The organism is Klebsiella sp. JB_Kp031 (genome assembly GCF_040064295.1).
GTDB classification, from domain to species: Bacteria; Pseudomonadota; Gammaproteobacteria; order Enterobacterales; family Enterobacteriaceae; genus Klebsiella; species Klebsiella quasipneumoniae.
Window position 1 is genome coordinate 1 of record NZ_JBEAJW010000037.1, and the last position, 57,671, is coordinate 57,671.

The window sequence follows — 57,671 nt, forward strand, 5'->3', positions numbered from 1 at the left end:
AACCTGCGACCAATTGATTAAAAGTCAACTGCTCTACCAACTGAGCTAACGACCCACTCTGGCATCGCTTTGGGCTTGTTTGATATCCCTTGGCAACGGCGGCATATATTACTGATTTCAGAATTCAGCGCAACTAAAATTTCGATAAAGATCACTTAACTGCTGGTGATTCAGGCGACAAGACCAGAAATAACGCGATTTCTGGTCATGCCGTAATCAACCAAGAGCATTAAGACGTTTTTGCGCTTGTTTCGCACCGTCGGTGCCGGGGAATTTGTTGATCACCTGCTGGTAAACCGCTTTCGCTTTCGCGGTATCACCTTTGTCCTGCATGATCACGCCGACCTTAAACATGGCGTCTGGCGCTTTTGGCGATTTCGGGTAGTTCTTCACCACCGAGGCGAAGTAAAACGCCGCATCGTCTTTTTTCCCCTTATTGTAGTTCAACTGTCCGAGCCAATAGTTGGCGTTCGGCTGATAAGTCGAATCCGGGTACTTTTTAACGAAGTTCTGAAACGCCGCCATGGCGTCATCCTGGCGTGAAGCATCCTTCACCAGGGCAATGGCCGCATTGTAATCGGTGTTCGCATCGCCGGTCATCGCCGGAGCGCCTGACGAAGCCGCTGGCGCTGCACTGGTGGCAGCCGCGCTCTGATCGCCGGAAGACGACGTCTGGGCGCCAGCCGCTGCTGCGCCACCCCCGCTCGTCAGCCCGTCAATCTGCAGCAGGATCTGCTTTTGACGCTCAACGATCTGATTCAGCTGATACTGGTTCTCCTGGATCTGACCACGGAGAGAATCAATGTCAGCCTGGTTATCAGAGAGTTGTTGCTGGAGTTGGGTTAAAAGCTGGCTGTGAGCATTGGAAATACGCTCAAGTTGAGTGACACGGTCTTCGACCGAGCCTGAGCCGACACTACTGATTGGCGCCTGAGCAAAAGCGGCCCAGGGGGCCGCTATGCCAACCAGTAACGACAGACTCAATAAATGATGTCTGAAGTTACTGCTCATGCAATTCTCTTAGTAAACCAGTACGGCGCGACGGTTTTTGGCATATGCCGCTTCGTCATGACCCAGTACTGCTGGTTTTTCTTTACCGTAAGAAACGATGGAGATCTGATCGGCAGAAACACCTTTGCCCTGCAGATACATCTTAACGGCGTTAGCACGACGCTCACCCAGCGCGATGTTGTATTCCGGCGTACCGCGCTCATCCGCGTGACCTTCTACAGTCACTTTGTAGGACGGGTTGCTGCGCAGGAAGTTAGCGTGCGCGTCCAGCATGGCAGCGAAGTCAGAACGGATATCGTACTTGTCCAGATCGAAGTAAACGATGTTGTTCTGCTGCAGCTGCTGCATCTGCAGACGAGCTTGCTCTTCAGAAGACATATTGCCGCCGTTACCGTTAGCGTCCATACCAGTGCCGGCACCCAGCATGCCTTCACCGCTCTGGTCGTTGCTGGCGTTCTTGTTAGAAGAACATGCCGCGATTGCCATAACCGGCAGAGCGATCATCAGCCCTTTCAGCACTTTGTTCAGTTGCATTTCTTTGATTCCTTTAATAATCAATTATTTATTATCACAGATACGGCGACCAGGCAGGTGATTTTACCTGTCCATCAGTTGCCGGAAGACGCGCTTTGAAACGCCCATCTGTAGAAACCAGATTCAGCACGGATCCCATCCCCTGAGAAGAGCTGTAGATTACCATAGTGCCGTTAGGTGCCAGACTTGGCGTTTCGTCTAAAAACGTTGATGACAGAACCTGTACACCACCCGCTTCCAGATCTTGTTTGGCAATGTGCTGCTGGCCGCCGGCCGAGCTGACCATTACCATCGTTTTACCATCCGCGCTCACGTCAGCGTCCTGGTTCTGCGAACCTTCCCATGTGATACGCTGCGGCGTGCCGCCATTAATATTGACTTTATACACCTGCGGACGACCGGCCTGGTCAGAGGTGAAGGCCAGGTTCTGGCTGTCCGGGAACCAGCTTGGTTCGGTGTTGTTGCTGCGACCGTTGGTCACCTGACGAATCTGACCCGAGCCCAGATCCATCACGTACAGGTTCAGGCTACCGGTTTTCGACAGCGCGAAAGCCAGTTTAGAGCCATCCGGCGAGAACGCCGGCGCGCCGTTGTGCTGCGGGAAGGAGGCAATCTGACGCACTGCGCCGTTCGCCAGGGTCTGCACCACCAGCGCAGAACGACCGCTTTCGAAGGTTACGTAAGCCAGTTTTGAACCGTCCGGAGACCAGGCCGGGGACATCAGCGGCTGGGAGGAGCGGTGAACCACGAACTGGTTGTAGCCATCATAATCGGAGACACGCAGCTCATACGGGAACTGACCGCCGTTGGTCTGCACCACGTAGGCGATACGGGTACGGAAGGCGCCTTTAATACCAGTCAGCTTTTCAAATACCGCATCGCTGGCAGTGTGCGCTGCATAGCGCAGGTACTGCTTAGTGACTTTGAAAGAGCCTTGCGCCAGCGTTGTGCCCGGCGCACCGCCGGTATCCACCAGCTGATACGCGACCTGATAAGAACCATCCGGGTTTGACGTCACCTGACCGACGACCACGGCGTCAATACCCAGCGCAGACCAGGCTGCAGGCTGCACTTCCTGGGGACTGGTCGGCTGCTGCGGCAGACGCGAGCGATCCAGCGGGTTGAATTTACCGCTGTTGCGCAGGTCAGCTGCCACGATACCGCCAACATCTTCCGGCGCAGCGCCCTGGCCGGCCCACTGGAACGGTACCACCCCGATGGGGCGCGCCGAGTCCACCCCCTGGGTGATCTCGATACGTACTTCTGCGTGCAGCACCGCCGCCCACAGCATTAAAAAACCAAATGCTACTCGTAATGCCTGCTTCATCATATCTCCCTTATCCGGGCGGAAAGCCCACGATAATTTAGCAGAATGTTAACAAACTCAAATACACAAAACTACCAAAACCCATGACCGCCCTATTTTCTTTCCCCCCGCTAACGCGGGGAGAAAAAGCGCTTAAGGTTTGAAGTCCAGTGGCGCATTTTTGAACGTTTCATAAACAGCCTGCGACGGCGGTTTAGGGAATTTGCTCATCCGACTGGTAGCCGCCAGCATTTGCTGGCAGAAAGCCGGATCGCCGCCTTCCGATTTCACACTCAACAACGTTCCATCCTGAGCCAGGTTTACGCGCAACGTACATACTTTACCCTTGTACGTATCCCAGTCATAGAGATGTCCTTTAATCGCGGCCTGCACCTGCGAAATATAGCTGGCAATCTCCGCCTGAGATGCACCGCCCTGCCCCGGTTTACTTCCTTTAGCAGGTGAAGAGCCACCTGTGCTACCGCTGGTGCTACCTTTCGGCGCATTCTTACCAGAGCTCAGATCGCCGAGCAGGTCGTCAACGCCGTCCGCTTCTTTCGCTGCAGCCGCTTTCTTCGCTGCCGCGGCTTTTGCTGCTGCCGCTTTGGCCGCTTTATCAGCCGCCGCCTTCTCAGCAGCTGCCGCTTTGGCTGCCGCTGCTTTTTCAGCTGCGGCGGCTTTCTCGGCGGCGGCCTTCTCCGCGGCCGCTTTTTGCGCGGCCGCTTTCTCAGCTGCTTTTTCGGCGGCTTTTTCTGCAGCCGCTTTTTCAGCCGCTGCCTGTTTAGCCGCTTCCTGCTGGGCCTTCTTCTCCGCTTCCTGTTGCGCTTTCTTCGCCGCTGCAGCTTCTGCTTTCTTCTGCGCCTCTGCCGCGGCTTTCGCCGCTTCGGCTTCCGCCTGTTTCTTCGCATCGGCCGCTGCTTTCGCGGCGGCGGCTTCGGCCTGTTTCTTCGCGTCAGCAGCCGCTTTCGCTGCCGCCAGTTCAGCCGCTTTCGCCTGGGCATCCGCCTTCGCTTTCGCCTCGGCGGCCGCTTTGGCCGCTGCTTCCTGCGCTTCTTTAGCCTGCGCATCCGCTTTGGCTTTCGCCGCCGCGGCAGCCTTGGCTGCGGCTTCCTCAGCCTGCTTCTGTTGTTCCTTCGCTTCTTTCGCCGCTTCCTGCGCCTGCAGCCGCTCCTGTTCGAGCTGTTTCAGCCGTTCCTGTTCCGCCGCCTGCTTCTCACGTAACTCTTCCGCCTGCTGCTGCGCCTGTTTTTCGCGCTGTTCAGCGGCGCGACGTGCGCTGGCCTGCTGCTGTTGCTGACGGTTATAGTTATTTACCACCGCCCCCGGATCGACCATGACGGCATCAATCGACGATCCCCCGCCGCCGCCGGCAGAGGCATCCAGATGCTCGTCAAACGAACTCCAGATCAGCAGCGCGATCAGTATGATGTGCAGCGCGACTGAAATGATGATCGCTCGTTTAAGCTTGTCGTTTTGTTCGGTTGCCTTTGACACTATCGGTTCCCAAAAACTGTTCGCCTGTACCCGCGATGCGCACCGACGGCGAGCGATACTCGCCGCCGAACGCCGCGCGGACGCACCTACCTGAAGCGATTAAATAGGTTTGGTCATCAAGCCGACCGATTTAACCCCTGCACTATGCAACAGGTTCAGCGCTTTAATAATTTCATCGTAAGGGACGTCTTTCGCACCGCCGATCAGGAATACCGTTTTCTCATTGGCTTCAAGACGACGCTTCGCTTCGGCAATCACCTGCTCCGGCGGCAGCTGGGACAGCGTCTCCTGCCCCACTTTCACGCTGTACTGCCCTACTCCGGAGACTTCCACAATCACCGGCGGATCGTCATTGCTTTTCACCGCTTGCGATTCCGTGGCGTCCGGCAGATCGACTTCCACGCTCTGCGTAATGATCGGCGCCGTTGCCATAAAGATCAGCAACAGCACCAGCAGGACATCCAGCAGCGGAACGATGTTGATCTCGGACTTCAGTTCGCGACGTCCGCGTCCACGTGCTCTGGCCATGGCTTACCCCTTATTGCTTTCGCTGGTGGTAAAAGCCTGACGGTGCAGAATGGCGGTGAACTCTTCCATAAAGTTGTCGTAATTCAGTTCAAGCTTGTTCACGCGCTGGTTCAGGCGGTTATACGCCATGACCGCCGGGATAGCAGCGAACAGACCGATCGCAGTGGCGATCAGCGCTTCGGCGATACCCGGCGCCACCATCTGCAGGGTGGCCTGCTTCACCGCGCCAAGAGCGATAAAGGCGTGCATGATCCCCCAAACGGTACCGAACAGACCGATATACGGGCTGATGGAGCCTACGGTGCCGAGGAACGGAATATGGGTCTCCAGCGTTTCCAGCTCGCGGTTCATCGATATACGCATCGCGCGCGATGCCCCTTCGACGATCGCCTCCGGCGCATGACTGTTGGCCCGATGCAAGCGCGCAAACTCTTTGAAGCCGCTGTAGAAGATCTGCTCCGAACCGGTCAGATTATCGCGACGCCCCTGGCTTTCCTGATACAAACGGGACAGTTCAATCCCGGACCAGAATTTGTCCTCGAACGCTTCAGCTTCGCGCGCGGCCGAGTTAAGGATACGCGTTCTCTGAATAATGATAGCCCAGGAAGCGATAGAAAAACCAATCAAAATCAACATGATAAGTTTAACCAGAAGGCTCGCCTTCAGGAACAAATCAAGGATATTCATGTCAGTCACTGCTTAAACTCCGCGACAATAGACTTGGGAAGCGCACGTGGCTTCATTAAGAGTGGATCAACGCACACAATGAGAACCTCAGCTTCGTTTAACACTGTATTCTCGGCGTTGACGATTCGCTGCGTGAAAACCAAAGAGGTGCCGCGCATCGAGGTAATTTCCGTCTGGACTTCGAGCATGTCGTCGAGTCTGGCGGGGGCAAAATACTCCAGCGTCATTTTGCGAACCACGAAGGCAACGCGTTCAGCCAACAGAACCTGTTGACTAAAGTGATGGTGGCGCAGCATCTCTGTGCGTGCTCTTTCATAAAAAGCGACGTAACTGGCGTGGTAAACCACACCACCGGCGTCGGTATCTTCGTAGTAGACCCGAACCGGCCATCGAAACAGCGTTGTATTCACTTTACATCCCGGTAATGCAAAAAAAGGTTAGAGCTTTCAAACTTCGCTACTATACGCGCGGGAAAGATGGTTTGGAATGGGGGAAAGTAAACGGGGCGTAAATTTTTATGGGCTTATGCAAGCCCATAGCATTAACAGAGATCTCTTATTCAAAAGAAGAAAAAGAAGAGACCTAAAGCGAGCACGATATCAGCGATAAGCGGACAAAAAATCCCCTGCCAGTGAACGGCACGCGGGCGGAAGCCCACGCCGTGAATAACGCCGCTGCAAACTGCCCACATCAGCAAGAAACCATGCCAGATTTCCAGCTCGCTGGTCTTCGCGGCAAAGCGCGACGGATCCCAGAAGATGCAGCCTGCCAGCAGCAGCGCCATCAATAAGGAAAGCGCCCGGAGCGGGCGCTTGTCCATTATCGCGTACAGAGTAGCGATAAATTTCATCAGATTTCTTCTTTCTTCCCGGCTTTGGTGGCTTCCACGTGCTCAAGCGCCAGCGCGGTAATCACCCCAAAGGCACAGGCAAGAAGCGTTCCCAAAATCCATGCGAAGTACCACATATATAGCTCCTTACCTTAGTACAGCGAGTGGGTGTTCTTTTCGATGTCTTCGCGCGTGATGCGGCCAAACATTTTCCAGTAACACCAGCTGGTGTAGCCCAGAATGATCGGCACGAAGACAATCGCCACGTAGGTCATCAGATTCAGCGTCCGCTGGCTGGAGGTCGCGTCCCACATCGTCAGGCTGGCGTTCAGCATAGTGCTGGACGGCATGATGAACGGGAACATCGCGATACCGGCAGTCAGAATGATGCAGGCCAGGGTCAGCGAGGAGAACAGGAATGCCCAGGCGCCTTTATCCGCTTTGGTCGAAACGACGGTCAGCAGCGGCAGCACCACGCCCAGGGCAGGGATCGCCCACAGCGCTGGCATATTGTTAAAGTTCACCATCCACGCGCCAGCTTCACGCACCACTTCTTTGGTCAGCGGATTAGACGGGCCGGTATGGTCAATCACCGATTTCACCACATAGCCGTCGATACCGTAGTAGACCCACACACCCGCCAGCGCGAAGCAGACCAGCGTCACCAGCGCCGCCACCGTGGAGACGGTGCGGGTGCGCAGGTGCAGTTCGCCTACGGTACGCATCTGCAGGTAGGTCGCGCCCTGGGTCAGGATCATCGCCACGCTGACGATACCGGCCAGCAGACCAAACGGGTTCAGCAGCTGGAAGAAATTACCGGTATAGAAGAGACGCAGGTATTCGTCGACATGGAACGGCACGCCCTGCAGCAGGTTGCCGAAGGCCACGCCAATCACCAGCGGCGGCACGAAGCTGCCGATGAAGATGCCCCAGTCCCACATGTTGCGCCAGCGGGTGTCCTCGATCTTGGAACGGTAGTCGAAACCGACCGGACGGAAGAACAACGAGGCCAGCACCAGAATCATCGCCACATAGAAACCGGAGAACGCCGCGGCGTAGACCATCGGCCAGGCAGCGAACAGCGCGCCGCCGGCGGTGATCAGCCACACCTGGTTACCGTCCCAGTGCGGGGCGATGGCGTTGATCATAATCCGACGCTCGGTATCGTTACGGCCGAGGAAGCGGGTGAGCATGCCCACCCCCATGTCGAACCCGTCGGCGACGGCGAAGCCAATCAGCAGGATGCCAATCAGCAGCCACCAGATAAAACGCAATACTTCATAATCGATCATTTGACGACTCCTGTCTTAGCGTGCCGACTGAATAGCCGCAGAGGACTGTTCAAAGTGATAGCGGCCGGTTTTCAGGCTGCTAGGTCCTTTGCGGGCAAACTTGAACATCAGGAACAGTTCAGCCACCAGGAACAGCGTGTACAGGCCGCAGATCAGCAACATAGAGAAGATCAGATCGCCCGCGGTCAGCGACGAGTTGGCCACCGCCGTCGGCAGGACTTCACCAATCGCCCACGGCTGACGGCCGTATTCGGCAACAAACCAGCCTGACTCCACGGCAATCCATGGCAGCGGCAAGCCATAGAACGCGGCGCGCAGCAGCCATTTTTTCTCGCCGATACGGTTACGGATCACGCTCCAGAAGGAGGCGCCGATAATCAACAGCATCAGGATGCCGCACGCCACCATGATACGGAAGGCGAAGTACAGCGGTGCGACGCTTGGAATAGAGTCTTTGGTCGCTTTGGCGATCTGCTCTTCCGTGGCGTCAGCGACGTTCGGGGTATAGCGTTTCAGCAGCAGACCATAGCCAAGATCTTTCTTCACGTTATTGAACTGGTCGCGAACGGCCTGGTCGGTGGAACCGGCGCGCAGTTGCTCCAGCAGCGCATAGGCCTTCATGCCGTTACGGATACGCTCTTCGTGCTGAACCATCAGATCCTTCAGACCGATAACCGGCTTATCCACCGAGCGGGTGGCAATGATGCCCAGCGCGTAAGGGATCTGGATGGCGAAGTGGTTGGTTTGCGCATTCTGATCGGGAATACCAAACAGGGTAAAGGCCGCCGGCGCAGGCTGGGTTTCCCACTCTGCTTCGATAGCCGCCAGTTTGGTTTTCTGCACGTCGCCCATTTCGTAACCAGATTCGTCACCCAGCACAATAACGGAGAGGATCGCTGCCATACCGAAGCTGGCTGCGATGGCGAAGGAGCGCTTAGCAAAGGCAAAGTCACGGCCTTTCAGCATGTACCAGGAGCTGATAGCCAGGATGAACATCGCACCGGTGACATAGCCAGACGCCACGGTGTGAACGAATTTCACCTGAGCAACCGGGTTGAGCACCAGTTCGGAGAAGCTAACCATCTCCATACGCATGGTTTCAAAGTTGAAGTCCGATGCGATAGGGTTCTGCATCCAGCCGTTTGCGACGAGGATCCACAGCGCGGAGAGGTTGGAGCCCAGTGCGACCAGCCAGGTGACGGCCATGTGCTGAACTTTACCCAGACGATCCCAACCGAAGAAGAACAGACCTACAAAGGTGGATTCGAGGAAGAAGGCCATCAGACCTTCAATGGCCAGCGGCGCACCGAAGATATCCCCCACGTAGTGTGAGTAATACGACCAGTTAGTCCCGAACTGGAACTCCATGGTCAGACCGGTCGCCACACCCAGCGCGAAGTTGATACCAAACAACTTGCCCCAGAATTTGGTCATATCTTTATAAATCTGTTTGCCGGAAAGGACGTAGACCGTTTCCATGATGGCCAGCAGAAACGCCATACCGAGCGTCAGTGGCACAAACAGGAAGTGGTACATCGCGGTCAAGGCAAACTGTAAGCGCGACAGTTCGACTATATCTAACATCATGACTCCTTGCTCATCGCATGAAGACTCCGAAAATGAACCGAGAAGCTCTGGCTCATACGCATGCCCCAATACAAATTTTTATTTGTCGCCCGCCCGGAGCGGGTTTCAACCGAAAGTGAAACCACGCCAGGACAAGGTTACAAATACGTTAACGAAAAACCCAATTGATTCCCCAATATATTACGCCGCAATAACCTTACAATAAATATGTTTTTATTGTTCCAGTTTTACATTTTTCGACGGTGATCAATATATAGCGAAGATGGCCAGTTTAGGCCAATTTGACTTGAGACAATTTAACGTTTTTTGAAGGATTTTTCCAAGCATTAAGTATTGATATAAATCAATTTTTACTCTACGTGTTAATTATGTAGCCCAATAAAGAATATTGGTAAACTTAATGTTAATACTGTGTTTAAAGTATACTTTGATTGGTTACTAAAAAGGGAGAGATGAGAATCATAGGTAATATTATTTAACGCCGCAGGAAAAAAAAGAAAAAAAAGAGCCGATCCGATTAATGCTAGACCGCTCACAGTATTTTTTCCTGTTTTCTTATCCCCTCCCCCACTCTTTTTTTAGTGTCTGTTTTGCTTCCCGCCGGTACGGCCAGGGCATATTTTCCTTTCCGACAACCGCACGTCGAGAATATTTATGAAATAATTCTTAAAATCAATATGATAGATAAGGTTTTCGCCAAACGCGGGGTTTGCTGGCTCAGCGGCTTTCGGGAGAAGCGGATAACGGCCAAAAAAAAGGCCACCTGACGGTGGCCAACCATGTCGAAATCGGACAGATTTCTGCTTGCGGACAAGCAGAGAGGGTTTACTTGATGATCGCTTTCAGCGCTTCGCCGATATCGGCCAGGCTGCGAACGGTTTTCACACCGGCTGCTTCCAGGGCTGCGAATTTCTCATCAGCAGTACCTTTACCGCCAGCGATGATGGCGCCCGCATGGCCCATACGCTTGCCTTTCGGCGCGGTCACGCCCGCGATGTAGCCGACAACCGGCTTGGTCACGTGCTCTTTGATGTAGGCAGCCGCTTCTTCTTCCGCGCTGCCGCCGATCTCACCGATCATGACGATAGCTTCGGTCTGCGGGTCTTCCTGGAACAGCTTCAGGATATCGATGAAGTTAGAGCCCGGGATCGGGTCGCCGCCGATACCGACGCAGGTAGACTGGCCGAAGCCGTAGTCGGTGGTTTGCTTAACCGCTTCATAGGTCAGGGTACCGGAACGGGAAACGATGCCCACTTTACCCGGTTTGTGAATGTGACCCGGCATGATGCCGATTTTGCATTCGCCCGGGGTGATCACGCCTGGGCAGTTCGGGCCGATCATGCGCACGCCCGCTTCGTCCAGTTTCACTTTCACAGTCAGCATATCCAGGGTCGGGATACCTTCGGTGATGGTGATGATAAGCTTAATGCCCGCGTCAATCGCTTCCAGAATGGAATCTTTGCAGAACGGCGCCGGAACGTAGATCACGGTCGCGGTAGCGCCGGTCGCTTCAACGGCTTCGCGCACGGTGTTGAACACCGGCAGGCCCAGGTGCGTGGTGCCGCCTTTGCCTGGCGTCACGCCGCCAACCATTTGCGTACCGTAAGCGATCGCTTGTTCAGAGTGGAAGGTCCCCTGGCTACCGGTGAAGCCCTGGCAGATAACCTTGGTATCTTTATTAATTAAAACTGACATTATTTCCCCTCCACTGCGGCAACAACCTGCTGTGCTGCGTCCGTCAGACTTTTCGCTGCAATAATATTCAGGCCGCTGTCAGCCAGTTTTTTCGCGCCCAGTTCGGCGTTGTTACCTTCCAGACGAACCACCACCGGAACGTTAACCCCAACTTCCGCTACCGCACCGATGATACCGTCAGCGATCAGGTCGCAGCGTACGATACCGCCGAAGATGTTCACCAGCACCGCTTTCACGTTGTCGTCAGAGAGGATGATTTTGAACGCTTCGGTGACGCGCTCTTTGGTGGCGCCGCCGCCCACGTCGAGGAAGTTAGCCGGTTCGCCGCCGTGCAGTTTAACGATGTCCATGGTACCCATCGCCAGGCCCGCGCCGTTAACCATGCAACCAATGTTGCCGTCCAGCGCGACGTAGTTCAGTTCCCACTGCGCCGCCTGCGCTTCACGCGGGTCTTCCTGAGACTGGTCGCGCATTTCGCGCAGATCCGGCTGGCGGAACAGCGCGTTGCCGTCAGCGCCCAGTTTGCCGTCCAGGCAGATCAGGTCGCCCTGCTTGGTGATCACCAGCGGGTTAATTTCGATCAGCGCCAGGTCGCGCTCCAGGAAAATGGTCGCCAGGCCCATGAAAATCTTAGTGAACTGCTGAACCTGCTTACCTTCCAGGCCCAGTTTGAACGCCAGTTCACGGCCCTGGTAAGGCATCGGGCCAGCCAGCGGATCGATGGCGATCTTGTGGATCAGGTGCGGGGTCTCTTCCGCCACTTTTTCGATTTCCACGCCGCCTTCAGTAGAGGCCATGAACACCACGCGACGGGAACTACGGTCAACGACCGCGCCCAGGTACAGCTCTTTGTCAATATCGGTCGCCGCTTCAACCAGGATCTGGTTAACCGGCTGGCCGTTCGCATCTGTTTGATAGGTCACCAGACGTTTGCCCAGCCAGTGCTCGGCAAATGCGCGGATCTCTTCTTTGCTCTTCACCACTTTCACACCGCCCGCTTTGCCGCGGCCACCAGCGTGAACCTGACATTTCACTACCCACGGACCCGCGCCGATTTTTGAAGCGGCTTCTTCTGCTTCACGCGGAGTAGTACAGGCATAACCCACCGGCGCCGGTAAGCCATAGCGGGCAAAAAGTTGTTTTGCCTGATATTCATGTAAGTTCATGTGTTCAGTCCATCCTTCAGGGTGTAATTATCTTTAAACCTGTAGGCCTGATAACGGCGCTAACGCGTGTTATCCGGCCTACGGTAGGTAATACGCTTGCTGACTACACGTCCAGCAGCAGACGGGTCGGATCTTCCAGCAGCTCTTTAATCGCCACCAGGAAGCCTACCGACTCACGTCCGTCGATCAGACGGTGGTCGTAGGAGAGCGCCAGGTACATCATCGGCAGGATCTCTACCTTGCCATTCACCGCCATCGGACGGTCTTTAATGGCATGCATACCCAGGATGGCGCTCTGCGGTGGGTTGATGATCGGCGTGGACATCAGGGAGCCGAACACGCCGCCGTTGGTAATGGTGAAGTTACCGCCGGTCAGGTCATCTACGGTCAGCTTGCCGTCGCGGCCTTTCACTGCCAGCTCTTTAATATTCTTTTCGATATCCGCCATGCCCAGCAGGTCGACGTCACGCAGAACCGGGGTGACCAGGCCGCGCGGGGTGGATACGGCCATGCTGACGTCGAAGTAGTTGTGGTACACCACGTCGTCGCCATCGATGGAAGCGTTCACTTCCGGATAGCGTTTCAGCGCTTCCACTACCGCTTTCACGTAGAAGGACATAAAGCCCAGACGGATGCCGTGACGTTTTTCGAACGCCTCACCGTACTGCTTACGCAGATCCATGATTGGCTTCATGTTGACTTCGTTGAACGTGGTCAGCATGGCGGTGGAGTTTTTCGCTTCCAGCAGACGCTCGGCCACACGTTTACGCAGGCGGGTCATCGGGACGCGTTTTTCAGAACGATTGCCCAGCTGCGGCGCCGGCGCGACTGCCGCGGCGGAGGCTGGCGCTTTGGCTTCTGCCGGCGCCGGGGCTTTCGCCAGATGTTTCTCAACGTCTTCGCGGGTCAGACGGCCGCCGACGCCAGTGCCTTTGATGGCCGCTGCGTCGAGGTTGTGTTCAGCCAGCAGACGACGGATCGCCGGGCTCAGCGCGTCGTTGTTCTGCTCTTCCAGAGAAGCCTGCTGACGCTGCGCCGGCGTGGACGCCTTCGCATCGGCTTTTTCGCTGCTTTCTTTACCTGCGCTGTTACCTTCGCGCAGGCGGCCAAGGATCTGGCGAGACAGGACGGTAGCGCCCTCGTCTTCCAGCACTGCATCCAGAATGCCGTCCGCTGATGCCGGTACTTCCAGTACCACTTTGTCAGTTTCGATTTCGACCAGGACTTCGTCACGGACGACCGCGTCGCCCGGTTTTTTGTGCCAGGTGGCGACGGTTGCGTCAGCTACGGACTCAGGCAGGTCGGGAACCAGAATATCTACGCTACTCATTGTGTATCCTTTAATTAATCGACGTTCAGCGCGTCATTGACCAGATCTTGTTGCTGTTTCTGGTGAACGGACATATACCCTACCGCCGGAGAGGCGGAGGCCGGGCGGCCTGCATAACGCAGAGAGGCCCCAAACGGAATCACTTCACGGAAGTGATGCTGGCTGCAGTACCATGCGCCCTGGTTGAGCGGCTCTTCCTGGCACCAGACAAAATCATGCACGTGCGCATACGCTTTCAGCGCTTCCTGCACCGCCTGATGCGGGAACGGATAGAGCTGCTCGATACGAACGATAGCGACATCTTTTTGCTCGTTTTTGCGGCGCTGTTCCAGCAGGTCGTAGTAAACCTTACCAGAGCACAGCACAACGCGCTTCACAGCCTGCGGATCAAGTTGATCGATTTCACCGATGGCCGGCAGGAAAGTGCCGTTCGCCAGCTCATCCATGCTGGAGACTGCCAGCGGATGACGCAGCAGCGACTTCGGCGACATCACCACCAGCGGACGACGCATACCGCGCAGCGCCTGACGACGCAGCATGTGGTACACCTGCGCCGGTGTGGACGGTACGCAGACCTGCATGTTCTGCTCAGCGCACAGCTGCAGATAACGCTCCAGACGCGCGGAGGAGTGCTCCGGACCCTGGCCTTCATAGCCGTGCGGCAGGAGCATCACCAGGCCGCACATCCGGCCCCACTTCTGCTCACCGGAGGAGATGAACTGGTCGATCACCACCTGAGCGCCGTTGGCGAAGTCGCCAAACTGCGCTTCCCAGATGGTCAGGGTGCGCGGCTCAGCGGTGGCGTAACCATATTCAAACGCCAGTACGGCTTCTTCAGACAGCACCGAGTCCCAAACGCGGAACTGGCCCTGACCGTTATGGACATGCTGCAGCGGGGTGTAAGTTGAACCATTGGTCTGGTTATGGATCACCGCATGACGATGGAAGAAGGTGCCGCGACCGGAGTCTTCCCCGGACAGACGCACCGGAATACCTTCGTCAACCAGCGTGGCGTAGGCCAGGTTTTCGGCGCCGCCCCAGTCGAACAGCTTCTCACCTGCCGCCATCGCCTGGCGGTCGGCGTAAATTTTCGCTACGCGGGACTGCATTTCGATACCTTCCGGCACCGTGCTGATGCGTTTCGCCAGCTCCTGCAGACGCTTCGGCTCCACTTTATCCGGATAGCTCTCGTCCCACTCATGATTGAGGTACGGCGACCAGGTAAAGGAGTGCATGTTCATCGGACGCCATTCCTGCACCACGCATTCGCCGGCATCCAGCGCATCGCGGTAGAGGTTAACCTGCTCGGTCGCGTCTTCCAGAGTCGCCACCTTCTCCTGCTCCAGCTTGTCAGCATAGATTTTGCGCGGGGTCGGGTGCTTTTTGATCTTCTGATACATCAGCGGCTGAGTTGCGCTCGGCTCATCGGCTTCGTTATGGCCGTGACGGCGGTAGCACACCAGATCGATGAAAACATCGCGTTTGAAGGTATTGCGGAAATCCAGCGCCAGACGAGTGACGAACGCGACCGCTTCCGGATCGTCGGCATTGACGTGGAAAATCGGCGCCTGCACCATTTTACCGATGTCGGTGCAATACGGGGTCGAACGCGCATCCAGCGGGTTAGAGGTCGTGAAGCCCACCTGGTTGTTGATAACGATGCGCACGGTACCGCCCACTTCGTAACCGCGGGCTTTCGACATGTTCAGGGTTTCCTGAACCACGCCCTGACCGGTGACGGCGGCGTCGCCGTGGATAGTGATCGGCAGAACCTTGTTGCTGCTCGGCTCGTCCAGACGATCCAGACGGGCGCGTACGGAACCGATAACCACCGGGCTGACGATCTCGAGGTGCGACGGGTTAAACGCCAGCGCCAGGTGCACCAGACCGCCTTCGGTTTCCATATCGGATGAGAAGCCCATGTGGTACTTCACATCGCCGGTACCGAGATGTTCTTTATGTTTGCCGGCGAACTCGTCGAACAGATCCTGCGGTTTTTTACCCAGCACGTTGACCAGCACGTTGAGACGACCGCGGTGCGCCATGCCCAGCACCACTTCGCGGGTGCCGCTCTTGCCCGCATGGCGGATCATCTCTTTGAGCATCGGGATCAGGGCATCGCCACCCTCCAGCGAGAAGCGCTTCGCCCCCGGGAATTTGGCGCCGAGGTAGCGCTCCAGGCCTTCCGCGGCGGTCAGTTCGCTGAGGAAGCGTTTTTTCTCTTCCGCGGTAAAGCTCGCTTTGCCGGCTACCGATTCAATGCGCTGCTGGATCCAGCGTTTTTCTTCGGTAGAGGTGATATGCATGTATTCCGCGCCGATGGAGCCGCAGTAGGTTTGCTTGAGGGCGGCAATCAACTCGCCCAGCTTCATCGTGTCTTTACCGATGGCAAATGAACCTACGTTATAGCTTTCCTGGAAATCGGCCTCGGTCAGATCGTGGTAGGCCGGATCGAGATCCGCCACTCTCTCTTGCTTCCACAGCCCCAGCGGATCGAGATTCGCATGCTGGTGGCCACGGAAACGGTATGCGTTGATGAGCTGCAGGACTTTAACCTGCTTCACATTGGTGTCTGGGTCGGAAATCGAAGAAGTGTAACGTGAGGCATCCTTCGCCAGTCGACGGAAATAATCACGCGTTTTGGAATGAAATTGATCCGGTTTAACTCCGGTGCCAGGTAACTGCTGGAACATTGAACGCCAGTTGGCGTCAACAGAGTCAGGATCGGTTAAGAAGTCTTCATAGAGCTGTTCTATCCAGCTCTGGTTCGAACCAGAGAGGTAAGAAGAGTCCAGCCAGGCTTTCATTGCGCCGTTCTGCATCGTGATCCCTTAAGCATTCATATGCTTATTTCGCCGTAGAAACTACCACGCACACCGAGTGCACGTGCCGGGGTTCACTTGTTGCGGACGAGTTGTGGTTTCTATCCGCTAAGGAACCTTTAAAAACTGCCATTAATCTTCGGCGTTCAGGCTGCGGTTGCGTTAGCTGCCTTCACTTACCCCGGTCACATAGTTCGCTATGCTCCCGGGGATGCGTTCAGTTGCCGCCTTACCTCGCACTGAACGCCTTGATTACTGGTACATCTTGTGGCGGTTTTTAAAGATTTCCTGCTATCCCTTCATACTTCAAGTTACATGTACGTTGTCCTGTAACTCGAATTATTTAGGGTATTCATTTCCCGGTAGCACAAACGCTACCGGGGTTACTGCTTTTGGTAGCCCGGATAAGCGGTAGCGCCATCCGGGACACACCGGGTTTCTTACGCGCTGCGCTGCAGCAGCATCGACTTAATATGGCCGATGGCGCGCGTCGGGTTCAGCCCCTTCGGACACACACTGACGCAGTTCATAATGCTGTGACAGCGGAATACGCTGAAAGCATCGCTCAGGCCGTCCAGACGCTCGCTGGTTTCGGTATCGCGACTGTCGATCAGGAAGCGATACGCGGCCAACAGGCCAGCCGGGCCAATGAACTTATCCGGGTTCCACCAGAACGACGGGCACGAAGTCGAACAACATGCGCAGAGAATACACTCGTACAGACCATCGAGTTTCTCACGCTGCTCAGGCATCTGCAGATGCTCGCGAGCCGGAGGATTTTGCCCATTATTCAACAAGTAAGGCTTAATCTTCTCATATTGTGCATAGAATTGCCCCATGTCCACCACCAAATCACGGATAACCGGTAATCCTGGCAGCGGACGGATAACAATCTTCTTGCCCGGCTGATTCAGCGCGGAGATCGGCGTGATGCACGCCAGACCGTTTTTCCCGTTCATATTCAGGCCATCGGAACCACAAACCCCTTCACGGCAGGAGCGGCGGAACGACAGCGACGGATCTTTTTCTTTCAGCTGGATCAGCGCATCCAGCAGCATCATGTCACGACCTTCTTCCGCTTCGAGGGTGTAATCCTGCATGTGCGGAGCGTCATCAACATCCGGGTTATAGCGATAAATTGAAAACTCGAGTTTCATTTTCCTGTCTCCGCATTAGTAAGTACGAATCTTCGGCGGGAATGCCGGACGCAGTTTCGGTTCCATGTTGACGCTACGACGCGTCATGGATTCCGACTCTGGCAGATACAGGGAATGGCACAGCCAGTTTTCATCATCACGATCCGGGAAGTCGAAGCGGCTGTGGGCGCCACGGCTCTCGGTACGGAAGTTAGCGGATACGGCGGTCGCGTACGCGGTTTCCATCAGGTTATCCAGCTCCAGGCACTCAACGCGCTGGGTGTTGAACTCGCTGGAGGTATCGTCGAGACGGGCGTTTTTCAGGCGCTCGCGGATCACTTTCAGCTGTTCCAGACCTTTGTGCATCGCATCGCCTTCGCGGAACACCGAGAAGTTATGCTGCATACATTCCTGCAGCGCTTTGCGGATCGCCACCGGATCTTCACCGGAACGGGTGTTGTTCCAGCGGTTGAGGCGGTCCAGCGAGCCTTCGATATCGGATTCGCTGGCATCGCGCAGCGTGCCCTGCTCGGCGATGGATTCCTGCAGATGCAGGCCCGCCGCGCGGCCGAAGACCACCAGGTCGAGCAGCGAGTTGCCGCCAAGACGGTTAGCGCCGTGGACCGATACGCAGGCGATTTCGCCTACCGCGAACAGGCCCGGGATCACCACGTCTTCGCCCTTCTCATTGACGGTCAGCGCCTGGCCGGTCACTTTGGTCGGAATACCGCCCATCATGTAGTGGCAGGTTGGGATAACCGGGATCGGCTCTTTCACCGGATCGACGTGAGCAAAGGTACGGGACAGCTCGAGGATACCCGGCAGACGAGATTCCAGAACCTCTTTACCCAGGTGGTCCAGCTTCAATTTCGCGTGCGGGCCCCACGGGCCATCGCAGCCGCGACCTTCGCGGATTTCGATCATGATGGAACGCGCCACCACGTCACGACCCGCCAGGTCTTTGGCGTTCGGGGCATAACGCTCCATAAAGCGTTCGCCGTGTTTATTGAGCAGATAACCGCCTTCGCCGCGGCAACCTTCGGTGACCAGAACCCCTGCCCCGGCGATGCCGGTCGGGTGGAACTGCCACATTTCCATATCCTGCACCGGCACGCCGGCACGAATGGCCATCCCGACGCCGTCACCGGTGTTGATGTGGGCGTTGGTGGTGGACTGATAGATACGGCCTGCGCCGCCGGTCGCCAGCACGGTGGCGCGGGCTTTAAAGTAGACCACTTCGCCGGTCTCGATGCACAGGGCAGTACAACCCACCACCGCGCCGTCCTGGTTTTTCACCAGATCGAGGGCATACCATTCGGAGAAAATAGTGGTGTGGTTTTTGAGGTTCTGCTGGTACAGGGTGTGCAGCAGGGCGTGGCCGGTACGGTCAGCCGCCGCCGCGGTGCGCGCCGCCTGCTCGCCGCCGAAGTTCTTCGACTGGCCGCCGAACGGGCGCTGATAAATACGGCCGTCGTCAAGACGGGAGAACGGCAGGCCCATGTGCTCCAGCTCGAGAATCGCTTCCGGGCCGGTCTTACACATATATTCGATGGCGTCCTGGTCACCGATATAGTCCGACCCTTTTACGGTGTCGTACATATGCCATTCCCAGTTATCTTCATGGGAGTTACCGAGCGCGACGGTGATACCCCCCTGCGCTGACACGGTATGGGAACGGGTCGGGAAGACTTTAGAGAGCAGCGCACAGGTCTGTCCGCTCTGGGAAATTTGCAGCGCCGCGCGCATACCTGCGCCGCCGGCACCGATGACAACAGCATCAAACTCTCTGACTGGCAATTTCATTACACACCCCACACCACAACAAATCCATAAAGAACGTAAGCCACCAGCGCCACAACGATAGCCAGCTGCAGAACCAGGCGCAGAGCCAGTGGTTTAACGTAGTCCGTTAACACCTGCCACATCCCGATCCAGGCATGGATAAGAATGGAAACGAGAGCCAGCAGAGTGAAGACTTTAGTGAAGCCGGAGGCAAAGAATCCGGTCCACACTTCCCATGAGATCTCACCGGTGGTAGCGAAGAAGCCAACCATGTAGATGATGTAGAGGGTCAGAACGATGGCGGTAGCACGGACCAGAATAAAGTCATGTACGCCGTTGCGTCCCAGTGCTGAGGCGTTGCTTACCATACGAGGACTCCTGCGAGAAGTGAAAGCACGACAGTAATAACAAAAGAAATCTTGGCGGAACGTTTCCCTGCTTCGAGGGTTTCGTCCAGGTAACCAAAGTCCATCATCAGATGGCGGATACCGACAACGACGTGATAGGCCAGCGCGGTGAGAATGCCCCACATGATGAACTTCACAAAGAAGCTATCCATGATCGAGGCCGCCGTCAGAAAACCTTCAGGGGAGGAGAGGCTGGTGCCCAGCAGCCAAAGCAGAATTCCGACCGCCACGAAGGTGATGACACCGGAAACGCGATGGAGAATGGACGCTATCGCCGTGATTGGGAACCGTATCGTTTGTAGATCCAGATTGACAGGTCTTTGTTTTTTCACATTTCTTACCATGAATAACGCCCACATGCTGTTCTTATTGTTTCCTTCCTCCGGTCTGCTTGCGGGTCAGACAGCGTCCTTTCTATAACCAGAAGTCATGTTAAAACGTCTTTTCAGGCATTAAAACATCACTAAACAACGCTGGGTGGCTCGGGATTGCAGGGTGTTCCGGAGACCTGGCCGCAGTATAGGCCGTTCACAAAATCATTACAATTAACCTACATATAGTTTGTTGGGTTTTCTCCGGAACAGTGATCAAGGTCACGATAACAACATTTTTTTAATTTTTAATCACCTGATTTGACAAATATTAAACATTCTTGTTACAACCATTACCAGTTAAATGCAATAATGCTCAAAAGTTATGGGGTCACTCTTTCACCTGAGAATAAGTTATGTAACAGTGTGTCAGTATTGACCGATGTAATCAGGACAGTTATTAGTGGTATACAGGTTTTAATATTCGGACTGCTAAAACGCTGATTTGCTGTTGTTTCACCGCAGCCCTGAAGAACGTGCCATCAAGCGCCGTTGCTCTGTACCCTGCCCTTTTCGCTGACGCAGAGCTGTGTGCAACATAACAAACTGGTAACGTATACGGGCGCGGGCCGAAAGCAAATCCACCACCCGGCAGTCTTAAGCAATAAAGGCGCTAAGGAGACCATAAATGTCTGATGCTAAAGCAAAAATCACCCTGGGTGGTGACACTGCTATTGAACTGGATGTGCTAAAAGGCACGCTCGGTCAGGATGTTATTGATATTCGTAGTCTTGGTTCAAAAGGCGTATTTACCTTTGACCCAGGTTTCACATCTACCGCTTCCTGTGAATCTAAAATTACGTTTATCGATGGTGACGAGGGGATCCTGCTGCACCGCGGCTTCCCGATCGACCAGTTAGCGACCGAATCAAACTATCTTGAAGTTTGTTACATTCTGCTGAACGGTGAAAAACCAACCCAGGCCGAATATGACGAATTCAAAACCACCGTGACCCGTCACACCATGATCCATGAGCAGATCACCCGTCTGTTCCATGCGTTCCGTCGCGATTCTCACCCGATGGCCGTTATGTGCGGGATCACCGGCGCCCTGGCGGCGTTCTATCACGACTCCCTCGACGTGAATAACCCGCGTCACCGTGAAATCGCCGCCTATCGCCTGCTGTCCAAAATGCCGACCATGGCAGCTATGTGTTACAAGTATTCTATCGGCCAGCCGTTTGTTTATCCGCGCAACGACCTCTCCTACGCCGGCAACTTCCTGCGCATGATGTTCGCCACGCCGTGCGAAGAGTACGAAGTCAATCCGGTGCTCGAGCGCGCCATGGACCGTATTCTGATCCTGCACGCCGATCACGAGCAGAACGCCTCGACCTCGACGGTACGTACCGCGGGCTCTTCCGGCGCTAACCCGTTCGCCTGTATCGCAGCCGGCATCGCCTCTCTGTGGGGACCGGCGCACGGCGGCGCCAACGAAGCGGCGCTGAAAATGCTGGAAGAGATCAGCTCCGTTGAACACATTCCGGAATTTGTTCGTCGTGCGAAAGACAAGAATGACTCTTTCCGCCTGATGGGCTTCGGCCATCGCGTTTACAAAAACTACGACCCGCGCGCCACCGTGATGCGTGAAACCTGCCATGAAGTGCTGAAAGAGCTGGGCACCAAAGACGACCTGCTGCAGGTGGCCATGGAGCTGGAGCATATCGCGCTGAACGACCCGTACTTCATCGAGAAGAAGCTCTACCCGAACGTCGACTTCTACTCCGGTATCATCCTGAAAGCGATGGGTATTCCGTCCTCCATGTTTACCGTTATCTTCGCCATGGCGCGTACCGTGGGCTGGATTGCGCACTGGAACGAAATGCACAGCGACGGCATGAAGATCGCCCGTCCGCGTCAGCTGTACACCGGCTACGCCAAACGCGACTTCCAGTCCGACATCAAGCGTTAATCTCGCTGTCCGGATGATAAAAACGCGCCTGCTGGCGCGTTTTTTATGCCTGACGATGAAGCCTGGCGCTGACACTGCCTGGCTGCCGGCTTAATGCTGGCAGTGCGGGCACCAGTAAAACGGCCGCGATGAGAGCATGGTCTTCTCAATCACGCCCCCGCAGCGCTCGCACTTTTCCCCATCGCGATGGAAGACCTTAAAGCGGAACAGCGCGCCGTGGTGCTTGTTGTTATCGGGCTGGCCGCGAGTGCGATAAGAAAGCCGCGGGATATCGAGTAGCGCGTGCGCCAGCGCATCCAGCTGTATTTCATTAAGCTCCGAGGCCTTATGCCCCCCGGTCAGCCCCACCTGCCAGAGGATTTCCACCCGCAGATAGTTACCCAGACCGGCAAGAAAAGCCTGATCCAGCAGCAGGCCGGAAAACTGACGATTGCGGAATTTGGCCGACAGCAGTCGCGCTTTCACCTGCTCCGCGGTTAACGTCATATCCAGCACGTCCGGACCGACGCGCAGCAAGAACGGATGGTTGGCCTCCTGCTCCGCCGTGAGCATCTCAATGTCCGACGCGCTGTAGAGCAAAATCGCCTTGCTGGCCGTCTGTAGCCTGACGCGCAGCACCCGGTTAGAGGCAGGCTGTTCGCCGGCCTCAACCACGCGCCAGACGCCGTACAGCTGATTATGGCTGTACAGGGTCAGGCCGCCGGAGAAGCGGGTCAGCAGGGCTTTGCCCCGGGTGTCGATATGGGTAACCCGCTGACCAATCAGTTCGGTTTGATAGGGTTGCAACCGGGGAAAAGCGAACCAGACGTCGGTTAAGGGTTCGTCTTTGATTGCTGCCTCCAGTGTATCCGCCGCGCGGCGGATCTCCGGACCTTCCGGCATACTTTCATCCTTTTGTTAGTGGGTGGCGCCGCCGCCCAGTTTACTATCCACCGGCTGGTGCAGGGCTACGGCTATGGCCGTCTCCAGCGCTTCCCGCACGGTGGCGGTCGCCATACTCGGCTCGCCGGGATGGGCCGCCGCCTGCGCCGGTAGCCATGGAATATGGATAAACCCGCCCCTCACCTCATTCTGTCCCTGCAGCTTGTGCAGCAGACCGTACATGACGTGATTGCAGACGAAGGTGCCGGCAGTTTGCGACACCGAGGCCGGGATCCCGCGATCGCGCAGCGCGCTGACGATCGCTTTGATCGGCAAGGTGCTGAACCACGCGGCCGGCCCGCCGTCGACGATCGGCGTGTCGATGGGTTGCTGGCCTTTGTTATCAGGGATACGCGCATCATCGACGTTAATCGCCACACGTTCGACGCTGATATCGACCCGGCCGCCGGCCTGTCCCACCGCGATAACCAGCTTCGGCTGCAGGTCTTCAATCGCCGCGTCCAGCGCCGACAGCGCCTCGCCAAACACGCAGGGAAGCTGCCTGGCGATCACCGGCTGACCAGCAATCATTGTGCCGTCAAGCTGCTGCACCACTTCCCAGGAAGGGTTCACCGTCTCGCCGTCAAAGGGTTCAAAACCGGTGAGTAATACGCCCGCCATCGTCTTCTCCTTCGCGGTCCTTCAGATTGTCATATCTCAGCCTCTGGCTGAGCGCTGACCATAATATGGCGCCCGGCGAACGCCGCCCGCAAACGGCGGGCAAATTCGAGGGCATGCGGACCATCGCCATGCAGACATACCGTCTGCGCCACCACGTTCGCCCATTCGCCGCTGACGCTACGCACCCGGTGGTGTTGCACCATTTCGAGGGTTTGCGCCAGGGCCTGCTCTTCGCTGTCAATCAGCGCGCCGGGCTGGGTGCGCGGCACCAGGCTGCCGTCGGCCAGATAACCGCGATCGGCAAACACCTCCTGACGCGTCGTCAAGCCATAGCGTTGCCCGGCGCGGATCAGTTCGCTGCCCGCCAGACCCACCAGCACCAGCTGCGGGTTAACATCGCGGACCGCGCGGGCGATCGCGTCGGCCAGCGGCGGCGATTTGGCCGCCTGGTTGTAGAGCATGCCGTGCGGCTTTACGTGCTGCAACTCGCCGCCCTGAGCCTGAACGATCGCCGCCAGAGCGCCAATCTGATACAGCGTCTGGGCATAGACCGTTTCCGGCGGCAGATCCATCGCCGTGCGGCCAAAATTTTCCCGGTCGGGATATCCCGGATGGGCGCCCACCGCGACGCCGTACTTCAGCGCCTCGCGCACGCTATGCACCATCAGCCCGGCGTCGCCGGCGTGAAAACCACAGGCGATATTCGCCGACGACACCAGCTGGAGCAGCGCGCTATCGTTCGCCCCGCCTTCCCCGAGATCGGCATTGAGATCAATCATCATCGTGGAGTCTCCACGCCAGTTGTTCAAGATAACGCTGACGATCGGCCCGCGCCTTCAGCGCCTCCTCCAGCGAGCAGGCCACGAAATGGATCGGCTGCCCCAGTGGGATCTGCGCCAGCTGGTACATATCGGCATCGATGATGCAGGCGATCCGCGGATAGCCGCCGGTGGTTTGCGCGTCGTTCATCAGCACAATGGGCTGGCCGTTGTGCGGCACCTGCACCACGCCCGGCAGCAGGCCGTGCGACAGCATTTCGCGATCGGTGGTGCGTTTCAGCGGCTGCCCCTGCAGGCGGTACCCCATGCGGTTACTCTGCGGACTGAGCTTCCAGGGGGCGCGCCAGAATGACGCCTGCGAGGCCGCGTCAAATTCGTGGTACTCCGGCCCGGGCAGCGCACGAATGCGGTTGCCCAGCGGCAGCTGCTTGACGCCGCGCGGGGTGGTGAAGCGGCGGGCGGCTTTCCCAAGCTTCAGCTTGTCGCCGTCCTGCAGGCGGCGTCCTTCCAGACCGCCAATCCCCGCCTTGAGATCCGTGCAGCGCGAGCCAAGGACCTCGGGAACCGCAATCCCGCCCGCCACCGCCAGATAGCTGCGAATGCCATGCTGCGGCGTTTTCAGCACCAGGCGCTGCCCGGGCCGGTAGGCGGTGCGCCAGCCCACCCAGACCGCTTTACCGTCCAGCGTCGCTTCGCAGGCGGCGCCGGTCAGCGCAAACCAGCCGCTGCGGGCAAATTCGATCTCCACCTGGCCGAGGGTAATCTCCAGCCCGGCGGCATTCGCCTCGTTGCCAACCAGCAGATTGGCAATCACCAGCGAGGGATAATCCAGAGCGCCGCAGCGGCTGATGCCAGACTGGCGCAGGCCTTCTCGTCCACCGTCCTGTACCGAGGTGTACAGGCCGGCGCGGATCAGAGTCAACATACCCCCTCCTTTTGCGGCACAAAGCGAATTTTATCGCCCACGCGCAGCAGCGCAGGCTCCTTCCGCGACGGGTCGAACAGCGTTAGCGAGGTCCGCCCCAGCAGCTGCCAGCCGCCGGGCGTCGCCAGCGGATAGATCCCGGTTTGCGCGCCGCCGATACCCACCGACCCGGCCGGGACGTGCACGCGCGGTTCGGCGCGACGCGGCGTCGCCAGCGCAGCTGGCAACCCGCCCAGGTAGGGAAATCCCGGCTGAAAACCAATAAACCAGACCAGATACTCCACCGAGGCGTGCAGCTCCACGACCTGCTTTTCACTGAGGCCGCTGTGCTGCGCCACCACCCCGAGATCCGGTCCGGCCTCGCCGCCGTAGACGACCGGAATGGTCAGCGAGCGCGACTCCGGCTCGATCGCGAGGCTCTCCTCCCACCAGCGCTGCAGACGGTCTATCGCCTCCCACGCCACCTCCTGCGGGCGGCGGAGCACCACAGTGATATTGTTCATGCCGGGAATGGCGTCAATCACTTCCTCATGGTTCGCCAGACGCTGGGCTAAGCCCCAGATCCGCTGCTGGCTCTCAAGGGTGACCGGCGGCTCCAGCTCCAGCACGACGGCCGTTTCTCCTAACAGATAACAACGCGCTCGCTGCACTTTTCTCTCTCCCGTCAGGCAGGGTTGGGAATATCAATAAAGGTGACGTCCAGGTCAGTGGTTTCCGTCAGCCATTCGCTGAGGGCGCGAATACCGCCCCGCTCGGTGGCGTGGTGGCCGGCGGCATAAAAATGCAGGCCCTGCTCGCGGGCGGAATGGATGGTTTGTTCCGACACCTCGCCGGTGATAAACGCGTCCACGCCAAAGCGCGCCGCGGCGTCGATAAAGCTCTGGCCGCCGCCGGTACACCAGGCGACGCGGCTGACGGTGTCCGGCCCGGTATCGCCGCACCACAGCGGCTTACGCCCCAGCCGCGCTTCAATCCATGAGGCCAGTTCAAGGCCGGAAACCGGCATCGACAGTTCGCCCCAGGGCACCAGCGGTTCGATTTCCCCCAGCACGTTAATCCCCAACAGATGCGCCAGTTGCGCGTTATTGCCCAGCTCGGGATGGGCATCCAGCGGCAGGTGCCAGCCGTAGAGATTGATATCATTGGCCAGCAGGGTTTTCAGGCGCCGGCGCTTCATACCGCGGATCACTGGCGATTCGTTTTTCCAGAAATAGCCGTGATGGACAATCACCGCATCCGCCTGAAGACGAACGGCCTCATCCAGCAGCGCCTGGCTGGCCGTCACTCCGGTGACGATCTTGTGCACCGTGTCGCGCCCTTCCACCTGCAGACCGTTAGGGGCGAAGTCACTGATGGCTGCACTATTGAGCTTGTCGTTTATCAGTTGTTCCAGTTCGCTATTTTTCATCGCCACTCCAGCAGATAATCAGGGTATACAAAGGCATAACATAACCAGATCTATTCGGGTCGTCGATAGTCCGCCTCCGACACTGACGATGACTTTTTACCGAATAGCGCAATTTGTCTATTCACCCCGCCGCGCATTCGTGTATATTTATGCACTAATAAAGCATATTAAATAATCAGAAAGCCCCTCAAGCCATGAATATGACTAATTAAACGCTATTCATGCAGAACGATCGACTTTCGCTTTAGGCCAGGAAACACACTTCTCATGAAGACAACATCATCGCAACCGCGGGCGATTTACTACGTCGTGGCGCTGCAAATCTGGGAATATTTTAGCTTCTACGGCATGCGCGCCCTGCTGATCCTCTATCTCACCAATCAGCTCAAATATGACGATAACCACGCTTACGCCCTGTTCAGCGCCTACTGTTCGCTGGTCTATGTGACGCCGATCCTCGGCGGCTATCTGGCCGATAAGCTGTTAGGCAACCGGATGGCGGTCATGCTCGGCGCGCTGCTGATGGCCATTGGCCATCTGGTGCTCGGGGCCAGCGAAACCGCCCCGGCCTTCCTCTACCTGTCGCTGGCGATCATCGTCTGCGGCTACGGGTTGTTTAAATCCAACGTCAGCTGTCTGCTGGGCGAACTGTACGAACCCGCCGATCCGCGTCGCGATGGCGGCTTCTCGCTGATGTATGCCGCGGGCAATATCGGCTCGATCATCGCGCCCATCGCCTGCGGCTACGTTCAGGAGGAGTATAGCTGGGCGATGGGCTTTGCCCTGGCGGCCATCGGCATGGTGGCGGGACTGGTGATCTTCCTCTGCGGCAACCGTCATTTCCAGCATACCGCCGGTGTGAACCGCCAGGCGCTGTGCACCCGCCGCTTCCTGCTGCCGAACTGGGGCTGGCTGCTGGTGCTGCTGGTCATCGCGCCGCTGCTGATTGCCGTGCTGTTCTGGCAGGAGTGGTCGGTGTATGCCCTGATCGTGGCCACGGCCATTGGCCTCGCGGTGCTGGCGCGGATCTACCTACGTGCCGAGACCGATAAACAGCGCAAGGATCTGCGCCTGATCGTCGTCCTGACCGCCTTCAGCCTGCTGTTCTGGGCCTTCGCCCAACAGGGCGGCAGCTCCATCAGCCTGTATATTGACCGCTTCGTTAACCGCCATATCATGAGCTACGAAGTCCCTACCGCTATGTTCCAGTCGATCAACGCCTTTGCGGTGATGCTCTGCGGCATGGTGCTGGCGTGGCTGGTGAAAGAGAGCGTCGGCGGTAACCGCACCGTGCGCATCTGGGGGAAATTTGCCCTCGGTCTGGGCCTGATGAGCGCCGGGTTCTGCATTTTGACCCTCAGCGCCCGCTGGTCGGCGGCCTATGGCCAGTCGTCCATGCCGCTGATGGTGCTGGGGCTGGCGGTGATGGGTTTTGCCGAACTGTTTATCGACCCGGTCGCGATGTCGCAAATCACCCGCATTGAGATCCCGGGGGTGACCGGGGTGCTGACCGGCATCTATATGCTGCTCTCCGGGGCCATCGCCAACTATCTGGCCGGCGTTATCGCCGACCAGACCTCGCAGGCGTCATTCGACGTCGCCGGGGCGGTGAACTATTCCATTGACGCCTACATCAACGTCTTCAGCCAGATCACCTGGGGCGCGCTGGCCTGCGTCGGCGTAGTGCTGGTTATCTGGCTGTATCACTCGCTGAAGGTCAGGACCCGCCGTCTGGCGGTGGAATAATCCCCTTTCTGGCGGCCTCCCAGGCCGCCAGCGTCTCCTGCCGCGCCTGCTTGTGATCGACTATCGGGCGCGGATAATCCAGCGTCACCCCCTGTTTATCCGCCCACACCCACGGCTGATGCAGCGCCTTCTCCGGCACCTTTGCCAGCTCCGGCAGCCAGCGACGTATAAACACCCCCTGCTTATCAAACTTCTCGCCCTGGGTGGTGGGATTAAATATGCGGAAATAGGGCGCGGCGTCGGTGCCCGTCGAAGCCGCCCATTGCCAGCCGCCGTTGTTCGCCGCCAGGTCGCCGTCAATCAGCTGGCTCATGAAATAGCGCTCCCCTGCCCGCCAGTCGAGGCGCAGATCTTTGGTCAGGAAACTGGCGACAATCATGCGCAACCGGTTATGCATCCAGCCGGTGGCGTTAAGCTGGCGCATGGCGGCATCGACAATCGGAAAGCCGGTCTCCCCGCGCTGCCAGGCCTGCAGGGCGCCATCCTCTTCGCGCCAGGCGACCTTATCGGTCCAGACGACAAACGGCCGACCTTTACAGAGTTTCGGATAGTAGACCATCAGATGGCGGTAAAACTCGCGCCAGATCAGCTCATTAAGCCAGGTGGCGCCTGCCCCGCCATCCAGTGCGGCGGGGTGTTCCGTCAGCAGCCGATGCAGGCACTGGCGCGGCGACAGCACCCCGATGGCCAGGCAGGACGACAGGCGACTGGTCCCTTCCACGGCCGGGAAGTCGCGCTGCCCCTCATAATCCGCCGCCGGTTGCTGACAAAACGCGCGCAGCCGCGCCAGCGCCGTTTTTTCATCCGCGGCAAACAGCAGCCCATCGAACGGCGTTTGCGGATAGTTAAGCTCCGGCACCGGCGGCGCCAGGCGAGCGGGCGCCTGGCGCGGCTTTGGCGCGGCCACGCACGCCGGCAATCCTTCCCGCAGCCGGCGAATAAACGCGTTCTTAAACGGGGTGAAGACTTTATACATTTCGCCGCCGCCGGTCAGTACGCTGCCGGGCGGCAACAGGACGCTGTCGTCAAATCCCTGGCAAATCACTTCGCTCAAGGAGCTCTCAACGGCGGCATCGCGCTGGCGTTCATTGAATTCGTACTGATAGTTGTAGAACAGGTGACTGACCTGGTGCTGCTGGCAGAAATGGGCCAGCCGCTCGACGCTGGCGCTAAAATCGTCCGCCTCTTCTACCCACAGCGGTATGCCCCGCTCCGCCAGCGCGGCGTGCAGACTGCGCAAATGGCTGGCGATAAAAGCGGCCTGCCGCGGGGCCAGGTGATGTTCGCGCCACTGCCCCGGGGTGGCAATATACAGCGCCAGCACCTGCGCCTGCGGATCGCGGCAGGCGGCGGCCAGCGCCAGGTTATCGTGAATGCGTAAATCCGTGCGTAACCAGACCAGATGGGTGGCCATATCACTCCTCACTCTCCGTCAGCAAAACTCATCTTATGATCTAAGCCGGCAAAAATAGCGCGCCCAGGCAAAATAAGCACCTGCCAATTCCGCTGCGGCGCCTGAAAACGAGTGTAGACAAGCGACGAAAAAAAACCGCCGGGGGCAACCGGCGGTTAGTGGTTTTCCTCGCAGCAGGGCGAATTAGTAGAAGTCGTGCGCGGCTTTTTCCGCCTGCGCCATCCACACCGGCTGCTCGCTGGTTTTCGACCATACACGGTGCAGCCAGCTGTAATAGCGGGCGCGATCCTTCCAGAACAGCATCACCGGCAGCGCCGCGACGCCAGCCACGACGGCGAAAGCACGACGCAGCAAAATAATATGAGCAGGATAAGCTTTGTACAACGCCATCATTTCTCTCCCCTTTGTCAGGCCGGCAAGCAGCGCCGGAAAATTAATCATGTTTGTCTGAGCAAAATAATACCGCTCTGGTTGTAATTTTACTACTCATCCGACCACTAAAAAGCACGTATTTATACTTAATTTACATTCTCCACGTAAATTAGTTACAAAAAAGTTAAATTAATACTAACCATTAGTTAATTTGTGCCTTTGTCATTTTTATACTTTTTTTACACCGCGCCCGCGGATTTTTGCGAAATCTTTGCGCCGTAATTTCTATTCTCCTGGTAAATCAAAAACACACCCGGAGGTGGATTGTGACTGCAGGCGTACTCACTGGCGTTGGGCTGGTGTTCCTGTTACTGGCTTATCTGGTTTATGCCTTGATACATGCGGAGGCATTCTGATGGCTGCCCAGGGATTTTTATTATTAGCCAGCTATCTGCTGGTATTGCTGGTGCTGGCGCGCCCGCTGGGGATGTGTCTGGCAAGAATGGTGAATGACATCCCGCTTCCCGGCCTGGCCGGGATCGAGCGCGTCCTGTGGCGCGTGGCCGGGATCCGCGCCGAAGAGATGGGCTGGCTGCAGTATTTGCTGGCGCTCCTGCTGTTCAACGCCCTCGGCGGCCTGGCGCTGTTTGCCCTGCTGATGCTGCAGGGCGTGCTGCCGTTTAACCCGCAGCACCTGCCGGGGCTGACGTGGGATCTGGCGCTCAACACCGCGGTCAGCTTTGTCAGCAATACGAACTGGCAGGCCTACGCCGGCGAAAGCACCATGAGCTATCTCAGCCAGATGGTGGGGCTGACGGTGCAGAATTTCCTCTCCGCCGCTACCGGCATCGCCGTGGTCTTCGCCCTGACCCGCGCCTTCGCCCGGCAGAAAATGTCCACCCTCGGCAATGCCTGGGTCGACCTGACGCGCATTACCCTGTGGCTGCTGCTGCCGCTCTCTCTGCTGGTGGCCCTGTTCTTTATTCAGCAGGGCGTGCCGCAGAACCTGCAGGCCTACCAGCCCTTTACCACCCTCGAAGGGGCGCACCAGCTGCTGCCGATGGGGCCCGTCGCCTCACAGGAAGCGATTAAGCTGCTGGGCACCAACGGCGGCGGTTTCTTTAACGCCAACTCCGCCCATCCGTTTGAAAACCCGACGGCGCTGACCAATCTCGTGCAGATGCTGGCCATCTTCCTGATCCCGGCGGCGCTGTGCTTCGCCTTCGGCGAGGTGGTGAGCGATCGCCGCCAGGGGCGCGCCATCCTGTGGGCGATGACGCTGATCTTTATCCTCTGCGTCGCCGTGGTGATGTGGGCGGAAACCCGCGGCAACCCGCACCTGATGACGCTGGGCGCCGACAGCAGCCTGAATATGGAAGGTAAAGAGAGCCGCTTCGGTATTCTCGCCAGCAGTCTGTTCGCGGTGATCACCACCGCAGCCTCCTGCGGCGCGGTCAACGCCATGCATGACTCCTTCACCGCGCTGGGCGGGATGGTGCCGATGTGGCTGATGCAGATTGGCGAAGTGGTGTTCGGCGGCGTCGGCTCGGGTCTCTATGGCATGCTGCTGTTCGTTATGCTGGCGGTGTTTATCGCCGGCCTGATGGTCGGCCGCACCCCGGAGTACCTCGGAAAGAAAATCGATGTCCGGGAAATGAAAATGATCGCCCTGGCCATTCTGGTCACCCCGACGCTGGTGCTGCTCGGCACGGCGCTGGCGATGATGACCGAGGCCGGCCGCGCCGGGATGTTCAACCCCGGACCGCACGGCTTTAGCGAAGTGCTGTACGCCGTCACTTCGGCGGCCAATAACAACGGCAGCGCCTTCGCCGGCCTGGGCGCGGCGACGCCATTCTGGAACCTGCTGCTGGCGTTCTGCATGCTGGCTGGACGCTTCGCCGTCATCATTCCGGTGATGGCTATCGCCGGCTCGCTGGTGGCGAAGAAAATTCAACCGGCCAGCCCCGGCACCCTGGCCACCCACGACGCCCTGTTTATCGGTCTGCTGATCGGCACCGTGCTGCTGGTTGGCGCCCTGACCTTTATTCCTGCGCTGGCGCTTGGCCCGCTGGCCGAACACTTTTCCTTACTTTGAGCGATGCGGAGCACCCTGTTATGAGTCGCAAACAATTAGCCCTGCTGGAGCCGACGCTGGTGCGCCAGGCGCTGCTGGATGCCGTGAAAAAACTCAGCCCGATGGTGCAGTGGCGCAATCCGGTGATGTTTATCGTCTGGGTGGGCAGCCTGTTAACCACTCTGCTGGCCATCGCCATGGCTGGCGGCGCCCTGACCGGCAGCGCCACTTTTACCGCCGCCATCAGTATCTGGCTATGGTTTACCGTGCTGTTCGCCAACTTTGCCGAAGCGATGGCGGAAGGCCGCAGCAAAGCCCAGGCCAATAGCCTGAAAGGGGTGAAAAAAACGGCCTTCGCCCGTAAGCTGCGCGCCCCACAGCATGACGCGACGGTCGACCACGTGCCGGCGGAAGACCTGCGCAAAGGCGACGTGGTGCTGGTGGAAGCCGGGGATATTATCCCCTGCGATGGTGAAGTCATCGAAGGCGGCGCCTCGGTGGATGAAAGCGCCATTACCGGCGAGTCTGCTCCGGTGATCCGCGAATCCGGCGGTGATTTCGCCTCGGTGACCGGCGGGACGCGCATCCTCTCCGACTGGCTGGTGATCCGTTGCAGCGTTAACCCGGGAGAAACATTCCTCGACCGGATGATCGCCATGGTGGAAGGCGCCCAGCGCCGTAAAACGCCGAACGAAATCGCCCTGACGATCCTGCTGATCGCCCTAACGCTGGTGTTCCTGCTGGCCACCGCCACCATCTGGCCATTCTCGGCGTGGAGCGGCAATGCGGTCAGCGTCACCGTACTGGTGGCGCTGCTGGTGTGCCTGATCCCGACCACCATCGGCGGTCTGCTGTCGGCCATCGGCGTCGCCGGGATGAGCCGTATGCTGGGCGCCAACGTGATCGCCACCAGCGGCCGCGCGGTGGAAGCGGCAGGCGACGTTGATGTGCTGTTGCTGGATAAAACCGGGACCATTACGCTCGGCAACCGCCAGGCCTCCGCTTTCCTGCCGGCGCGCGGTGTGGAAGAGCGAACCCTCGCCGATGCCGCCCAGCTCTCCTCGCTGGCGGACGAAACCCCTGAGGGACGCAGCATCGTGGTGCTGGCGAAACAGCGCTTTAACCTGCGCGAACGCGATCTGCAGTCGCTGCACGCCACCTTTGTCCCCTTTACCGCGCAAACGCGGATGAGCGGCATCAATATCGATCAGCGCATGATCCGCAAAGGGTCGGTGGACGCCATTCGCCGCCACGTAGAGGCCAACGGTGGCCACTTCCCTGCCGATGTCGAGAAGCAGGTGGAAGAGGTCGCCCGCCAGGGGGCCACGCCGCTGGTGGTCGCCGAAGGGGAAAAGGTGCTGGGGATTATTTCACTCAAAGATATCGTCAAAGGCGGCATCAATGAACGTTTCGCCCAGCTGCGCAAAATGGGCATTAAAACGGTGATGATCACCGGCGATAACCGCCTGACCGCTGCGGCGATCGCCGCCGAGGCCGGCGTCGACGATTTCCTCGCCGAAGCGACGCCGGAAGCCAAGCTGGCGCTGATCCGCCAGTATCAGTCTGAAGGTCGGCTGGTGGCGATGACCGGCGACGGCACCAACGATGCGCCCGCGCTGGCGCAGGCCGACGTGGCGGTGGCCATGAACTCAGGCACCCAGGCGGCGAAAGAGGCGGGCAACATGGTCGATCTGGATTCCAACCCCACCAAGCTGATTGAGGTGGTCCATATCGGCAAACAGATGCTGATGACGCGCGGCTCGCTGACCACCTTCAGTATTGCCAACGACGTGGCGAAATATTTCGCCATTATTCCGGCGGCGTTTGCCGCGGTCTATCCCCAGCTGGCCATGCTGAACGTGATGGGCCTGCATTCGCCATCGTCGGCGATCCTCAGCGCCGTTATCTTCAACGCGCTGATCATCGTCTTCCTGATCCCGCTGGCCCTGAAAGGGGTGAGCTATCGCCCGCTCTCCGCCTCGGCGATGCTGCGCCGCAATCTGTGGATCTACGGCCTCGGCGGTCTGCTGGTGCCTTTTATCGGTATTAAAGCCATCGACCTGCTGCTGACCCTGAGCGGTCTGGTGTGAGGAACAAACTATGTCATTGATTCGTCCAGCACTTGTGCTATTTATTCTGTTAACCCTGCTCACCGGCGGCGTTTATCCTCTGCTGACCACCAGCCTGGGGCAGTGGTGGTTTAACTCACAGGCCAACGGCTCGCTGATCCGCATGAACGGCGAGGTGCGCGGCTCGGCGCTGATTGGCCAGAACTTTACCGCCGCAGGCTATTTCCAGGGTCGCCCGTCAGCCACCGCGGAGACAGCGGATAACCCGATGGCCTCTGGCGGCAGCAACCTCGCCGCCAGCAACCCGGCGCTGGATAAGGCGGTGAGCGAGCGGGTGCAGGCCCTGCGCGCCGCAAACCCGGATGCCGACCCGCGTGTGCCGGTCGAACTGGTCACCACCTCGGCGAGCGGTCTCGATAACAACCTGACCCCGGCCGCCGCGCTGTGGCAGGCGCCGCGGGTGGCCAAAGCGCGCCAGCTGAGCGTCGACCAGGTGACTGCGCTGGTTAACCAGGCCACACAAAAGCCGCTGCTGAGCTTCCTTGGCCAGCCGGTGGTCAATATACTGCAACTCAATATGGCGCTGGATGCCCTGAAGGATAAGTAAATGAGTGACGAGCCGCTGCGTCCGGACCCTGACCGCCTGCTGCAGCACACCGCCGCCCCGCATCGCGGCAAACTAAAAGTGTTCTTCGGCGCCTGCGCCGGGGTGGGGAAAACCTGGGCGATGCTGGCGGAAGCGCAGCGGCTCCGGGCGCAGGGGTTGGATATTCTGATTGGCGTGGCGGAGACCCACGGCCGGAAAGAGACCGCCGCGATGCTGCAGGGCCTGAGCACCCTGCCGCCGCGGCGGCTCGCCCACCGCGGGCGCTACGTGTATGAGTTCGATCTCGACGCCGCCCTCGCCCGCCGTCCGGCGCTGATTCTGGTGGATGAGCTGGCGCACAGTAATGCCCCCGGCTCCCGCCATCCAAAGCGCTGGCAGGATGTGGACGAACTGCTGGAGGCCGGGATTGACGTCTTCACCACCGTTAACGTCCAGCATCTGGAAAGTCTGAATGACGTCGTCAGCGGGATCACCGGCGTGCAGGTGCGAGAGACCGTCCCCGATCCCTTCTTTGACGCCGCGGACGACGTGGTGCTGGTGGATCTGCCCCCTGACGATCTGCGCCAGCGGCTCAATGAGGGCAAAGTCTATATCGGTGGCCAGGCCGAGCGCGCTATCGAGAACTTTTTCCGCAAAGGGAACCTGATTGCGCTGCGTGAACTGGCCCTGCGCCGCACCGCCGATCGCGTCGATGAGCAGATGCGCGCCTGGCGCGACCGCCAGGGCCAGGAGAAAGTCTGGCACACCCGCGACGCGATCCTGCTCTGTATCGGGCACAACACCGGCAGCGAAAAGCTGGTGCGTACCGCCGCACGGCTCGCCGCCCGTCTGGGCAGCGTCTGGCATGCGGTGTATGTCGAGACCCCTTCCCTGCACCAGCTACCGGAAGCCCGGCGACGGGCCATCCTCGCCGCGCTGCGTCTGGCCCAGGAGCTGGGCGCCGAAACCGCCACCCTCTCCGACCCGTCAGAAGAGAAAGCGGTTCTCCATTACGCCCGCGAACACAACCTTGGGAAAATTGTCATTGGCCGCCAGAGCAAGCGCCGCTGGCGGGATCGTAGCGGTTTTGCCGACCGTCTGGCTCGCCACGCGCCGGACCTCGATCTGGTGGTCATCGCCCTGGATGAAAAGCCCTTCCCCCTTCAGGCGCGCGCCAGCGACAGCCGTCCGGCGCTGGAGAAATGGCGGCTACAGCTGCAGGGCTGCGCGGTGGCGGTGGCGCTATGCGCCATCATTACCCTGGTGGCCATGCAGTGGCTGATGGCCTTCGAAGCCGCCAACCTGGTGATGCTCTATCTGTTAGGAGTGGTGATCATCGCCCTGCTCTACGGCCGCTGGCCGTCGGTCCTGGCGACGGTGATCAACGTTATCAGCTTCGATCTCTTTTTTGTCGCCCCGCGCGGCACGCTGGCGGTGTCCGATGTCCAGTATCTGCTCACCTTCGGCGTGATGCTCACCGTGGGCCTGCTTATCGGTAACCTCACCGCCGGCGTGCGCTACCAGGCGCGGGTGGCGCGCTACCGCGAGCGGCGTACCCGCCATCTGTATGAGATGTCCAAAGCGCTGGCGGTGGGTCGTAGCCAGCAGGATATCGCCACCACCAGCGAGCGGTTTATCGCCTCCACCTTTCAGGCCCGCAGCCAGCTGCTGCTCCCGGACGCCCAGGGGAAACTGCTGCCCTTAACCCACCAGCCCGGGCTGACGCCGTGGGATGATGCCATCGCCCGCTGGAGCTTTGATAAGGGTCAACCCGCCGGCGCCGGCACCGATACCCTGCCCGGCGTGCCGTATCAGATCCTGCCCCTGAAGAGCGCCGCCCGCACCTGGGGCCTGCTGGTGGTGGAGCCGGCGAATCTGCGCCAGCTGATGATCCCGGAGCAGCAGCGGCTGCTGGAGACCTTCACCCTGTTGGTGGCCAGCGCCCTGGAGCGTCTCACCCTGACCGCCAGCGAAGAGCAGGCCCGACTAACCAGCGAGCGCGAAAGCCTGCGTAACTCGCTGCTTGCCGCCCTCTCGCACGATCTGCGTACCCCGCTGACCGTGCTGTTTGGCCAGGCGGAAATCCTGACCCTCGATCTGGCCAGCGAGGGCTCGAAGCATGCCCCGCAGGCCAACGAAATCCGCCAGCATGTGCTCAACACCACCCGGCTGGTGAACAACCTGCTGGATATGGCGCGGATCCAGTCCGGCGGTTTTAATCTGCACAAGGAGTGGCTGACGCTGGAGGAGGTGGTCGGCAGCGCGCTGCGCATGCTCGAACCGAGCCTCGGCGGCCAGCACGTTCAACTGGATTTACCCGATCCGCTGCAGCTGGTGCATGTTGACGGGCCGCTGTTCGAGCGGGTGCTGATTAATCTGCTGGAGAATGCCCATAAGTATGCCGGCGCCCGGGCGGACATCGGTATTCGCGCCGAAGCGGACGCCCGGCAGCTGTCGCTGGAAGTATGGGATAATGGTCCAGGGATCCCGGCGGGCCAGGAACAGGCTATCTTTGATAAATTCGCCCGCGGCAACAAAGAATCGGCGATCCCCGGCGTCGGGCTGGGCCTTGCCATCTGTCAGGCCATCGTCGACGTCCACGGCGGGACCATCTCCGCCAGCAACCGGCCAGAGGGCGGCGCCTCATTCCGTGTTACACTGCCGGGAGAAACGCCCCCTGAACTGGAAGAGCTATCTGAGGAATTGTGATTAACGTTCTGATTATCGAAGACGAACACGCTATCCGTCGCTTTCTGCGCACCGCGCTGGAAGCCGACGGCATGCGCGTATTTGAAGCGGAAACCCTGCAGCGCGGGCTGATCGAAGCCGCCACCCGTAAGCCCGACCTCGCGATCCTCGATCTCGGCCTGCCGGATGGTGACGGCATTGATTTTATTCGCGACCTGCGCCAGTGGAGCCAGATGCCGATTATCGTCCTGTCAGCGCGTAGCGAAGAGCATGACAAAATTGCCGCCCTGGATGCCGGCGCCGATGACTACTTAAGTAAACCCTTTGGCATCGGCGAGCTGCAGGCCCGCCTGCGCGTCGCGCTGCGTCGCCACGGCGCGGCGCAGGCCGACGAGCCGGTGGTGCGCTTCGCCGACCTGGAGGTCAATATCCCCGCCCGCCGCATCCTGCGCGGCAGCGAAGAGATCCACCTGACGCCCATCGAGTTTCGCCTGCTGGCGGCGCTATTGAATAATCCCGGCAAAGTGCTTACCCAGCGCCAGCTGCTGAATCAAGTGTGGGGCCCTAACGCCGTGGAGCACAGCCATTATCTGCGGATCTATATGGGTCACCTGCGGCAAAAGCTGGAGGCCGATCCGGCGCGCCCTCAGCATCTGCTGACCGAAACCGGGATTGGCTATCGCTTTATGCCCTGAGCCCCGCCTCTGCAGTACCAGAGGCTGGTGATTTTCAGCCCTTCAGAGAGCAGCAGGAAGCCTGCCAGGATCGCTAAATGCCTGACGCCGGCGGCCTGAATCAGCCACAGACCCAAAGAAAGCGAAGGCTGCATAAACACCAGCCTGAGCGGCGCCTGCCCCCAGGCCAGCCACAGCCCATAGCGGCTCTGACGGAAAAAGAGGATCATCGACAACGGGATGCTGATAATCAGCAGCACATTTAGCGGATAGAGCCAGACCGCCGCAGAGCCCCAGGTGTGCAGCAGCTGGAGATAAGCCAGCAGGTCGTCGTAAAAAGGGAGTCGGCGGTGGGCAATATTCCACCATAAGAATTGCAGGACGAAAAAGAGATCCATCCACGCCCAGAACAAAAACAGGGACTTCCGTTGTATTTTCATCGCTATCCTTGCGAAAAAAATCAGGCCCGCAAGGGGCCTGATGATCGTGCGCCGTTAAGCGTTCTTCAGCACTTCACTGACAATCTCTACCGCTTCTTTTTCAATCAGCTTGCGATGTTCTTCGCCGAGGAAGCTTTCGCAGTAGATCTTGTAGGCGTCTTCGGTGCCTGACGGGCGTGCCGCAAACCAGCCGTTGTCGGTCATCACTTTCAGGCCGCCAATCGCCGCCCCGTTGCCCGGCGCCGCGGTCAGACGAGCGGTGATTGGATCCCCCGCCAGGGTGTCAGCACTGACCATTTCCGGCGACAGCTTAGACAGCGCCGCTTTCTGCGCGGAGGTCGCGGAAGCCTGCAGACGGTTGTAGCTCGGCGCGCCGAAGCGTTCCGCCAGCTCGTTATAGTGCTCCTGCGGGTTTTTCCCGGTCACTGCGGTGATTTCCGCCGCCAGCAGGCACATGATGATGCCGTCTTTATCGGTGGACCACGGCGTGCCGTCGAAGCGCAGGAAGGAGGCCCCGGCGCTCTCTTCGCCGCCGAAGCCGAAGCTGCCGTCGAACAGGCCGTCAACGAACCACTTAAAGCCCACCGGCACTTCCACCAGCTTGCGGCCCAGATCGTTCACCACGCGGTCAATCATCGCCGAGGAGACCAGGGTTTTACCGACCGCTACCTCTTTACCCCACTGCGGACGATGCTGGAACAGGTAGTTAATCGCCACCGCCAGGTAGTGGTTCGGATTCATCAGCCCGGCAGGGGTGACAATCCCGTGACGGTCGTAATCCGGGTCATTGGCAAATGCCAGATCGAACTTATCGCGCAGCGCCAGCAGGCCCGCCATCGCACATTCCGAGGAGCAGTCCATGCGGATGGCGCCGTCTTTATCGAGGTGCATAAAGCGGAAGGTCTGGTCCACCTGGTCGTTCACAATGGTCAGATTGAGCTTGTAGTGCTCGCCAATGCGCTTCCAGTATTCGATACCGGACCCGCCCAGCGGATCGACGCCCAGCGTCAGGCCCGCTTTCTGGATCGCCGCCATGTCGACGATGTCCGCCAGGCCTTCAATGAACGGCTGCACCAGATCCTGCTCTTTGACGTGGCCGGAAGCCAGCGCCGCGTCCAGAGAAATGCGTTTCACACCCTGCAGGCCAGCGGCCAGCAGTTCGTTGGCACGGTTTTCCACCACTTTGGTGACGTTGGTATCAGCCGGACCGCCGTTTGGCGGGTTGTACTTGATACCGCCATCTTCCGGCGGGTTGTGTGACGGGGTGATCACAATGCCGTCCGCCAGCGGACCGCCTTTTTTGTTATGCACCAGAATCGCGTTGGAGACCGCCGGCGTCGGGGTGAAGCCGTTGTTTTCCTGAACGATAACGTCAACGCCGTTGGCGGTTAACACTTCCAGCACCGAAATAAACGCCGGCTCGGACAGGGCGTGGGTATCTTTACCGACATAGCACGGACCGGTGATCCCGTTCTTCGCACGATCTTCCGCAATAGCCTGGGCGATGGCCAGGATATGCGGTTCGTTGAAGTTGTGACGCGCCGCGCTGCCGCGATGGCCGGAGGTGCCGAATTTGACCGCATGCTCCGCATTACCGACTTCAGGCTTCAGCACGTAGTACTGAGCAGTCAGTTGGGCGACGTTAATCAAATCACTCTGTTGCGCAGGCTGCCCCGCACGTTTATCGATTGCCATTGCCTGATCCTTCTGGTGCAAATGTTAAAAAGCTAGATCGTGCCGCAAACCTTTTCAATCAGCTCCGCAGGGAACTGCATCGACTGCATGATGTGCTCAATCATGCTGCATTTACGGCCGGTATTGGTATTGGTGATCACCCACCACGGTGTACCAGGAACCTGTTTCGGTTTGGTCTGATTACCGCTTTTCAGCAGCGTACGCGCATCTTCCGCGAAGTAAACGCGCGTGCGGCCGTGCAGAGACTCAGTGGCCTCGGCAAATGCTTTACTGTCCAGGGAATAGAGGGTGGTCAACACCAGCATAAAACGGTTCACCGCGCGCTTCTGCTCGGCGTATTCATCAGATAACAGCATCTCGCGCATGGCGCGGACTTTATCTTTCACCGGGTTAGCGGGTTTCACCTCAGCGGCAGGCGTGGGCGCCAGCGTCGGCGCGGCTTTGCTGACCGGTGTAGCCGGTTGGGAAACGGCGGAAAATTTCAGCATACGCCGTAAAATGTCGGATGCGCTCTCGCCGATATGCAGAGTGTGGCTGGCAATATAGCGGTAGAGTTCATCATCAACTTCAATTGTTTTCATCTTAATCCAGTGCGATATCTTTTCTGAATACAAATCGTTGGGATTATAAGTACAAATCCCAACCGCGGATAGCGTCAAACCAGGATGGCGGTAAAACTCAGAAAACTTCTGGGTCTTGCAGCCGGATGGCAGAATGTCCAACATAATACCCTAACCCGACGGAGCGAAAAAAAGAACTTTGCCATGAAATTAAATAGCCGAGCGCAATCTGCACAGAATCCGCACAACCACTCCCCGATCGTGCTGGTCCATGGTCTGTTTGGCAGCCTGGACAACCTGGGCATCCTCGCCCGCGACCTGATCGCCGACCACGATATTCTGCAGGTCGATATGCGCAACCACGGTTTGTCGCCGCGGTCGCCAGAGATGACCTACCCCGCGATGGCGCAGGATCTGCTCGACACGCTCGATGCACATCAGATTGAACGGGCCACCTTTATCGGCCATTCGATGGGCGGCAAAGCGGTGATGGCGTTGACCGCCCTGGCCCCGGAGCGCATCAGCGGTCTGGTGGCTATTGATATCGCGCCGGTGGATTATCACGTTCGCCGCCATGATGAGATCTTCGCCGCTATCCGCGCCGTCAGCGAATCCGCCGCCAGCACTCGCCAGCAGGCGGCACAGGTGATGCGCGAGCATCTGCAGGAAGAGGGCGTGATTCAGTTCCTGTTGAAATCTTTCGTCGACGGCGACTGGCGCTTCAACGTCCCGGTGCTGTGGGACCAGTATCCGCATATCGTCGGCTGGGAAACCATCCCGGCCTGGCCGCACCCAACGCAGTTTATTCCCGGCGGCAACTCCCCCTATGTGACCGACGCCTACCGCGACCCACTGCTGGCCCAGTTCCCGCAGGCTCGGGCCCACGTCATCGCCGGCGCCGGACATTGGGTCCATGCCGAGAAACCCGAGGCGGTGTTGCGCGCGATCCGCCGCTATCTGACGAGCATAGCCGCCTGATTGGCTAAAATATGCCCGACCGCGCCGCAGAATGCCCGCGGTCGTTGGCGCAGCCGTTCGCCTGATGTATGATGGCGCGCTATCTGCGCCGGCTAGAGCCCGGCAGCTTGTTTCCCCGAAGTCACTCAGAATCATGGCAAAAGAACAAACGGACCGTACGACATTAGATTTGTTCGCAAACGAGCGTCGCCCGGGAAGACCGAAAACCAATCCGCTGTCGCGCGATGAACAACTGCGCATCAACAAACGTAATCAGCTGAAACGCGATAAAGTGCGCGGGCTGAAGCGCGTGGAGCTAAAGCTCAACGCCGACGCGGTCGATGCGCTTAACGAACTGGCGGAAGCGCGTAATATGAGCCGCAGCGATCTCATTGAAGAGATGCTGATGACGCAATTAACCGCCCTGCGCAGCCAGGGAAAACTCTAACTTTCCGCGAAAAATCCGCATTCATGTAGCAGAGTGTGCAGTCGGGCGTGATTGCTGTTTCCGCGCCCTTGCCTGTTCTGCTATGATTGCCGTTATCTGTGGGCATCGCGTCCCTACCACATCATTTAAGTTTCAAGAGGTTATTTTACTCATGGCAATCATCGGCATCTTTTTTGGCAGCGACACCGGCAACACCGAAAATATTGCAAAAATGATTCAAAAGCAGCTTGGTAAAGATGTTGCTGATGTTCACGACATTGCCAAAAGCAGCAAAGAAGATCTGGAAGCCCACGACATCCTGCTGCTCGGCATCCCGACCTGGTACTACGGTGAAGCGCAGTGTGACTGGGACGACTTCTTCCCGACGCTGGAAGAGATCGACTTTAACGGCAAACTGGTGGCGCTGTTCGGCTGCGGCGACCAGGAAGACTACGCAGAGTACTTCTGCGATGCGCTGGGCACCATCCGCGACATCATTGAGCCACGCGGCGCGACCATCGTTGGCCACTGGCCGACTGCCGGCTATCACTTCGAGGCCTCTAAAGGCCTGGCGGATGACGACCACTTCGTCGGCCTCGCCATTGATGAAGACCGCCAGCCGGAGCTGACCAACGAGCGCGTTGAGAAGTGGGTGAGGCAGGTGGCCGAAGAGCTGCACCTCGAAGAAATCAAAAACGCCTGATGATTAAGCGGCGCAATCATTGAGTTGCGTCGCATTAATAGACAAAAGCAATCAAACTAATAGCTACAAGTTTTTAACTTTTAATCACATATCTGTACAATGTCCTCTGATTCTACGAGGCACGTGACGCAGTTTGTAGCTGGTGCCTCGTTTTTGACAGCAAACCAGGCCCGATACTTGCAGTTTTCATTTACCAGTGGCAGTTCTATAATGAGACGCATTACGTCGGGTTAATTTCTGTATGACTTCCGTTGAAGGAAGTAGATCGTTTAGCAACAGGACAGATTCCGCATGACTGACAACAATACCGCATTAAAGAAGGCTGGCCTGAAAGTCACACTTCCTCGACTGAAAATCCTTGAAGTGCTGCAGGAACCGGATAACCATCATGTCAGTGCGGAAGACTTATATAAACGCCTGATCGACATGGGCGAAGAGATTGGTCTGGCGACCGTTTACCGCGTCCTCAACCAGTTTGATGACGCCGGTATCGTGACTCGTCATAATTTTGAAGGCGGTAAATCCGTTTTCGAACTGACTCAGCAGCATCACCACGATCACCTGATCTGCCTCGACTGCGGCAAAGTGATCGAATTCAGTGATGACTCTATCGAAGCGCGCCAGCGTGAAATCGCTTCCCGTCACGGCATCCGCCTGACCAACCACAGTCTGTATCTGTACGGCCACTGTGCGGAAGGTGATTGCCGCGAGGACGAACACGCCCACGACGCGGTGGAAAAGTAATTCCCCGCTTCGCCTGCTCTGAAAAGCCAACCTGCCGGTTGGCTTTTTTATGGGCGCTTCTGCCGCGCTTCCCGCTCACGTCCCGGCGGCGCCCCTCGCGAGTCCCCGCTTTGTCCGGAGAGTTGATATGGAACTTCGCCAGCTACGCTATTTTACGCGCATTGTTGAAACCGGCAGCATGGGCCGCGCCGCGCTCGATCTGAATATCGGCGTCTCGGCGCTCAGCCAGCAGATCGCGCGTCTGGAAAATGAGCTGGCCATTCGCCTCCTGCAGCGGACCTCCCGCGGCGTGACGCCCACCAGCGCGGGCCTCGCTTTCTACTCACAGGCGCAGCTGGCGCTGCGTCATGCCGATGATGCCATCCTCGCCGCCCGCGAGGCGCGGCTGTCGGGCCACGTCAGCGTCGGCATGGCCCCCAGTACCGCCTCCGTTCTTGGCGTTCCGTTCATCAACGCGATGCGCGAGAGCTACCCCGACGTCCGCCTGCACCTGGTGGAAAGCCTCTCCGGGAATCTGGAGCGGATGATCAACACCCGCCAGCTGGATTTAGCCATCGTCTTCCAGCAGGAGAAGATCCTGCGCTGGAGCGCCAGACCGGTGCTCGAAGAGCGCCTGTTCCTGATTGGCACCCATGCGCTGTTGGCCTCGCTGCCGGATGACCCTGTTTCCCCTGACCAGCTCACCACCCTGCCGCTGATTATGCCAAGCCAGGGCCACGGCCTGCGCGGCAGGCTGGAGGCGGTTTGCCAGCAGCACAACCTCAGCGTTGAGGTGGTGGCGGACATTGACGGTCTGGCCCTGCTGATGCAGGCCGTGCGCAGCGGGCTGGGCGCCACCCTGCAGCCCGGGGCCGCCATTTCCCATCTCGACCATCAGGCGCTGAGGGTGATCGGCATCGCTAATCCGGTCCTCAGCCGCCCCAACTTTCTGGTCAGCCTGTCGGATGATGAGCTCACCCCGGCAGGCCTTGCGGCAAGGGTAATACTGAGCAAAGTCATGCGCCAGCTGGTGGAGTCCGATCGCTGGCCAGGTGCTACCCTTTACGTTAACTAAACCCCTCTTTAGCGCTACGCCATAGCGCCCTGCCGCCGTTACCGCCTACATTCCCATTACAAATTTAACAATTAATTAAATTACAAGGGAACCGATGATGGTGGATGTACTGGTCATTGGCGGCGGCAATGCCGCGCTATGCGCCGCCTTAACCGCCCGGGAAGCCGGCGCCTCGGTGCTGCTGCTGGAGGCGGCGCCGCGGGAGTGGCGAGGCGGCAACTCGCAGCACACGCGTAACCTGCGCTGTATGCACGATGCGCCACAGGACGTGCTGGTCGACAGCTACCCGGAAGAGGAGTACTGGCAGGATCTGCTGCGCGTCACCGAAGGGAACACCAACGAAGCGCTGGCCCGGCTGGTGATCCGCACCTCATCCCAGTGCCGGGACTGGATGCGCCAGCACGGGGTTAACTTTCAGCCGCCGCTCTCCGGCGCCCTGCACGTGGCCCGCACCAACGCCTTTTTTATGGGCGGCGGCAAAGCGCTGGTCAATGCCTATTACCGCAGCGCAGAGCAGATGGGGGTGCAGATCCGCTACAACACGCCGGTGCAGGCCCTGGAGCTGCGCAACGGTGAATTTGTCGCCGCGCTGGCGGGCGAGGAACGGATTGTCGCGAAAAGCTGCGTTCTCGCCGCCGGCGGATTTGAATCCAACCGCGAGTGGCTGCGCGAGGCCTGGGGGCAAAATGACCGCGGCGAATGGCCCGCCGATAACTTTCTCATCCGCGGCACGCGCTTCAACCAGGGGGTGCTGCTCAAGTTTATGATCGACGCTGGGGCCGATATCATCGGCGATCCTTCTCAGTCCCACTGCGTCGCCATTGACGCCCGGGCGCCGCTCTATGACGGCGGGATCTGCACCCGCGTCGACTGCGTTTCGCTGGGGGTGGTGGTCAACCGCGATGCCGTGCGCTTTTATGATGAAGGGGAAGATTTCTGGCCTAAACGCTACGCCATCTGGGGCCGACTGGTCGCCCACCAGCCCGGCCAGATCGGCTACTCGATCATCGACAGCAAAGCCATCGGCCACTTTATGCCCCCGGTCTTTCCCGGCGCTCAGGCCAATACCATCGCGGAACTGGCCCGCCAGCTGGGGCTTGACGGCGAACGTTTAGCGCAAACCATCGCCGACTATAATGCCGCCTGCGCGCCGGGCCAGTTCGATCACACCCGCCTGGATAACTGCGCGACCTCTGGCCTCACGCCGGCGAAAACTCACTGGGCGCGCCCCATCGATACGCCGCCTTACTACGGCTACGCCCTGCGTCCGGGGATCACCTTCACCTACCTCGGGCTATACGTCGACGACACCGCCGCCGTCCATTTCGCCGGTCAACCCAGCCGTAATCTCTTCGTCGCCGGGGAAATGATGGCTGGCAACGTGCTGGGCAAGGGCTACACCGCCGGCGTTGGGATGTCGATCGGCACCACCTTCGGCCGTATCGCCGGCCAGCAAGCCGCCCGGGCGGCACAGCAGGAGAAACGCCATGAAGTCGCTTGAAAAGCTGATCATTGACGCGCAGATCATCACCGAACCGGAAGCGGAAGTCGAACGGGTGATGCAGGTGTGTAACGCCTGCCGCTACTGCGAAGGGTTTTGCGCCGTGTTCCCGGCGATGACCCAGCGCCTGGCCTTTGGCAAGGCGGATATCAACTATCTGGCTAACCTGTGCCATAACTGCGGCGCTTGCCTGCACGCCTGCCAGTACGCGCCACCGCACGAGTTCGCCATTAACGTGCCGAAGGCGATGGCCGAAGTCCGGCTCGAGACCTATCAACACTACGCCCAGCCCGCCGCCTTTGGCAGCCTGTACCGCCGGGCCGGCATGACCACCGTGCTGGCGCTGGTTGGCGGCCTGATTATCTTTCTGCTGCTGGCGATGGGGCTCAAAGGCTCGCTGCTTCATCCGCCGCTGGCGGGCGACTTCTACCAGATATTCCCCCATAACCTGCTGGCGTGGATGTTTGGCTCGGTCTTTGTGCTGGCGATTGGCTTACTGATGACCGGGGTGATCCGCTTCTGGCGCGAGATCTCCCCTGGCCAGCCGCAACCGATTGATATCGCGAAGGCATCCCATGACGCGCTGACGCTGAAATATCTCGACGGCGGGCACGGGAAAGGCTGCAACGAAGCCGATGACGCCTTCACCCTGCTGCGCCGCCGATTCCACCACTGCACCTTCTACGGTTTTATGCTCTGCTTCGCCGCCACCGTGGTGGCCACGGGCTATCACTATATCGCCGGCCGGGAAGCCCCCTACCCGTTCTTCAGCCTGCCGGTGCTGCTCGGCACCCTCGGCGGCATCGGCCTGCTGGTCGGCCCGGCGGGCCTGCTGTGGCTGAACCTGCGCCGCTCGCCGCTGCACGGCGACGCGCGGCAGAAGCCGATGGATCGCGGATTTATTCTGCTGCTGCTGCTGACCAGCTTCACTGGCCTGGCGCTGCTGGCGGGGCGGGATACCTCGTGGATGGGCATCCTGCTCGCCATCCACCTCGGGGTGGTGATGGCCCTGTTCTTAACCCTGCCGTATGGAAAATTTGCCCACGGATTTTATCGCTGTGCGGCGTTACTCAAGTGGGCGATTGAGAAACGCCGCGGAAAACAGGTGGGCGTCGCCGGCGACTGACCTACCCCTTCTGCACCCGATAACAACAAGATAAAGACAATGGAGAGCACCCCCTATGACCCAACAACCCACCCGCGCCGGCACCGTCGGCGCTATCCTCCGCGTGACCAGCGGTAATTTTCTCGAACAGTTCGACTTCTTCCTGTTTGGCTTTTACGCCACCTATATCGCCCGCACCTTCTTTCCGGCGGAGAGCGAGTTCGCGGCGCTGATGCTCACCTTTGCGGTATTTGGCTCGGGCTTCCTGATGCGTCCCATCGGCGCGGTGGTGCTCGGCGCCTATATCGACAGAATCGGTCGCCGCAAAGGGCTGATGGTCACCCTGGCGATCATGGGCTGCGGGACGCTACTCATCGCCCTGGTCCCTGGCTATCAGACTATCGGTGTGCTGGCGCCGATCCTCGTGTTAGTGGGCCGTCTGCTGCAGGGGTTCTCGGCGGGCGTCGAGCTTGGCGGAGTGTCGGTCTATCTCTCTGAAATCGCCACGCCGGGCAATAAAGGCTTCTATACCAGCTGGCAGTCCGCCAGCCAGCAGGTGGCTATCATCATGGCGGCGCTGATCGGCTATGCGCTGAACGCCACGCTGGAACATGAGGAGATCGCCGCCTGGGGCTGGCGCATCCCCTTCTTTATTGGCTGCCTGATCATTCCGCTGATTTTCGTGCTGCGCCGCTCACTGCAGGAAACCGAGGAATTCCTGCAGCGTAAACATCGCCCGGATACCAAAGAGATCCTGACCACCATCGCGAGGAACTGGCGCATTATTACCGCGGGGACCCTGCTGGTGGCGATGACCACCACCACGTTTTACTTTATTACCGTCTATACACCAACCTACGGCAGAGCGGTGCTGCACCTCAGCGCCCGCGACAGCCTGCTGGTAACCATGCTGGTGGGCATCTCCAACTTTATCTGGTTGCCGATTGGCGGAGCCATCTCTGACCGGATCGGTCGTCGCCCGGTGCTGATGGGAATTACCGTGCTGGCGCTGCTCACCACCTGGCCGGTGATGCACTGGCTCACCGCCGCGCCGGATTTCACCCGCATGACGCTGGTCCTGCTGTGGTTCTCGTTCTTCTTTGGCATGTATAACGGCGCGATGGTGGCGGCGCTCACCGAAGTGATGCCGGTTTATGTCCGCACCGTGGGCTTTTCGTTGGCCTTCAGCCTCGCCACCGCTATCTTCGGCGGCCTGACGCCGGCTATCTCCACTGCCCTGGTCGAGCTTACCGGCGATAAAAGCGCGCCGGGATGGTGGCTGATGTGCGCTGCACTGTGCGGCTTCATCGCCACCGCGCTGCTGTTTGTGCGCCTGAGTCGCGGCTATCAGCCGGCGGAGAGTCAGCGCTAATAAAGCAAACGGGCGGAGATATGCTCCGCCCGTTTGCCGCTGCCGTCTGGCTTAATGGGTCGTATTATTGCTGCGGATCTCCTTCCAGATCTGGTCGCAGCGCGCTTTCACCGCCTGATCGTTGCCGGTGCGGGTAGCCTGGATACACTGCTGATAATCCAGCACCCGGACGCTCTCCTGGTTAGCAAACTGCTGGTGCTGTTTATCCTCTTTCAGAACATTCAGTACGCTCTGGCAGGCTTCAATCTTGTCCGGATTGCCTTCCGCCGTATTAATACAAGCGCTATAGGCATCTTTCAGTTTGGTGTCTTCTTTCGGAGCCGGGGACGTGGTGCAGGCCACCAGAGCCGATGCCATCATGGCAATAAGCAGCATTTTTTTCATTGTCGTTCTCCCAGAGGTGCGGCAGGCTCATGCCCGCCGCGCAGGCATTAGAAAATGGTGAACGGGGCGATAACCATGAACTTCACGTCGCGCTCATCCTGGAAGATGTTGCCGTAGCCGCCGCTCCAGCTCGGAATATCGGAATGGTTGTCGTACTGGGTAAAGTGCAGTTTAAACAGCGTGCCCTTCGCCCGGCCTTCCTGCACGGTATACATGGCATCGAGGCTATAGGCCGACTCTTTCAGGCGATAGTCAGGGTCATAGTACGCATCCGGAGAAGCCATTCTGCCAGGCTTCGCATCCCAGGCGTACACATAAGACGCGCCAAACGCCCAGCCCGGCATATCCCAGTTTTTCATGTCATACATCGCGCCGAAGAAGACTGCTTTTTCGCCGTTGGCGTTGAAGTCGGAGCGGTTATCCCACCAGATATCGAGACGACCGTTGGAGGAGGCGTAGGTCGGGGTCATACGCTGCAGGAAGTAGCCCTGCTGGCCATCGGCCTTCACCCAGGTCCCTTCCAGACGCAGATCCAGCACATCCGCTACTTTATAGCCAAAGGTTAACGCCTGCAGCCATGCGGTGCCGTCATAGATGTCGTTGACCCCGCCGTTGCTGACCTTATCGCGAGTGCCGTAGAACTGGTAGCTGGTGCTCAACGGCGCGCCGGCGACGTCAAATTTGTAGCTGGCTTTAGCAAAGTACTGATCGATATAGCCCTGAGCCTGACCAAATGCCGCCTCCAGCACCAGGTCGTTTTTGAAATCATATTTGGCGCCGACGGAGTGAAGATAATCAACTTTGGTCTTCTTATCGTTCTGGTAGAAATCATCCATTTCGATATGCCATGGCGCTTTATACTCGTTCGTCCACATGTAGGAAAAACTTAACGCGCCCGCGGTGCCATAGTCGAAGTTGGCCCCGGCTTCCGCCCCCTGATAGGTCCCCGGCATGAAGCTCCAGTGCGGCGCCAGCAGGGTCTGACCGGTTGGCTGGATGTAGCCCGCGCGCGCCCACGCCGGACCGTATTTGAATTTCGCGGCGGCTTTATACAGGCTGATGCCGCTCTTATCGCCGGAGTAGTCTTCGTCATAGGCTTTGTTGCGCGACGAGAAGGCGATTTCGTTCGGGTGGCCGCTGTCGCCGTTCTCCGCCATTTCAATCGCGGTAAACGCCGCAATATCAAGGCCAAACATATCGGCGGCATAGCCGGACTGGAAGTCCAGGTTGGCGTTCCAGGTGGAGTGGGAAAGGTTGGTTTTGTATTTATCGCCGTCGGTCACATCTTTACGGTCACGCTCACGCTGCCAGTAATAGATACCGCCGGTTAAAGTAGAATCATCGATAAAGCCTGCTGCGCTGGCCTGCGGAATCACAACCCAGCCCGACATCGCGGTGACGGCGGCAATAGCCAGCGCCAGCGTACTACGTTTGCCACTAAACGTACGCATGTGCATATCCTCTTTGACGTTTTAAAAGGCGAAGACCAGAGGTCATTCGCTAAAAAATAAATAAAACTGCAAAATGTGGGGCGGCGAAAAAGGCCGCGAAACCACTGTAGATAGACTATTTTTCGTGACGCGAATTATCAATGTTTTTCGTGAGGCAAAGCTTAAGATTATGACAAAGCGCACATAATTTATGTCGTTTTGTTACAGTCTTATCTCTGATGATTTTGTCATGGAAGTCATTGCTAAATCAGGGAAAAATGCGAAGACTGAAAGCGATTACATTGGTTTTTTATATGAGACAGGAAACATCAGAAGCGTTATTTATTTCCGGAGCGAAACAGAATTAATTCGCTTCGCGAAAATAAAAAGAGTAATTGGCTGATTCTGAAACAAAAAAAGCGCCGCAGAGTGCGGCGCTTTGACGGTAGGGAAAATGTTATTCGCCCGCTTTCGCCCAGGTATCGCGCAGACCGACGGTGCGGTTAAACACCAGACTGGTTGCGGTTGCATAGCGGCTGTCGAGGCAGAAGTAACCTTCACGCTCAAACTGGTAAGCTTTACCGGCTTCCGCCTGCGCCAGGCTCGGCTCCGCGTAACCCTGTTTGATCACCAGCGATTCCGGATTGATCACCGCGAGGAAATCCTCCGCTGCGCCCGGGTTTGGTACGCTGAACAGGCGATCGTAGAGACGGATCTCTACCGGCAGCGCATGCGCCGCGCTCACCCAGTGGATCACGCCTTTGACCTTGCGGCCGTCAGCCGGATCTTTGCTCAGGGTGTCGGCATCGTAGGTGCAGAAGATAGTAGTGATATTGCCTTCGGCATCTTTCTCCACGCGTTCCGCTTTGATGACGTAGGCGTTGCGCAGACGCACTTCTTTGCCCAGCACCAGACGCTTGTACTGCTTGTTGGCTTCTTCACGGAAGTCCGCGCGGTCGATCCAGATTTCCGCGCTGAACGGCACTTCGCGGCTGCCCATCTCCGGCTTGTTCGGATGGTTCGGCATCGCCACCATTTCGCTTTCGCCCTGCGGGTAGTTCTCGATAACCAGTTTCACCGGATCGATCACCGCCATCGCGCGCGGCGCGTTTTCGTTGAGATCTTCGCGAATGCAGGACTCCAGCGACGCCATCTCAATGGTGTTGTCCTGCTTGGTCACGCCGATACGCTTGCAGAATTCGCGGATGGATTCGGCGGTGTAGCCGCGACGACGCAGACCGGAGATGGTCGGCATCCGCGGATCGTCCCAGCCCTCCACGTGCTTCTCAGTCACCAGCTGGTTCAGCTTACGCTTGGACATCACGGTGTATTCGAGATTCAGGCGCGAGAATTCGTACTGGCGCGGGTGAACCGGGATGCTGATGTTGTCCAGCACCCAGTCGTACAGACGACGGTTGTCCTGGAACTCCAGGGTACACAGCGAGTGGGTAATGCCTTCCAGCGCATCGCTGATGCAGTGGGTGAAGTCGTACATCGGGTAGATGCACCACTTGTTGCCGGTCTGATGATGCTCAGCGAACTTAATGCGGTACAGCACCGGATCGCGCATCACGATGAACGGCGACGCCATATCGATCTTCGCGCGCAGGCAGGCCTTGCCCTCTTCGAAGCCGCCGCTGCGCATTTTTTCGAACAGCGCCAGGTTTTCTTCCACGCTGCGGTCGCGATACGGGCTGTTTTTACCCGGCGCTTTCAGGGTGCCGCGGTATTCGCGGATCTCATCAGGAGAGAGTTCATCAACGTAGGCCAGGCCTTTGTTAATCAGCTCAACCGCATACTGATGCAGCTGATCAAAGTAATCAGACGAGTAGCAAACGTCCCCGGACCAGTGGAAACCTAACCACTGCACGTCGTTTTTAATCGACTCCACGTATTCGATATCTTCTTTCACCGGGTTGGTGTCATCGAAACGCAGGTTGCATTGGCCCTGATAATCCTGGGCGATGCCGAAGTTCAGGCAGATGGATTTCGCATGGCCAATGTGCAGATAACCGTTCGGCTCCGGCGGGAAGCGGGTGTGAACGGTGGTGTGCTTACCGGTAGCCAGATCTTCATCAATGATCTGACGGATAAAGTTAGTCGGGCGGGCTTCTGCCTCACTCATCACGGGTTCCTCAAAGCGTAAACAACGTATAACGGCACATGATCTTACAAGCAGGGCGTAGTGACAACTATTAGTTACGTAAAATAGGTATCAGAAGAGGATTATGGGGCCGATTGCTGGAAAAAAAAGCGGCGAAGGTTTCCCTTCGCCGCTGAGGCATAAACTCGACTCAGGAGCCTTACTTGCCTTTAATCTCATACAGCGGCGTCTGGCCGGCTACGACCTTACCGCTCGCCAGTATCACCAGCGCGCTGTAGTCATCGCTATTGCTGCAGACTACCGGGCTAATCATCGAGCGCGCGTTGGCGTTGAGGAAGTCCAGATCCATTTCCAGAATCGGCTCGCCCGCCTTCACGTCCGTGCCCTCTTCAACCAGACGTTTGAAGCCCTTGCCTTCCAGCGCCACGGTGTCGATACCCATGTGGACGACGATTTCCGCACCGTTGTTGGTTTCGAGGCAGAACGCGTGGTTAGTGTTGAAAATTTTCACCACGGTACCGGCGGCCGGGGCCACCACGATGTTGCTGGTCGGTTTCACCGCGATACCGTCGCCGACGGCTTTGCTGGCGAAGGCTTCGTCCGGCACCTGCTCGAGGGCCACCACGTCACCGGTAATCGGCGAAACCAGCGACTCAACGGTCTTCGCGTTCGCTACCGCCTGCGGTTTAGCCGCTGGCGCTGCGGAGGCGACGTTGCCAGCCGGTGCGGTTGCCGCTACCGGGCCGCGGGTAACCACTTTTTTCATCTCATCGCCGATGGACTCTGCCTTCGCGCCGACGATAACCTGGATGGTTTGCTTATTCAGCTTCACCACCCCGGATGCGCCGAGACGTTTACAGGCGGCGTCGTTCACTTTCGCCGAATCGCCCACGGTCAGACGCAGACGGGTGATACAGGCGTCAATCGCTTTCAGGTTGTCCGTTCCGCCCACCGCGGCGATATAGCTGGTCGCCAGCTGGGTCAGGCCTTCTTCAGTGTTGCTGTTGGCTTCTTCCGTTACCACGTCAGCGGCTTTGTCTTCACGACCCGGTGTTTTCAGGTTGAACATGCGGATCACCGCGCTGAACAGCAGGAAGTAGACGAAGAAGAAGACCACGCCCATCACCAGCAGCATCCAGACGTTTTTGCTGGCGGCCGGCAGGCTGTACATCAGCACGTAGTCAATGGCGCCGGCGGAGAAGGAGAAGCCCGCATGAATGCCCAGCGCCGTTGCGATGAACAGACTGATACCGGTCAGTACCGCGTGCAGGAGGTACAGCAGCGGAGCCAGGAACATGAACAGGAATTCCAGCGGCTCGGTTACCCCGGTCAGGAACGCGGTGATGGCAACAGACAGCAGCATACCGCCCACCATTGGACGACGCGCTTTCGGAGCGGCCAGATACATCGCCAGCGCCGCGCCCGGCAGACCAAACATCATGATTGGGAAGAAGCCGGACATGAACATCCCCGCGGTGCCGTCGCCGGCGTAGAAGCGGTTGATGTCGCCGTGGAACACGGCGCCTGCGGCGTTAGTAAACTCACCAATCTGGAACCAGGCGATGGTGTTCAGCACCTGATGCAGGCCGGTCGGGATCAGCAGACGGTTGATAAAACCGAAGATACCGGAACCCAGTGCCCCTGCGGAAACGATCCACTCGCCGCCCGCATGGATAGCGTGCTGCACCGGCGGCCAGACGTAGCCGAAGATCGCCGCGAGAATCAGACAGAAGAAGCCGGTGGCGATCGGCACGAAGCGTTTGCCGCCAAAGAAGCTCAGGAAGTCCGGCAGCTTGATGCCGGCCCAGCGGTTGTACACCGCCCCAGCTACCAGACCGGTAATGATACCGGCCAGTACGCCCATGTTAATTTCCGGATTGATGGTGACCATCGCTTTGGTCATCACGAAATAACCTACTGCCCCAGCCAGCGCCGCAGAACCGGCGTTATCCTTGGACCAGCTTGACGCCACACCGATAGCAAAGATCAGCGCCAGGTTGTCGAAGATAGCCCCACCCGCTTGCGCGATGAAGGGTACATTCAACAGGTCTGGTTGCCCGAAACGCAGCAGCAATGCTGCGACCGGCAGCACTGCGATAGGGAGCTGTAACGCCCTACCCAGCCGCTGAAAGAAACCTAAAATATTCATCTTATTCCCCCTATGAGACCCCGATGAGGCTCATTTTCAAAGCCACTTTTTTATTGTGTAACAAGGTCGGTTTTATCACTTACCGGCAAAGTGTGTGAAAAATTAATTCGTATCGCAAATTAAACGGGTATTTTTTGTGATAATTATCACCAAATATCGTATTTCCCCCTCCCTTATACTGGCTAACATCGAAAACTTATTTTATCATTCAAAAAATCAACACGGATTGACCCCGGTCGGCGCAGTTGCTGCAATACTCTCCTCAGAGTGCTGGCGCCAATCCGCCAGAATCTACTTTAACTATAGAGGTGAAGAATGAGACTGATCCCCCTGGTAACCGCTGAGCAGGTCGGTAAATGGGCTGCCCGCCATATCGTTAACCGCATTAATGCATTTAAACCAACCGCGGACCGTCCGTTCGTCCTGGGACTGCCGACCGGCGGCACCCCACTCACCGCCTACAAGGCGCTGGTTGAAATGCATAAAGCAGGCCAGGTTAGCTTCAAACACGTCGTCACCTTCAACATGGATGAATACGTTGGCCTGCCGAAAGAGCATCCGGAAAGCTATCATAGCTTCATGCACCGTAATTTCTTTGACCACGTTGATATTCCGGCAGAAAATATCAACTTGCTGAATGGTAACGCGCCGGACATCGATGCGGAATGCCGTCGCTATGAAGAAAAAATTCGTTCCTACGGTAAAATCCACTTGTTCATGGGCGGCGTGGGCAACGATGGTCACATCGCGTTTAACGAACCGGCCTCCTCTCTGGCGTCTCGTACCCGTATTAAGACCCTGACCCATGAAACCCGCGTGGCGAACTCCCGCTTCTTCGACGGCGACGTGGATCTGGTGCCGAAATATGCGCTAACCGTCGGCGTGGGCACCCTGCTGGACGCAGAAGAGGTAATGATTCTGGTGCTGGGCCATCAGAAAGCGCTGGCGCTGCAGGCGGCGGTAGAAGGTAACGTCAACCACATGTGGACCATTACCTGTCTGCAGCTGCATCCGAAGGCGGTGATCGTCTGTGACGAACCGTCTACCATGGAGCTGAAAGTGAAGACACTGAAATATTTCAACGAATTAGAAGCTGAAAATATTAAAGGTCTGTAATGTAGTCGTGTCCCGCGATTTGCGCGGGACCATCTTTTTCTTTGTATGCATCATCATGCCGGCGGCAAACGAACGTACCCGGGCCTGATGAGGCGTATATACCGGGGGTCGTAATGTATGCATTAACCCAGGGCCGGGTTTATACCGGTCATGAAATTCTTGATGACCATGCGGTTGTTATCGCTAATGGCCTTATCGAACGTCTTTGTCCGCTGGCAGATTTGCCGTCTGACATCGAGCAGCGCTCAGTCAACGGCGCCATCCTCGCCCCCGGTTTTATCGACGTCCAGCTCAACGGCTGCGGCGGCGTACAGTTTAACGACAGCCCTGACGCGGTCACTGTCGACACGCTGGAGATCATGCAGAAGGCCAACGAACGCTCAGGCTGCACCAGCTTCCTGCCGACGCTGATTACCTCCAGCGACGATCTGATGAAGCAAGGCGTGCGCGTGATGCGCGAATACCTGCAAAAGCACCCGAACCAGGCGCTGGGTCTGCATCTTGAAGGACCGTGGCTGAATATCGTCAAGAAAGGCACCCACAACCCGGACTATGTGCGTAAACCGGACGCGGCGCTGGTCGATTTCCTGTGCGACAACGCCGATGTGATCACCAAAGTGACCCTCGCCCCTGAGCGCGTTGAGCCGGAAGTGATCCGCAAACTGGTCGCCGCCGGGATCGTCGTCTCCGCGGGCCACTCCAACGCCACGCTGAAAGAGGCGAAAGTGGGCTTCCGCGCAGGCATTACCTTCGCCACCCACCTGTATAATGCAATGCCGTACATTACTGGCCGCGAACCGGGTCTGGCCGGGGCGATTTTTGACGAGCCGGATGTCTACTGCGGTATTATTGTCGACGGGATGCACGTCGATTACGCCAACGTGCGCAACGCCAAGCGCCTGAAAGGCGACAAACTGTGCCTGGTCACCGACGCCACCGCGCCGGCGGGGGCGAATATTGACCAGTTCATTTTTGCCGGGAAAACAATATACTACCGCAACGGGCTGTGCGTAGATGAAAACGGCACCCTCAGCGGATCTTCCCTGACCATGATTGAAGGGGTACGTAATCTGGTTGAGCATTGCGGTGTGGCGCTGGACGAAGTATTGCGCATGGCGACGCTCTATCCCGCGCGCGCCATTGGTGTGGACAAGCAGCTCGGCAGTATTGCGCCGGGTATGGTCGCTAACCTGACCGCCTTTACACGCGATTATAAAATCACCAAGACCATCGTTAATGGTAACGAGGTCGTCACTGAGTAAGTAAAAGTATGACAGCAGGCGGACAAGCTCAAATTGGTAACGTTGACCTCGTAAAACAACTGAACAGCGCGGCCGTGTACCGCCTGATTGACCAGCATGGGCCTATCTCGCGCATTCAGATCGCGGAACAAAGCCAGCTTGCCCCTGCCAGCGTGACCAAAATCACGCGTCAGCTTATTGAGCGCGGCCTGATCAAAGAAGTCGATCAGCAGGCCTCCACCGGGGGGCGCCGCGCCATCTCCATCATTGCGGAGACGCGCAACTTCAACGCCATTGGCGTGCGCCTTGGCCGCTATGACGCCACTCTCACCCTCTATGATTTAAGCAGCAAGACCCTGGAAGAGGAGCATTTCCCGCTGCCCGAGCGCACCCAGGAAACGCTGGAACACGCCCTGCTGAATATCATCGCCACTTTTATTGAAAACTGTCAGCGCAAAATTCGCGAGCTGATCGCCATCTCGGTGATCCTGCCGGGGCTGGTGGATCCGGAAAGCGGGGTGAT

Annotated in this window: 53 protein-coding genes and 1 pseudogene (1 of these 54 running past the window's edge); 20 read left to right on the plus strand and 34 right to left on the minus strand. The window is 58.2% G+C overall.

Annotated features, from left to right (window positions below):
* Positions 1-216 precede the first annotated feature (216 nt).
* From cpoB to sdhC, 19 genes are all read right to left on the minus strand, one after another.
* Positions 217-1,011 (minus strand): cell division protein CpoB, encoded by a 795-nt coding sequence (gene cpoB, locus ABLV64_RS16975; RefSeq protein ID WP_064183011.1) that lies wholly within the window; start codon positions 1,009-1,011, stop codon positions 217-219.
* A 9-nt stretch (positions 1,012-1,020) separates the two neighbouring features.
* Entirely contained in the window at positions 1,021-1,545 is a 525-nt protein-coding gene (gene pal, locus ABLV64_RS16980) for a peptidoglycan-associated lipoprotein Pal (RefSeq protein WP_002895068.1), read from the minus strand.
* A gap of 34 nt (positions 1,546-1,579) precedes the next feature.
* A complete protein-coding gene (tolB, locus tag ABLV64_RS16985; RefSeq protein ID WP_004885999.1) occupies positions 1,580-2,872 on the minus strand; it encodes a Tol-Pal system beta propeller repeat protein TolB in 1,293 nt (430 codons plus the stop codon).
* A 132-nt stretch (positions 2,873-3,004) separates the two neighbouring features.
* Positions 3,005-4,345, minus strand: coding sequence for a cell envelope integrity protein TolA (tolA, locus tag ABLV64_RS16990; protein WP_004885996.1), 1,341 nt, complete (start codon positions 4,343-4,345; stop codon positions 3,005-3,007).
* Between the two features lie 99 nt (positions 4,346-4,444).
* Positions 4,445-4,873: a colicin uptake protein TolR gene (gene tolR, locus ABLV64_RS16995; RefSeq protein WP_002895061.1), complete on the minus strand. Its 429-nt coding sequence runs from the start codon at positions 4,871-4,873 to the stop codon at positions 4,445-4,447.
* A 3-nt stretch (positions 4,874-4,876) separates the two neighbouring features.
* Positions 4,877-5,569 carry a Tol-Pal system protein TolQ gene (gene tolQ / locus ABLV64_RS17000; RefSeq protein ID WP_004152221.1) on the minus strand — a complete coding sequence of 231 codons (693 nt, stop codon included), beginning with the start codon at positions 5,567-5,569 and terminating at the stop codon, positions 4,877-4,879.
* Positions 5,566-5,970 carry a tol-pal system-associated acyl-CoA thioesterase gene (gene ybgC, locus ABLV64_RS17005; RefSeq protein WP_002895056.1) on the minus strand — a complete coding sequence of 135 codons (405 nt, stop codon included), beginning with the start codon at positions 5,968-5,970 and terminating at the stop codon, positions 5,566-5,568. Before ybgC ends, tolQ begins: the two co-directional genes overlap by 4 nt.
* Positions 5,971-6,119: 149 nt before the next feature.
* Positions 6,120-6,410, minus strand: coding sequence for a cyd operon protein YbgE (ybgE, locus tag ABLV64_RS17010; RefSeq protein WP_002895053.1), 291 nt, complete (start codon positions 6,408-6,410; stop codon positions 6,120-6,122).
* On the minus strand, positions 6,410-6,526 hold the full coding sequence (cydX, locus tag ABLV64_RS17015) for a cytochrome bd-I oxidase subunit CydX (RefSeq protein ID WP_002895051.1): 117 nt from the start codon (positions 6,524-6,526) through the stop codon (positions 6,410-6,412). Before cydX ends, ybgE begins: the two co-directional genes overlap by 1 nt.
* A gap of 15 nt (positions 6,527-6,541) precedes the next feature.
* Positions 6,542-7,681 carry a cytochrome d ubiquinol oxidase subunit II gene (cydB, locus tag ABLV64_RS17020; protein WP_004885993.1) on the minus strand — a complete coding sequence of 380 codons (1,140 nt, stop codon included), beginning with the start codon at positions 7,679-7,681 and terminating at the stop codon, positions 6,542-6,544.
* Positions 7,682-7,696: 15 nt separating this feature from the next.
* Complete coding sequence (gene cydA, locus ABLV64_RS17025) at positions 7,697-9,265, minus strand: cytochrome ubiquinol oxidase subunit I (RefSeq protein ID WP_002895047.1); 1,569 nt, start codon at positions 9,263-9,265, stop codon at positions 7,697-7,699.
* An 828-nt stretch (positions 9,266-10,093) separates the two neighbouring features.
* Positions 10,094-10,963, minus strand: coding sequence for a succinate--CoA ligase subunit alpha (gene sucD / locus ABLV64_RS17030; protein WP_004885990.1), 870 nt, complete (start codon positions 10,961-10,963; stop codon positions 10,094-10,096).
* A complete protein-coding gene (gene sucC / locus ABLV64_RS17035) occupies positions 10,963-12,129 on the minus strand; it encodes an ADP-forming succinate--CoA ligase subunit beta (protein WP_002895039.1) in 1,167 nt (388 codons plus the stop codon). Before sucC ends, sucD begins: the two co-directional genes overlap by 1 nt.
* A 103-nt stretch (positions 12,130-12,232) precedes the next feature.
* A complete protein-coding gene (gene odhB / locus ABLV64_RS17040; RefSeq protein WP_004885986.1) occupies positions 12,233-13,459 on the minus strand; it encodes a 2-oxoglutarate dehydrogenase complex dihydrolipoyllysine-residue succinyltransferase in 1,227 nt (408 codons plus the stop codon).
* 14 nt (positions 13,460-13,473) lie between these two features.
* On the minus strand, positions 13,474-16,281 hold the full coding sequence (sucA, locus tag ABLV64_RS17045) for a 2-oxoglutarate dehydrogenase E1 component (protein ID WP_004147623.1): 2,808 nt from the start codon (positions 16,279-16,281) through the stop codon (positions 13,474-13,476).
* Between the two features lie 440 nt (positions 16,282-16,721).
* Positions 16,722-17,438 (minus strand): succinate dehydrogenase iron-sulfur subunit SdhB, encoded by a 717-nt coding sequence (gene sdhB, locus ABLV64_RS17050; protein ID WP_002894954.1) that lies wholly within the window; start codon positions 17,436-17,438, stop codon positions 16,722-16,724.
* 15 nt (positions 17,439-17,453) lie between these two features.
* Positions 17,454-19,220 (minus strand): succinate dehydrogenase flavoprotein subunit, encoded by a 1,767-nt coding sequence (sdhA, locus tag ABLV64_RS17055; protein WP_004179067.1) that lies wholly within the window; start codon positions 19,218-19,220, stop codon positions 17,454-17,456.
* The gene (gene sdhD / locus ABLV64_RS17060) at positions 19,220-19,567 is read right to left on the minus strand and encodes a succinate dehydrogenase membrane anchor subunit (RefSeq protein WP_002894949.1); all 348 of its coding nucleotides are present in this window, start codon (positions 19,565-19,567) and stop codon (positions 19,220-19,222) included. The genes sdhA and sdhD overlap by 1 nt, the downstream gene beginning before the upstream one ends.
* Complete coding sequence (sdhC, locus tag ABLV64_RS17065; protein ID WP_004142216.1) at positions 19,561-19,965, minus strand: succinate dehydrogenase cytochrome b556 subunit; 405 nt, start codon at positions 19,963-19,965, stop codon at positions 19,561-19,563. The genes sdhD and sdhC overlap by 7 nt, the downstream gene beginning before the upstream one ends.
* A gap of 640 nt (positions 19,966-20,605) precedes the next feature.
* Between sdhC and gltA the strand changes: the two genes are divergently transcribed.
* Entirely contained in the window at positions 20,606-21,889 is a 1,284-nt protein-coding gene (gene gltA / locus ABLV64_RS17070; RefSeq protein WP_004885983.1) for a citrate synthase, read from the plus strand.
* 90 nt (positions 21,890-21,979) lie between these two features.
* Here the strand turns inward: gltA and nei are convergent, their stop codons facing one another.
* The 6 genes from nei to ABLV64_RS17100 are packed head-to-tail and all read right to left on the minus strand — an operon-like array spanning position 21,980 to position 26,543.
* The gene (gene nei, locus ABLV64_RS17075; protein ID WP_053810633.1) at positions 21,980-22,771 is read right to left on the minus strand and encodes an endonuclease VIII; all 792 of its coding nucleotides are present in this window, start codon (positions 22,769-22,771) and stop codon (positions 21,980-21,982) included.
* Positions 22,772-22,786: 15 nt separating this feature from the next.
* Complete coding sequence (gene pcp, locus ABLV64_RS17080) at positions 22,787-23,431, minus strand: pyroglutamyl-peptidase I (RefSeq protein ID WP_004885979.1); 645 nt, start codon at positions 23,429-23,431, stop codon at positions 22,787-22,789.
* Positions 23,432-23,460: 29 nt separating this feature from the next.
* Positions 23,461-24,213: a 5-oxoprolinase subunit PxpA gene (gene pxpA, locus ABLV64_RS17085; RefSeq protein ID WP_348843420.1), complete on the minus strand. Its 753-nt coding sequence runs from the start codon at positions 24,211-24,213 to the stop codon at positions 23,461-23,463.
* Positions 24,203-25,135, minus strand: a complete 933-nt coding sequence (gene pxpC / locus ABLV64_RS17090; RefSeq protein ID WP_004885976.1) for a 5-oxoprolinase subunit PxpC — start codon at positions 25,133-25,135, stop codon at positions 24,203-24,205. The genes pxpA and pxpC overlap by 11 nt, the downstream gene beginning before the upstream one ends.
* The gene (gene pxpB, locus ABLV64_RS17095; RefSeq protein WP_017901415.1) at positions 25,129-25,785 is read right to left on the minus strand and encodes a 5-oxoprolinase subunit PxpB; all 657 of its coding nucleotides are present in this window, start codon (positions 25,783-25,785) and stop codon (positions 25,129-25,131) included. Before pxpB ends, pxpC begins: the two co-directional genes overlap by 7 nt.
* Positions 25,786-25,799: 14 nt before the next feature.
* Positions 25,800-26,543 (minus strand): type 2 GTP cyclohydrolase I, encoded by a 744-nt coding sequence (locus ABLV64_RS17100; protein WP_004885970.1) that lies wholly within the window; start codon positions 26,541-26,543, stop codon positions 25,800-25,802.
* A gap of 267 nt (positions 26,544-26,810) precedes the next feature.
* Here ABLV64_RS17100 and ABLV64_RS17105 point away from each other — a divergent pair, with 267 nt between their 5' ends.
* Positions 26,811-28,289, plus strand: coding sequence for an MFS transporter (locus tag ABLV64_RS17105; RefSeq protein ID WP_106939320.1), 1,479 nt, complete (start codon positions 26,811-26,813; stop codon positions 28,287-28,289).
* On the opposite strand, the gene phrB is transcribed toward ABLV64_RS17105, so the two are convergent.
* Positions 28,261-29,703: a deoxyribodipyrimidine photo-lyase gene (gene phrB / locus ABLV64_RS17110; RefSeq protein WP_348843419.1), complete on the minus strand. Its 1,443-nt coding sequence runs from the start codon at positions 29,701-29,703 to the stop codon at positions 28,261-28,263. The genes ABLV64_RS17105 and phrB overlap by 29 nt on opposite strands.
* 183 nt (positions 29,704-29,886) lie before the next feature.
* Positions 29,887-30,096 carry a DUF2517 family protein gene (locus ABLV64_RS17115; RefSeq protein ID WP_004142243.1) on the minus strand — a complete coding sequence of 70 codons (210 nt, stop codon included), beginning with the start codon at positions 30,094-30,096 and terminating at the stop codon, positions 29,887-29,889.
* 305 nt (positions 30,097-30,401) lie between these two features.
* On the opposite strand from ABLV64_RS17115, the gene kdpF reads away from it, so the two are divergent.
* The 6 genes from kdpF to kdpE are packed head-to-tail and all read left to right on the plus strand — an operon-like array spanning position 30,402 to position 38,187.
* A complete protein-coding gene (gene kdpF / locus ABLV64_RS17120) occupies positions 30,402-30,491 on the plus strand; it encodes a K(+)-transporting ATPase subunit F (protein WP_020323459.1) in 90 nt (29 codons plus the stop codon).
* Positions 30,491-32,170: a potassium-transporting ATPase subunit KdpA gene (gene kdpA / locus ABLV64_RS17125; RefSeq protein WP_004885967.1), complete on the plus strand. Its 1,680-nt coding sequence runs from the start codon at positions 30,491-30,493 to the stop codon at positions 32,168-32,170. Before kdpF ends, kdpA begins: the two co-directional genes overlap by 1 nt.
* Positions 32,171-32,190: 20 nt before the next feature.
* Positions 32,191-34,239: a potassium-transporting ATPase subunit KdpB gene (gene kdpB / locus ABLV64_RS17130; RefSeq protein ID WP_348843418.1), complete on the plus strand. Its 2,049-nt coding sequence runs from the start codon at positions 32,191-32,193 to the stop codon at positions 34,237-34,239.
* A 10-nt stretch (positions 34,240-34,249) separates the two neighbouring features.
* Positions 34,250-34,825 carry a potassium-transporting ATPase subunit KdpC gene (gene kdpC / locus ABLV64_RS17135; RefSeq protein ID WP_004885963.1) on the plus strand — a complete coding sequence of 192 codons (576 nt, stop codon included), beginning with the start codon at positions 34,250-34,252 and terminating at the stop codon, positions 34,823-34,825.
* Positions 34,826-37,513 (plus strand): two-component system sensor histidine kinase KdpD, encoded by a 2,688-nt coding sequence (gene kdpD, locus ABLV64_RS17140; RefSeq protein WP_348843417.1) that lies wholly within the window; start codon positions 34,826-34,828, stop codon positions 37,511-37,513.
* A complete protein-coding gene (gene kdpE / locus ABLV64_RS17145) occupies positions 37,510-38,187 on the plus strand; it encodes a two-component system response regulator KdpE (protein ID WP_002894776.1) in 678 nt (225 codons plus the stop codon). The genes kdpD and kdpE overlap by 4 nt, the downstream gene beginning before the upstream one ends.
* On the opposite strand, the gene ABLV64_RS17150 is transcribed toward kdpE, so the two are convergent.
* Genes ABLV64_RS17150 through seqA form a run of 3 tightly spaced genes read right to left on the minus strand, consistent with a single transcriptional unit; the run spans position 38,169 to position 40,882 of the window.
* Positions 38,169-38,606 (minus strand): hypothetical protein, encoded by a 438-nt coding sequence (locus tag ABLV64_RS17150; RefSeq protein WP_004885958.1) that lies wholly within the window; start codon positions 38,604-38,606, stop codon positions 38,169-38,171. The genes kdpE and ABLV64_RS17150 overlap by 19 nt on opposite strands.
* A 54-nt stretch (positions 38,607-38,660) precedes the next feature.
* Positions 38,661-40,301, minus strand: coding sequence for a phosphoglucomutase (alpha-D-glucose-1,6-bisphosphate-dependent) (pgm, locus tag ABLV64_RS17155; RefSeq protein WP_002894773.1), 1,641 nt, complete (start codon positions 40,299-40,301; stop codon positions 38,661-38,663).
* Positions 40,302-40,333: 32 nt separating this feature from the next.
* A complete protein-coding gene (seqA, locus tag ABLV64_RS17160) occupies positions 40,334-40,882 on the minus strand; it encodes a replication initiation negative regulator SeqA (protein WP_017901421.1) in 549 nt (182 codons plus the stop codon).
* Positions 40,883-41,065: 183 nt separating this feature from the next.
* On the opposite strand from seqA, the gene ybfF reads away from it, so the two are divergent.
* The 8 genes from ybfF (at position 41,066) to ABLV64_RS17200 (ending at position 48,724) form a co-directional block, all read left to right on the plus strand.
* On the plus strand, positions 41,066-41,839 hold the full coding sequence (gene ybfF, locus ABLV64_RS17165; protein WP_065696723.1) for an esterase: 774 nt from the start codon (positions 41,066-41,068) through the stop codon (positions 41,837-41,839).
* Between the two features lie 133 nt (positions 41,840-41,972).
* Entirely contained in the window at positions 41,973-42,266 is a 294-nt protein-coding gene (gene ybfE / locus ABLV64_RS17170; protein ID WP_004885954.1) for a LexA regulated protein, read from the plus strand.
* A gap of 151 nt (positions 42,267-42,417) precedes the next feature.
* The gene (gene fldA / locus ABLV64_RS17175; RefSeq protein ID WP_348843416.1) at positions 42,418-42,948 is read left to right on the plus strand and encodes a flavodoxin FldA; all 531 of its coding nucleotides are present in this window, start codon (positions 42,418-42,420) and stop codon (positions 42,946-42,948) included.
* Positions 42,949-43,239: 291 nt separating this feature from the next.
* On the plus strand, positions 43,240-43,692 hold the full coding sequence (gene fur / locus ABLV64_RS17180) for a ferric iron uptake transcriptional regulator (RefSeq protein ID WP_004885952.1): 453 nt from the start codon (positions 43,240-43,242) through the stop codon (positions 43,690-43,692).
* A gap of 127 nt (positions 43,693-43,819) precedes the next feature.
* Positions 43,820-44,746 carry a tricarballylate utilization LysR family transcriptional regulator TcuR gene (gene tcuR, locus ABLV64_RS17185; RefSeq protein WP_004885949.1) on the plus strand — a complete coding sequence of 309 codons (927 nt, stop codon included), beginning with the start codon at positions 43,820-43,822 and terminating at the stop codon, positions 44,744-44,746.
* A gap of 97 nt (positions 44,747-44,843) precedes the next feature.
* Entirely contained in the window at positions 44,844-46,247 is a 1,404-nt protein-coding gene (gene tcuA, locus ABLV64_RS17190) for an FAD-dependent tricarballylate dehydrogenase TcuA (protein ID WP_049116015.1), read from the plus strand.
* Entirely contained in the window at positions 46,234-47,373 is a 1,140-nt protein-coding gene (tcuB, locus tag ABLV64_RS17195) for a tricarballylate utilization 4Fe-4S protein TcuB (protein ID WP_004885947.1), read from the plus strand. Before tcuA ends, tcuB begins: the two co-directional genes overlap by 14 nt.
* 55 nt (positions 47,374-47,428) lie before the next feature.
* A complete protein-coding gene (locus tag ABLV64_RS17200; protein ID WP_004885943.1) occupies positions 47,429-48,724 on the plus strand; it encodes an MFS transporter in 1,296 nt (431 codons plus the stop codon).
* 51 nt (positions 48,725-48,775) lie between these two features.
* Here the strand turns inward: ABLV64_RS17200 and chiQ are convergent, their stop codons facing one another.
* Both chiQ and chiP read right to left on the minus strand, forming a co-directional pair.
* Positions 48,776-49,108, minus strand: coding sequence for a ChiQ/YbfN family lipoprotein (chiQ, locus tag ABLV64_RS17205; RefSeq protein WP_023288851.1), 333 nt, complete (start codon positions 49,106-49,108; stop codon positions 48,776-48,778).
* 47 nt (positions 49,109-49,155) lie between these two features.
* Positions 49,156-50,559 carry a chitoporin gene (gene chiP, locus ABLV64_RS17210; RefSeq protein ID WP_004885937.1) on the minus strand — a complete coding sequence of 468 codons (1,404 nt, stop codon included), beginning with the start codon at positions 50,557-50,559 and terminating at the stop codon, positions 49,156-49,158.
* A 73-nt stretch (positions 50,560-50,632) separates the two neighbouring features.
* On the opposite strand from chiP, the pseudogene ABLV64_RS17215 reads away from it, so the two are divergent.
* A pseudogene (locus ABLV64_RS17215) lies at positions 50,633-50,941 on the plus strand (methionine synthase).
* 54 nt (positions 50,942-50,995) lie between these two features.
* On the opposite strand, the gene glnS reads toward ABLV64_RS17215, so the two are convergent.
* Complete coding sequence (gene glnS, locus ABLV64_RS17220; RefSeq protein WP_004885933.1) at positions 50,996-52,663, minus strand: glutamine--tRNA ligase; 1,668 nt, start codon at positions 52,661-52,663, stop codon at positions 50,996-50,998.
* A gap of 178 nt (positions 52,664-52,841) precedes the next feature.
* Entirely contained in the window at positions 52,842-54,791 is a 1,950-nt protein-coding gene (nagE, locus tag ABLV64_RS17225; protein WP_065696720.1) for a PTS N-acetyl glucosamine transporter subunit IIABC, read from the minus strand.
* A 315-nt stretch (positions 54,792-55,106) separates the two neighbouring features.
* Between nagE and nagB the strand changes: the two genes are divergently transcribed.
* From nagB to ABLV64_RS17240, 3 genes are all read left to right on the plus strand, one after another.
* On the plus strand, positions 55,107-55,907 hold the full coding sequence (gene nagB / locus ABLV64_RS17230; RefSeq protein WP_002894749.1) for a glucosamine-6-phosphate deaminase: 801 nt from the start codon (positions 55,107-55,109) through the stop codon (positions 55,905-55,907).
* Between the two features lie 113 nt (positions 55,908-56,020).
* Positions 56,021-57,169 carry an N-acetylglucosamine-6-phosphate deacetylase gene (gene nagA / locus ABLV64_RS17235; RefSeq protein ID WP_004885928.1) on the plus strand — a complete coding sequence of 383 codons (1,149 nt, stop codon included), beginning with the start codon at positions 56,021-56,023 and terminating at the stop codon, positions 57,167-57,169.
* Between the two features lie 8 nt (positions 57,170-57,177).
* Positions 57,178-57,671, plus strand: the start of a protein-coding gene (locus ABLV64_RS17240) for an N-acetylglucosamine repressor (RefSeq protein ID WP_004885919.1). 727 nt of this gene lie beyond the right edge of the window; the window shows 494 of its 1,221 coding nt (coding positions 1-494); the start codon lies at positions 57,178-57,180; its stop codon lies beyond the right edge, outside the window.

Excerpts from the sequence above, each read along its gene's own strand:
- ybfF (WP_065696723.1), top strand. The coding sequence starts at position 41,066 with ATGAAATTAAATAGCCGAGCGCAATCTGCACAGAATCCGCACAACCAC.
- tcuR (WP_004885949.1), top strand. The coding sequence starts at position 43,820 with ATGGAACTTCGCCAGCTACGCTATTTTACGCGCATTGTTGAAACCGGC.
- odhB (WP_004885986.1), bottom strand. The coding sequence starts at position 13,459 with ATGAGTAGCGTAGATATTCTGGTTCCCGACCTGCCTGAGTCCGTAGCT.
- chiP (WP_004885937.1), bottom strand. The coding sequence starts at position 50,559 with ATGCGTACGTTTAGTGGCAAACGTAGTACGCTGGCGCTGGCTATTGCC.
- nagA (WP_004885928.1), top strand. The coding sequence starts at position 56,021 with ATGTATGCATTAACCCAGGGCCGGGTTTATACCGGTCATGAAATTCTT.
- cpoB (WP_064183011.1), bottom strand. The coding sequence starts at position 1,011 with ATGAGCAGTAACTTCAGACATCATTTATTGAGTCTGTCGTTACTGGTT.
- ABLV64_RS17105 (WP_106939320.1), top strand. The coding sequence starts at position 26,811 with ATGAAGACAACATCATCGCAACCGCGGGCGATTTACTACGTCGTGGCG.
- chiQ (WP_023288851.1), bottom strand. The coding sequence starts at position 49,108 with ATGAAAAAAATGCTGCTTATTGCCATGATGGCATCGGCTCTGGTGGCC.
- cydA (WP_002895047.1), bottom strand. The coding sequence starts at position 9,265 with ATGTTAGATATAGTCGAACTGTCGCGCTTACAGTTTGCCTTGACCGCG.
- sdhA (WP_004179067.1), bottom strand. The coding sequence starts at position 19,220 with ATGAAATTGCCAGTCAGAGAGTTTGATGCTGTTGTCATCGGTGCCGGC.
- pxpC (WP_004885976.1), bottom strand. The coding sequence starts at position 25,135 with ATGTTGACTCTGATCCGCGCCGGCCTGTACACCTCGGTACAGGACGGT.
- kdpD (WP_348843417.1), top strand. The coding sequence starts at position 34,826 with ATGAGTGACGAGCCGCTGCGTCCGGACCCTGACCGCCTGCTGCAGCAC.
- fldA (WP_348843416.1), top strand. The coding sequence starts at position 42,418 with ATGGCAATCATCGGCATCTTTTTTGGCAGCGACACCGGCAACACCGAA.
- nagB (WP_002894749.1), top strand. The coding sequence starts at position 55,107 with ATGAGACTGATCCCCCTGGTAACCGCTGAGCAGGTCGGTAAATGGGCT.
- ABLV64_RS17150 (WP_004885958.1), bottom strand. The coding sequence starts at position 38,606 with ATGAAAATACAACGGAAGTCCCTGTTTTTGTTCTGGGCGTGGATGGAT.
- ybfE (WP_004885954.1), top strand. The coding sequence starts at position 41,973 with ATGGCAAAAGAACAAACGGACCGTACGACATTAGATTTGTTCGCAAAC.
- kdpB (WP_348843418.1), top strand. The coding sequence starts at position 32,191 with ATGAGTCGCAAACAATTAGCCCTGCTGGAGCCGACGCTGGTGCGCCAG.
- sucA (WP_004147623.1), bottom strand. The coding sequence starts at position 16,281 with ATGCAGAACGGCGCAATGAAAGCCTGGCTGGACTCTTCTTACCTCTCT.
- nei (WP_053810633.1), bottom strand. The coding sequence starts at position 22,771 with ATGCCGGAAGGTCCGGAGATCCGCCGCGCGGCGGATACACTGGAGGCA.
- pcp (WP_004885979.1), bottom strand. The coding sequence starts at position 23,431 with ATGGCGGGCGTATTACTCACCGGTTTTGAACCCTTTGACGGCGAGACG.
- ABLV64_RS17115 (WP_004142243.1), bottom strand. The coding sequence starts at position 30,096 with ATGATGGCGTTGTACAAAGCTTATCCTGCTCATATTATTTTGCTGCGT.
- sdhB (WP_002894954.1), bottom strand. The coding sequence starts at position 17,438 with ATGAAACTCGAGTTTTCAATTTATCGCTATAACCCGGATGTTGATGAC.
- sdhC (WP_004142216.1), bottom strand. The coding sequence starts at position 19,965 with ATGTGGGCGTTATTCATGGTAAGAAATGTGAAAAAACAAAGACCTGTC.
- seqA (WP_017901421.1), bottom strand. The coding sequence starts at position 40,882 with ATGAAAACAATTGAAGTTGATGATGAACTCTACCGCTATATTGCCAGC.
- nagE (WP_065696720.1), bottom strand. The coding sequence starts at position 54,791 with ATGAATATTTTAGGTTTCTTTCAGCGGCTGGGTAGGGCGTTACAGCTC.
- pal (WP_002895068.1), bottom strand. The coding sequence starts at position 1,545 with ATGCAACTGAACAAAGTGCTGAAAGGGCTGATGATCGCTCTGCCGGTT.
- phrB (WP_348843419.1), bottom strand. The coding sequence starts at position 29,703 with ATGGCCACCCATCTGGTCTGGTTACGCACGGATTTACGCATTCACGAT.
- cydB (WP_004885993.1), bottom strand. The coding sequence starts at position 7,681 with ATGATCGATTATGAAGTATTGCGTTTTATCTGGTGGCTGCTGATTGGC.
- tcuA (WP_049116015.1), top strand. The coding sequence starts at position 44,844 with ATGGTGGATGTACTGGTCATTGGCGGCGGCAATGCCGCGCTATGCGCC.
- sucC (WP_002895039.1), bottom strand. The coding sequence starts at position 12,129 with ATGAACTTACATGAATATCAGGCAAAACAACTTTTTGCCCGCTATGGC.
- tolR (WP_002895061.1), bottom strand. The coding sequence starts at position 4,873 with ATGGCCAGAGCACGTGGACGCGGACGTCGCGAACTGAAGTCCGAGATC.
- tcuB (WP_004885947.1), top strand. The coding sequence starts at position 46,234 with ATGAAGTCGCTTGAAAAGCTGATCATTGACGCGCAGATCATCACCGAA.
- fur (WP_004885952.1), top strand. The coding sequence starts at position 43,240 with ATGACTGACAACAATACCGCATTAAAGAAGGCTGGCCTGAAAGTCACA.
- kdpC (WP_004885963.1), top strand. The coding sequence starts at position 34,250 with ATGTCATTGATTCGTCCAGCACTTGTGCTATTTATTCTGTTAACCCTG.
- ABLV64_RS17100 (WP_004885970.1), bottom strand. The coding sequence starts at position 26,543 with ATGAAAAATAGCGAACTGGAACAACTGATAAACGACAAGCTCAATAGT.
- tolB (WP_004885999.1), bottom strand. The coding sequence starts at position 2,872 with ATGAAGCAGGCATTACGAGTAGCATTTGGTTTTTTAATGCTGTGGGCG.
- ABLV64_RS17200 (WP_004885943.1), top strand. The coding sequence starts at position 47,429 with ATGACCCAACAACCCACCCGCGCCGGCACCGTCGGCGCTATCCTCCGC.
- pgm (WP_002894773.1), bottom strand. The coding sequence starts at position 40,301 with ATGGCAATCGATAAACGTGCGGGGCAGCCTGCGCAACAGAGTGATTTG.
- sucD (WP_004885990.1), bottom strand. The coding sequence starts at position 10,963 with ATGTCAGTTTTAATTAATAAAGATACCAAGGTTATCTGCCAGGGCTTC.
- ybgE (WP_002895053.1), bottom strand. The coding sequence starts at position 6,410 with ATGAAATTTATCGCTACTCTGTACGCGATAATGGACAAGCGCCCGCTC.
- kdpA (WP_004885967.1), top strand. The coding sequence starts at position 30,491 with ATGGCTGCCCAGGGATTTTTATTATTAGCCAGCTATCTGCTGGTATTG.
- glnS (WP_004885933.1), bottom strand. The coding sequence starts at position 52,663 with ATGAGTGAGGCAGAAGCCCGCCCGACTAACTTTATCCGTCAGATCATT.
- pxpA (WP_348843420.1), bottom strand. The coding sequence starts at position 24,213 with ATGATGATTGATCTCAATGCCGATCTCGGGGAAGGCGGGGCGAACGAT.
- cydX (WP_002895051.1), bottom strand. The coding sequence starts at position 6,526 with ATGTGGTACTTCGCATGGATTTTGGGAACGCTTCTTGCCTGTGCCTTT.
- sdhD (WP_002894949.1), bottom strand. The coding sequence starts at position 19,567 with ATGGTAAGCAACGCCTCAGCACTGGGACGCAACGGCGTACATGACTTT.
- gltA (WP_004885983.1), top strand. The coding sequence starts at position 20,606 with ATGTCTGATGCTAAAGCAAAAATCACCCTGGGTGGTGACACTGCTATT.